This is a genomic window from Algoriphagus sp. SE2, assembly GCF_039563885.1.
GTDB lineage: Bacteria > Bacteroidota > Bacteroidia > Cytophagales > Cyclobacteriaceae > Algoriphagus.
Genome location: NZ_JBCLWJ010000023.1, coordinates 1 through 46828, shown reverse-complemented (window position 1 = coordinate 46828; position 46828 = coordinate 1). Strand labels below are relative to the sequence as shown.

The window sequence follows — 46828 nt, the reverse complement described above, 5'->3', positions numbered from 1 at the left end:
TAGTCAGATCGTTATCTAAGCGTAGTTTGTAACTACGCTTCTGCTCCAAAACACTATGTACAATAGCAAATAATATCAGTACAATCGTAGCACCGCACAAATACAGGATTAAAGGAATGATCTATTCATATTTAATGATTATATTCTCTTATCAATTGATTGATCAAAAAAATCAAGTATGAGACTTCATTCACTTATAGAACGGTGGAATTGGCAAGTAATACTCTTAATGTTACTTCTGAGTTGCGACAACAACGAAATAAAACTTCCAGATACTGGTTATACCTATTTCCCCTTAAAAGAAGGTAACAGCTGGTATTACACCGTAACGCTATCTGACAATAAAGGTGAAGTAACAGGAACATACTCTGAAAAATGGGTTGTTAACGGCAACAATTACATTGAAATATATAATTCAGATGATGTATACCAGGGATACAGGGCTTTATTTCATGAATCATCTGATGGAAGTATAAAGAATTGGGTTGGGCAATGGTTGGAATATTTAAATACAGATTATGTTGATAAATCCGAAGATGAATTATTTCTGGTTTCAACGCATACAGGTTATATTGATTATGATCATTGGATTAAGGGTGGAAAGCCGAAAATTAAAACTCCGTTTGGATTGATTGAGTGCATTCGGGTAAAGAGTTACAAGTATTACAGCGCTTACGAGAAGCAACTAGTTTGGTTAGAAACAGAAACGAAATTTCTAAAAGGCATTGGGCCTTACGAAATGGAGAATAGGGAATATGATAACTGCAAAGGTTGCCTGAGTAACACCCGGAAATGGAAACTGAACAGCTACAAATTGAACTAGTCCCCCTTTGGAAGTTGAAACGCTGGTTAGGACTAAGTGTAGTTTGCCCCATCTGGGAGTTTCAGATCGATCTTGGCACGGGATGTTTTTAGCTTTGTCCTTTTGTACTAGTGTTAGGGGATTTGTAATTCCAAGTAGCTCTACTCAAGAAATCCTGAAGGTATGCTTAAAAGGCGTAAAACCTGTCAGGTACACCGTAGGTGCGGACATCCGAGGCAAGGCTCCGCGTAGTTGAACACCCTTGTGTTTTCTTAGTCCCGGCCCGAAAGTCAGCTTGTCGCCTTTTAGCGTATACATTCCTACTTCGTCTGTCTTTAGGAGATAGGATTCATTTTCAGCAGATAAGGTTTCCACATTTTGGAACTCCCCTCCTTCCCGGAAAATAAGTTCAACCGAAACCGGAACGTTATCGGTACCTGTGATTTCGATGTCACATTCCACTCCATCACTGACCTCCCGAATGCTAGCCCTCGAGGTGAGGTACTGTATTTCGCTTTGTTCACGTTTACTTTGTGGCATTTTATCCCAATCGCCATCAGGATCGATGGAGTCTTTGGGGTAGGGCTGATAATAGGGCCCGGCAAGTTTTCGTTCCATGACATAATCGTTGCCTTCCTGCCGGATCTCGTCCCCCTGGAATTGTCCTTTTCCGAAAAAGGAAGCTGAAAAGCGAATGCCCTGCAACACTGCATTACCTTTATGAAACGTCAGGAACGTGGGGTTTTGGGAAATGATAGTGGCATCCCAGTCACCCCTCCGGATGCGAACCAGACCCGAGTACGGAAATGCTTTGGCGTAGCTCGTTGGCAAAAAAGTGGGATTGGGGAGTTCCCTCCAAAGGGAGGTATCTTCCAGAAAATAAGGTAATTGGGAGACAGATTTTTCCAGTACGGTAGACTCAATTTCTTTGCAGATAGCCGAAAAAATACCGTTCTGATCCTTTAAGGCCATAAAACGGTAAGGATAGTAATAGCCTTGCATCGTTCCTACTGCTGCCTTATCCTGTCGGCCCGAGGCCTCAGTGGCTATCTCACCATTGGGATGAATATAATAGGTGGTCATCATCAGATTTCTACGCACATACTTGTAGAGTTCTGGCTTGTTCGTGCCTTTGGCGATGGTAATCAGCACCCGATCAGTGAGAGGAGAATAGATGAGGGTACTCTTCTCGTCGTACTGTCCGTCGGGGTCCATGTCAATGTGCTCACCCAGCCATTCCTCAATGCGAGATAAATAGCGTGGATTGGGCCATACCTCATTCAGCTTAGTCAATGCCGCAGATACCACCCAGCGGTGGTTGGGCGTATGAATGCCGCCGACGATCAGGCATTCGCCCGCTCGTAGCAAAAAGGTTTTTAGGAGTTCCAACTGAGTATCGTATCTATTGCTGTCTTCCCTTAAGACAATGTTGTACACCGGCATCAGCCATTTAACTATAAAACCTGTGTCTGGCGTGGAGTGAAAATTGGTAGAAAGCAGGTCGATGGTACCGTCAGAGTGCTGAATTTTCAGGAGGTAGTTTAGTGCGTCTTCGAGTTCTTTGGCTATTTCTTCGGATCGATAATACCTGCTCTCAGGACTTGGTAAGGCGCAGCCAGCCGTTCGGATAAATGCTACCGTAGAATGCGCATTGGGGATTTCTACTCCGTCTAGGAAGCCTCCGTATGCCGGACTATTCATGTCAGAAACCCGGTAGCCACGCTGCCGATCAAGCTGATTATCGTTCGCTTTTATTAAGCTCAGCAGCCAGTCGGGCTTGCTTTCTTCTTTTGCGCTGGAGCGAAAAACCATAGAAGTTAACAGTGGAGCGGCACAAAAAGCTACTGAACCATATTGGACAAATTCTCTTCGTTTCATAGATCGTAAAGAAAAAATGGTTTGCGTTATTTCTTAGCTAAACTTATGGATTAAAATGTCAGATATCAAAAGTCGAAATTGACCTATTATCTCGCATACTTCATCTTCTTCCTATTTAATTCCCTGTCTGGGAGTTTTAGATAGATCTAGGTAGAATGCGTTTTTGCCTTTACTAAAAGCCGCCCCAAGGCTAGAACAATTCAAGGGTTTTTTTTAAGGCCTTGTCCTGCCATAGTAACTTTATAATAACAAACTCATTCATCACCAATAACCCACCTCAATCAAACCCTTCAATCCTGATTACCTGCCCTTTGCATATTATCGCCCATATTTTTAGCATTCTCTACAACTCCCCTAAATACTTTTCTACCCTCTTCCAGCACTTGCAATACTTCCTGCTTTTGCTCTTCGGTATAGAATAGGCCCTTTGTGTTGACCCACTCTTCAAATTGGTCAGTGACTTCAATGAATCTTTCCGCAGGCCCTGACATTCCTGCTGGCCTATCCTTGAAATTGATAAAAACAGGGTTGGAGTGTGCTCCCTCTGTTCTGACGGCCAGCCAACCTGAATCTTCAAGTGTGATAGTTTCATCCAGATTAGTCCCAGATTTGATCACTTTCCCGTTGTAAACGATCTCTACCGGTAAATCCCCATCTGGAGAAAGCGCTTTCGCCGAAATTTCAAATTTTTCCTTTTTGCCTTTGGTAATGATCTCTGTTCCAGCAAGCTGTCCGTTAACCGTAAAAAACAACATCGGGCCTTTGGTGATAAAGCTTCTTCCCGCCTGTAAAGCCGCTCTCCAATTCTCCAAGGTAAAAGGCTTTCCTTCCAGATTCACATATACCCTGGGTGTGTCCTTTATATCCCAATCGGGGCCGGCAGTAGCCATTACTTGAAACCCACAGTTGAGCAGATCGTACCATACTGCCTGCTGACCTCCATTGCCATAGATCTCGGCAAGCTGGATTTTTCCCAATGCCACATCCACGGGCATTTCAAAACCTGTAGATGGCCAAGGGGTTTTGATTTGTTCCCCTTTGGTGATAAAATTTCCAAAATGAGCACCTATGGTGGTTCCTCCATTATCCAATACCTCCTGTAATACCAGAGCGTTGGGCGGATAGTCAGGGCCTGCAAGTTCTCCAAGTGCCCCCGAACTGATCGGTTGCATCAGATAATCTAACCCCAAAAAGATCAAGTGTCCATAGGGGTTACTCCTGTATTCCTGATCGTAGGTAACCAAATGTTCATCCGTGCTAAATGCTTTTCTTAAACCCATCGGGTATTCATTGGCATAAATAGCATGGGTGTCCCATTCTCCTTTCAGCGTGAGGATTGCAGATACATGAAGGTCTTCTGCCTGAGTAATCAAAGGCCAATACCTTGAAAACATAACCGGCATTCCACTATCAGTCGTATGAATATGAGTATGCCCTGAATACCAGCCCAGTTTTGGCATATCAATCCAACGTTCCAGTTTCACCTTCACTTCTCCGTTTTCAGGCACTTCAATGGTCATCGGTTTGTACTCAAATCCATGGTAAATAGAAGCGGTTTTTCCTTTCGGTTCTACTCCGAGACTTGCTTCATTGGAAATATAAAAATAAGGTCCTGGTTGAAAATCCCATAGTGTTGTATTCCAGCCTGTCGTACGATTCATCGCGTAGGAAGGACCTTTAAGAGGTGTCCAGTATAAATTATTGTTTTGATCTTTGACTTCAACTCTGGCAGTAAGGGCTTTCCCAGTCTCCGCATCAGTCACCTGAAAACGAATCGCTCTGTCAAAATCCGGCAGTTGATCGTTATCGACATGGTCATAGGCAGATAAAGACATCAGGTCAATCGTTTTTCCAGGAAATACTCTGGAAGGCACCGACTTCATGGCAACACTCTTGAGATGTAAGTTAGCTTCTGCCTGATGACCTTTTTCATTTTTAACAAGAATCGAACTTTCCGAAACTCCTTCTTTAAAGGGATGCAAAACGGCAAAGGTATATCTCGAATCTCCTCCTTTTAGCTGGATATCTTTTTTCCAAAAAAGAATATCATCGCTGTATTTTCCAGAAATATTGAAGGTAAGCTGTTCCTGGCTTTGGTTAGTCATTTTCACAAGTACCACCTGGGAATGCTGAACCTCCACCTCAAATTCAGGATCATCCCAGTCTACCTTTATTCCATCATCACCAAACAGAAATCTGACTATCGGTTGTTCTTGTTCCAATTGAAGGAAATAGTTTCGGCAAGCACTCAAAAGATCCTTTTGCAAGCGTTTAGCAATACTAATTTGGTCCATGACCTCAGTGGAATTGATCAGGAGATTTTCGTTATCGGTAAGTTCCCTTATTTTCCAGGATGCTTCCCGCAATTGCTTCCATTTTTCAAAGAGGGCAACCGCTTGAGGATCGTTATGGCGCATCAATTGAATGGCCATTAAATAATCATTAATTTCTTCCAGTTCAGGATCTGTATGACCGGGATGGCCATAAGATTGAAGAGAAAGCGCCAGTCCAATAACCGTCAACAGAAACAGATATAATGTCTTTTTCATAGATGATAGGTGATACAGTTAAGTCCGTCTTGAGAGTCTTTTTCGACAAAACGGTTTGTTATTAATTATTTTCCCGCACCAAAACACAGAAAGTATCTAATATAAAACATAATTATGACTAGGCGGACAGAGTCCCTTTCCGGCTGTTTCAGAATTTTTAGCACTAGATGTTTTTTCCTTGAACGCCCGCCTGTGTAGTAATATCGTCATCTAAGCTTTGTCCTCGGCAATTGTCTGGAGTATCTAAACTTTACTATGATTTCGGAAATTCACAGCACACTTGAAATTGAAGTTTAGATTTAAGATCTTGAATCAACCACTATTTCAAAGGGAATAATTACAAATAAAACCAAGCCCAAATTAATTTTTTATCAACCAAATGAGGGTATAATTTGAATGGTAAATAAGTTGGTGGTATTCTGAAACACAAAATGAAAGCAACAATCATTACATTCTTCTTCTTCATAAGTCAATTACCAGTTTTCGGACAAACCATCGAAAAAGAGCTAGCTCTTAATGACTTAACTTTTCTGCGCAAAAATATTCAAGAGTATAACCCAGCATTATATGACTACAATCCGAATTTTGATAGTTTATCTTCAGTGGTTATGAATTCCTTAGAGGGGGACTCTATTTCAATTTTTGAATATTTTACCTTAGTCAGTGAAATATGTGCCTTAAGTAATGAAGGCCATTTTAATCTGGGAAATTGGCTAGACACGGTTCACAAAGGAATTCCAGATAATACATACCCCTACCTTCCTGTTTCTGTGAAATTAATTTCTAATGAATTGTACGTTTGGGATGATTATTCCAATGAACAATTATTAAAAAGGGGTGATAAGATTATCTCTATTAATGGAAGAACCGTAGCTGACATCCTAGAAAAGCTGCATAAAGTTTCTCCCTCTGATGGAGACATTCTTACTTATTCAAATAAGAATATCGAAATCGGATTTCCCTGGCTTTACTTCTTTCATATTGAGCGAACAGACGCATATCAGTTTGAATATACCCGCGATAAGGAAGAGCAAAAAACAGCCACTATTCAGGCTCTTATCCGATCAAATCAAGTTGCAAACGTCAAAAAATATATTTCTGATGATGACAACCCACAACAAACGGAGCTCAATTCATTTTATGACTTGCAATTCGAAGAAAATTATGCTGTTTTAAAATTACCTTCCTTCGATAACAGTAAAGTCAATCAGTACAAAGTCAAGTCTACGGTAATGTACAAAAGTATTTTTGGGGAATTGGCCGAAAAAAATGTGAACCAACTCATCATTGACCTGAGAGATAATACGGGTGGCAGAAATGAATTTGCAGATGACATGATTCCATTTATTTTAAAACCTGACAATGCGGATACGTTTTTGAAAAAATCTATTTCCTGGGAGGGCAAAGAAAGAGTTTACAATATGCCCAAACCTTCAAAATTAGCATTTAGAGGTAAAATCTATGTACTGGTGAATGGGAAAACATTTTCGTCAGGAAGCACACTTGCCAGGTACTTAAATGAGTATGCAGACGCCATTATGATAGGGGAAGAAACGGGCTCAAGATATGAAGGCTACGCTGCAGGGTCAAAGCAACTCGTCGTTTTACCAAATTCCAAATTGGAGATAGGGATCCCACGATATCATATTTTTTACCCTAAATCAGCAAAACAAAACACAGTAAACAGAGGTGTATTGCCTGATTACGAAATCATTTATTCTCTAGAAGATATTGAAAGGAATAGAGACCTACATTTTGAAAAAGCATTACTTTTAATAGTCGGAGAAAATTGAATAAATAGACTTAATAAAAACAAACGGGATCGAAAAGAAAATCGCTAGTATTATATTAACACGGACAGTGATAAAATCAAGGATCTTACATTTTACAAGGTTTATTATTCATATTAGAGGCAACTAAACAGGTTGTCAATAATTCGCCCCAATCAACCTAATCATAACGGAAGAGTTTTAGAATTAAGAAATAGCTGGCATTTCAGATAATATACACCTCCTTCTCCCACAATCTTGGGTATAATAATTTGATCAAATTGCTTCGTGCTTGATCTGTTTTTCTATTAAATCTATTCCTAGGATAAAGTCTCTTTCATTAGAAAATACCACCTAATAATATTGTAATGGTTTTTTCGTATATTTTCAATCCATCCATGATATTAGCGTAGTATCGTTTGATTTAAGTAGTTAAAACCAAAGTTAATTTCATGGATTTTTATTAACTAAATCTTTTTTAAACAACCCCAAATACCTTATGAAAAAACTTATCTTAGTATTATTTGTAATGGCAGGCTTTATGGCCTGTGTAGACCAGGGCATTGAGGAATTACCTCAAGACACCTCTTTAATCAATGAATCAAACCAAGTAGCCTCTTCAACTGAAGATTTAAACGCTAGGCTAAATCCTAAAATTAATATTTGCCATAAGGGAGATATTATCAATGTAAGTGTGAATTCTATAGATGCTCATCAGGGACATGGAGATGCCATAGACATGGATGGGGATGGATATTTTGACATTGACAATGAATGCAGTGAAACTGACTTGGATGACAATGACCCTACAGTCAATATTTGTGATTTGAATATTACTGAGATTCGTCTAGGTGGTCTCGAGGGGGACATATACATTGGCCCTGCGTGTAATCCGGATGAAAGCTATAGAACTTGTTTCTATGTAGCTGCTTCTGAGGTTCCTGAAACTAATGAATTTTACAAATTAACTTTGAACGGAGTTGAATATCCAATTGCTTTTCAAACTGTTGATGGTGATTATATAGTGCTTTGCGCAACTGACCTTCCTTTAAACGAGTTAGGCATTGATGTTTTAATCCAATTAACACAATGTGGATCTTCAGAAGTAATTGATTTGTATGACGCTCCTTCATGTGATCCATCTGTAGCACGGTTATCAGGAGAAATTACTAAAGATAGTTTTAAAAAATAAAATCATATAAGTTGAAATTAACGCTAGTCATTTTGGCTAGCGTTTTTTATTTCAATATAATTTTAAAGGTATCTGAAAAGCTAGACCAACGTTATGATTCATAAAAGAGTAGTCATAAAATGCTCGTGACTTCAGATAGTCGGTCTCAATGTTGTCGGAATACAAGCGATTTGTTTGACAATCCTTTTTTGCAGCTTGGCCTGGGATTTTTAGCAGAAGTTGACAGAAACTTTAAGAAAGGGACAAGATCACCAAAATACCATTAAATGATCGATTCCAGCTTTTTGATTTGAGGTGCATTCTAAAAATGTAACTCTATCTGAGTTTAGTCAGATCATCGCCTAAGCGTAGTTTGCAACTACGCTTTACTTTCTAACTAATTTTGAATTGGATGTTAAGAAAATGAAGCATCCTTTTTTTGGAATTGATTAAAACCACAAAGCCTTTTCCACACGGATAAGGTTTTTTTAAAATATGCCCTATACTGGATATTGCGAGAGAAGGGCTAAAAGGAATACTGAGACTTTGAAAAGTAAGGTAAGGACTATTCGATAGCACTAATATTGGAAAATAAAAACAGGAAAACAGTAGTAATAACTAATTGATTATTAATAAGTTTTAGAATTCGAAAATAGTTTATCATGAAAAAAATATTTTTATCAACTTTTGTTCTATTTGCAGCATTTACCATAAAAGCGATATATGCGAAACAGAACCTTAATTTGGCTGGAGCTTCTTATGCTCTTGAAACTTTAATAGCTTAAATAAAATCAAAACCTGGGTGGGTGTTTCAGATCGGTGTTTTGTCAAGGCGTAGATTGCCAACCCAATTCCAAACAATTATCACGGACCGGCACTAGTTTAAAACAACTCGAGGATTGTTTTTTAAGGCCTTGTCCTGCTTTACTACCCTTACCATCCCGTCCAGTCTTCGGGGTGCAATTGGTTTAACTGTGCCAATCCTATCTTGGGTATTTTGGATCAGCGGAACACTATTCAACATCTCGATTTTGGCGGTTTTATCCTATCGGAGATTGAGTTTTGCTAAATGGTAAAAACTATCAATCTGACTTTTAACAATCTAATTTTTTAAGACTCATTTCGCTGTAAACTCTAGGGGATCGCAGTACTATATACTTTTACGTCTTTTCAATTAGCCCGTCTTTTATTATCTTTTTCGAAGACATTTCATTCCATGAATCCCAAAAAACTCCTTTCCGTACTTTTACTTTTTTTTATTTACCATTATTCACTTGCTCAAAATCAAAACCTTGGCTTCAATCTGGATGAAAATCAATTGATTGAATCTTTCACTTTCCAGAATAAAACAATTAGGGTCAGTGAAATTCTCCCTCTATTTTCCTACCAAATCGGAGAATTACATTTTACCTCCCATTCACCTTCTGAGCAAATCAAATTATCCATCAATTCACTGGACGGTTTTTGGCAAATCAGCTTTACCAATACTTCCCAGGACACCCTTCAGCTTCATAATGTCTTCCCTTTTTCAAGTCAAAATGCAGAGGCCTATATCACTGGCGAGGGGAATCACGGCCTTTCCAGAACACATCTTTTTCTTCCTGATCAAAGCCCTGTCAACGTCATCGTTCCAGATAATGCATGGGATTTAGGCTATAGCGGATATGCTGTAACAGAAGCGCTGAAGGTTGCCGCTTTAACTCGAAGAGAAAGGGAAAGTATTGAAAAAGGCACGAGGAGAAGGTTTGAAACCATCCTATTCCCCGGTGGGTCGGTTAGTTACAATTTATACCTATTGGATTATTCAGGCACCTGGCAAAACGGACTGACTCGGGTTTTTCAAGAAAAAATGCTTTTTGACTTAGATAATTTTGACAATGAGCTTTTTGAAAGAAAGGATCTCCAGTGGATTCGCCATAGCTATGTCATGCATCTGATGTATGCATGGGACAAATTTTACTATGACATTGAGAAGGGTGAATATACTCTTCAAGACTTTCTCGATCGTGGTAAAAAACTCTATGGAGGCGATGAGGTCGTGAGTATTTGGCCTACTTGGCCTACCCTTGGTTTAGATCAAAGAAACCAGTTTGATCTATTCCAAGATCTACCCGGTGGACTGGAAGCGATGAGAAATCAGGCTCAAATGAGTAGGGAAAAGGGAACTCGATTTTTTGTTTGTTACAATCCTTGGGATGTGGATACCCAAGAAAAAGACCATTTTGAGGGACTTTTTGATTTGATTTTGGCGACTGACGCGGATGGGGTGGTATTGGATACCAAAGCAGAAGCAGGGAAAGATTTTCAAAATGCAGCGGATCGAGCCAAACCGGGTGTCATTATGTATAGCGAAGGGATGGCCGTGCCAAAAGCTATGCCTACGATCGTTTCCGGAAGAGTTCATAATGCTCTTTACTATCCCCCAATGCTCAATTTGAATAAGTTGATCAAACCAGAGTTTGCCATATTCCGAGTGGCAGAGCTTTTCAAAGAAAAAATAAAAAGAGAATTTGCTACAGCTTTCTTCAATGGATATGGAACCGAGATCAATATCATGGCGCCAGGACAGCCAGATTGGGTTGAAAATCAATATGAATTTCTAGGAAAAACCTCCCAAATCCTTAGAGAAAACACTTTTAATTTTACTTCTAGAGGCTATACCCCTCTCATTCCCACCATTCGGGATAGTATTTGGGTCAATCGCTGGAAAAAAGACTCAAAAACCATTTTCACCATCTACAGCATTATTCCTCAGGGATTTAAAGGAAACCTTTTTGAGGTAAAACCTGATGAAAAAAGCCATTTTGTAGACATCTGGTATCACAAAAACCTGGAACCAGTCCAAATTGATGGAAAATGGATGGTAGAAGCGCAAACGGATGCTTTCCCAGAATATGAATTGGGAACAAACAATGAAGGGGCCGTTGACTGCATCGCGCAATTCCCGATAATTCTAAAAGGAGAAATTAACGGTGATTTTATTCATTTTTCCAGTAAAAAGGATCAAGGTGAAATCAGAATATGGAAAGGTAACCCCAGCTATCAAAATACGCCATTGTCTTTAAGTCCAAATGCAGAAAAGATCCGGATTTCTGAGCATTTTGGAAGATATGAGGGAGATTTTGTCTTACAATATCTGGAAGAAGGAATTTTACTAGATGAAATTATTCTCAATCTCAAACCCGGTACACCAAGAAGGATTTCAGTTAGCGAAAGAACTAGCCCTTCTTTGAATTCCCCTTCCAAAATGATTCTCATCCCATCAGGAGAGTTTCTTTTCAAAACCACCCATGGGGATGGATTTATCCCTTATCCAAAGCAAGACGAAGGTAAAACACTTCAAATGAAATCATTTTGGATGGACCAATACCCTGTCACAAATAAAGAGTTTCAGGAATTCCTAAAGGAAAGCAACTACCGACCTACTGACACGGCTAATTTCCTAAAGCATTGGAATGGTGGAAAAATACCTGATGGAGAAGAAAATAACCCTGTCACCTATGTAAGTTTAGAGGATGCCAAAGCCTATTCAAAATGGGCTGGAAAGCGATTGCCAACAGAGGCAGAATGGCAATATGCCGCTCAGGCTGGAGAACAAAGGGATTGGCCTTGGAACCAGGAAACTCCTGTAAATCGAAGGTTGGAACCAGTCACGGAAACTCTGACTTTCGTCCATTTGGAAGGTATAGATTCCACCTTGGTCAATTTGGGCAATGGTGTTTTAGAGCCAATAGGCTCACATCCTACAGGAGCCAATCCCTGGGGAATCCAAGATTTAGTGGGAACGGTTTGGCAACTGACTCAAGATGAATATCAATCCGGAAGCCATCGATATATCATTTTAAAAGGCGGATCTTATTTCAAACCCTCTGGTTCGTGGTGGTATGTACAAGGAGGCCCGAGGGAGTTGACACACCGCCAGCAATTACTCCGCGTAAGCCAAGGCTTCGAACGGAATGCAACTGTAGGATTTCGGTGCGTAATGGATATGAATTAATGCATTCAAGATTCACTTTTCTAATTAAGGGGGCTCAAACTAAAGGTTTGCTAAATCATGGATGTTAAACCCTGCCCAGGTTCAGTCAAATCGTTTTTGGCATTGAGTGAAGCATCTCACCGTCTTGGTTTAGTCAGATCTTTTTAGCACCAAGTATATGTTCCAATCTTACAAACTGGCCCAAGGCCTAAAAAAACAACCTACCAGTACGGGTTGATTAGAACGCCTTGTCCTACTTAAATATCTTTTAAAGTGAATTAATTCATCACCAATAACCCACCTCAATCAAATCCTACAATTCCAAATACGCATCCGCCCAAATCAAAGGAAACGATTCCGCAGTATTAGTAAACCTCAATACTTCTCTTTGCTGCGCATTTATTAAATTGGCCAATAATAACTCCTAAAATAACCATATGAGATCGAGCCTGCCAATGGCAGACAGGCATGACTATAAAGTCACACACTGGAATGAATATAATCTGCGAGATTCCATATCCTGCCCCGAATATTCGGGGTGACCAAAAAGAAAAATTATAAACATATGAAATCAACCTTTTTAACAATTGTTTTTGCACTCTCCCTGATGGTTTGCAAAGCACAGGACAGTAGACCTGGACCACAACTTCCGCCTGAAACAGGTGAAACATTCAAGGTAGGCATTGCCGGCTACACCTTCGTGAAATTTGATCTGGACAAGACCCTCGAAACCTTAAAAGCCTTGGATGTGCATTATCTCTGCATCAAAGATTTTCATTTGCCAATGAGCAGTACCGATGTTGAAATTGCTGCCTTTCATGAAAAGCTGAAGGCACATGATATCATAGGATATGGGGTTGGCCCGATTTATATGAAATCTGAAGAAGAAATCGATAGGGCATTTGAGTATGCAAAACGAGTTGGGGTAAAGCTGATCGTGGGTGTTCCCAATGTGGAGCTGCTCCCCTATGTCGATAAAAAAGTGAAAGAATATGATTTTAAATTCGCTATTCATTTACACGGGCCAGATATCAATATCTATCAGGATGCGGACGATGTCTGGAACCATACTAAAGATCTCGATCCAAGAATTGGTATGTGCCTGGACATTGGACATGACACCCGCAACGGAAAAGATCCGGTGGCTGATATGGAAAAATATCACACCCGCGTGTTTGATATGCATATCAAGGACGTGACAGGACCGACAAAACAGGGCTATTCTCTTGAGGTAGGCCGTGGTATTATTGACTTTCCGGCAATGGTCAAAATGATCAGAAAAGTTGGCTACACAGGAGTGTGCAGCCTGGAACATGAGAGAAACATGGACAATCCATTTATGGGGATAGCTGAATCTCTTGGCTATTTTAGAGGAGTCATTGAAACTACCAAAGAATAGACTTTTTATTAATTTTAGATCTGGTGAGGCTGAATTCTTACGGGTTCAGCCTTTTCAATTTCTGGTTTCATCCTCTGGGAGTGTTTCGGATCGTAATCTAAGCGTAGTCTTCCGTCCCCACTCCCGACAATAGTTGGGGATTAAACCAGCCAACACTACTATTAATCAAAGCTGGGAAAGAGGCATCCAGAATAGCATATTTTGGTTCTTTTCCGAATAGGCAGTACATTAAATAGCTGGATATAACTGCATCAAAACCATAGTTGCAGACTACTTTACTCCTTTACAAAAGCAAATGATACAATTCTTTAGAAAAATCAGGCAAAAACTAATCGCCAAAAGCAACTTCAGTAAATACCTAGTATATGCCTTTGGTGAAATAGCATTGGTGATGATAGGTATTTTGCTAGCACTTCAAGTAAACAATTGGAATGAAGCACAAAAATCTGAAAGAGTTAGGTTATCATACCTGGAATTCCTTAAATCTGATATTGAAAGTGACATTAAATCCATTGACCGGACGATGGCGCAAAATGATAGATTTGAAAACTATGGTCGCCAATTATTAGATTTTATAGAAGGAAAACAGCCAGAATTAGATAAACTGTCAGTGGCCAGAGCAACAAAATTCGCTGTATGGAACCCTACTTACGCACTCAATAAATCTACCTACAACGACCTGATCTCTACCGGAAACATCGCACTTTTCAAGGACATGCAGTTAAAGCGGTTATTGGACAATTACTATACTGGAAATGATTGGGGGAAAAACTTTTATAAAAGGATCGAGCAAACCTTATGGCATGACTTCTGGAATGAACGAATCAAATACGTGGATGGGACATTGCTTCTAAATGAAAACGATACCACACTTTCAGATATTGGGAATTACTATATAGATATTGAAGGTATTAAATCAAGTTTCCCCTTTAAGCAAAATCTGAAAATCATATTGGGCCATAGGAAAACAATCAGAGGATATCAATCCACTGATAAAAGGAGAGCAGAGGAATTATTAAAGTATATCCTTGAGAATTAATCAGAGCCATCAATCTAATATACCTACCCGCCGTAGCGTGATTCCTAGCATTGCAATCCAGCTATTCTCAGTGCTTTTTTCAATCCCTACTTTATCTGGGTTTATATATGCAATTCCAACATAACGAACTGATTCTTAACTAAACTTAGTAGGGTTTTGATTTTCATTGGTAAACCTTAACTTATGATATGCAATTAGCTTGGAAGAAATTTCACCCAACCTTGAAAGCTGGTATTTGGCTACTAATCATAGGTTCTGGTCCATTTTTAATAGTAATGGATCTGGATGGTCTTGGGATCATTGAGGCTGGAAATCTTGCGCTTGGCACAGGTCCAATAGCCAGACTAACGTTTATCCCATCTCTAATCTTGATACTCTTAGGTATTTTTCTCACCAGAAAAAAAGATAAAATATCAAAATTGAGTTTCAAAAAGAGTAATTATGAACCCGATCAAAAGTAAAGTAATGATCATCCATTTCTAGTTTCAAACAAATAGTTTTAGTAGTGAGTATTTTTGCTTGCCCCGTTCGAGTGTTTCATCAATGTTTTATCTAAGCAGAGTTTTCCTACCTTATTTCAGACAATTGTCGCAGACTACCCAAGACCAAAACAGTCTACCTAATTGTTTTTTAACGCCTTGTCCTACCCAAATATCTTTTTAAAAGTGAATAAATCTTTTATCAATTATCCAAATCAATCACTTTAATCCAAAGTACCTTCCTCCCTAGGGTTGGATTCCTAGCGCTGGAATCCAGCTATTCTTATGGGTTTTGTACAATTCCAATTCTGAACGGATTTTAAAGAATATTTTATTTTCAACTCTCAATAGTCTTAGAACGATTAAAATCGATAGTCATAGCAGATGAAACTCTGAACTATTTTCGTTTGATATCTAATTGCCTGCTAGCTTATTTCTATTGATCAGAATAATTTCTGCGCTTCAGAAGGGTCCAGAGTATTCTATTCCTCTCATTCAACGCTACTCCAAGAGCTAGAAATTCCTTATTTTTAATTTATTCCGGTTCAACCACTTTTAAAAAACTCATTCCTAAATAAAAGAAATCGGAAATAATTGTTTTTTGTAGGATCGGATGAACTGATTAAACTATTTATTTTAAAACAACACTATGGAATCATTAAAGTCGAAAAGCACCACCCTTTCCTCCATAAGATTTCCTTTGGTTTACAGGATCTTGCTCATTTTTTTACTGGTCAGTCCGATAAGCTTGGCACAAAAAAAGAATAATGAATCAGTTGGCCCAGGTGGGGGGGGAATAGAACTATCTCCGCTTGAATTACGAGTGACAATGAATGACTTCTTTTATAAGTTTTCAAGGACCATCACAGAATCTGCAGACAGCATTATGAGTGTTTCTTCGAATGCTTCTATAGATAAGGAAGCTTTAACGTGGAAAATGAATGCCATCCCTGTTGCTAATGCCTCGATATACAACAATGACCCTTTTCTTGGATTTGTCGATGTTGCAGTATTTACCTATCAGATGAAATTATATTTTGAGCAAGGTGCCGGTAAGGGATTATTTGGAGACTATCAACAGATCGCTGTAAGGACTCTGGATTTACTCTGGGAAGATTTATTAAACATTGGCAGGAATTTAGTCCCGGATAATGATATTTCAGAAGGGACTAAAATTGTAACGGATTTTGCCAAAGAGCATCCTATCACCAGCTCGTATTTTATTAGACAATCTACCATCCCACTGATGACGAAAATTCAAACGGCCGAAAAAGTTACTTTTAAAGGTCTTGCAGTAGACATGGCACAAAGTCTCGATGGCTTGCGCTCTCAAGTCAGTTCGTATATGGAGGTTTTGCCCAAGGAAGTGCGCTGGGAGGCCGAATATTTATTAAATAATACATTGAACAACCCTGAATTAACCGGTCGATTTGATTCGTTGGCTCGCTTATTAGAGCGGATGGTACTCTTTATAGAATCCAGTCCTGAATTAATCGAAAACCAGCGCGAAGGAGCTTTTAAGGACATTAGTACTGAGCGAAATGCTGTAATCCAGGCCTTGCGTCAAGAACGGGAAATTATTTTGAATGAAATAAAAAGTGAACGAGAGATCGTTTTAGCTTTATTAATCGAAGAGCTGACACTACAGCGGCAAGCAACTTTTCAAGACTTAACTACTTTGACTACTCAGAGTCTGGAAATGACTTTTGACAAAATGGATGGCATGGTTGATAAACTCTATTGGAGAACAGTAATCTTGATTTCAATTTTGATCGTACTCGTATTTGCTGGATTAATCGTGTACAAAAAGGTTTGACCCCTCCTTTCTCATCGAATAGGAAGATCTGCCGCAGCCAGTACATACCAGTACCGAAAAAGAAAATGGGTTTTCTATTTACCAATCAATAGTCAATCTCTCTTTTCATAGGAATCAAATAAATGTTATTGTATTATTCCTTATTTTGAAATTCCCAAGCATCTACAACACCATGAAAAAAGCCTTACTTAGTTTTTTATCACTCCTGTTAATCTCTTCTATCACCTTCGCTCAGAATTCTTTGGATGAGCAACTCAACAATCATCAATTCCGATTTATCGGTCCTGAAGGTAATCGCGCCATCGCCGTTATTGGCGAACTGGGTAATCCACAAGTTGCCTATATCGGTGCGGCTTCTGGGGGTCTTTGGAAAACAGAAGATATGGGGATCAATTGGCGGCCAATTTTCGATGATCAGGATATTTCATCCGTTGCCGCCGTAGAATTAGCTCCATCTGACCCAAAACAGGTTTGGGTTGGAACAGGGGAAACGTTTGTCATTCGACCTGCACATGCCATGGGAAATGGGATTTATTTTTCCCCCGATGCAGGTAAAACATGGGAACATAAAGGCTTGGAAAAAACGGGTCGAATTGGGCGGGTATTAGTACATCCAAATGACCCAAACACAGTTTATGCAGCTGCATTAGGGCATACCTATGGTCCACAAAAAGAAAGAGGTATTTTCCGAAGTAGAGACGGAGGGGATTCTTGGGAGCAGGTGCTTTTCATTGATGAAGGGACAGGTGCCTCCGATTTAGCCATTGATCCACAAAATCCGGACATTCTATATGCGGCCATGTGGTCTATAAACATCAATACCTGGGGGCTCAACTCAGGTGGAGCTGGAAGTGGCATCTATAAATCTACCGATGGTGGAGATACCTGGGAACCCATGAGTAAGAATGGCTTGACTTCCGGTTCAGAAAGACCGGTAGGTAAAACTTCTGTAGCCGTTTCACATAGTGATCCGAATGTGGTTTATGCACTTTTTGAAGCAGAAAGCCCCGAAGTTTGGCGTTCATCAGACAAGGGCATGAGCTGGATATTGATGAGCCAGGAGCACGATTGGAACGAACGTGCACCCTATTACACTAGACTCAGAGTGAATACAGGTGACCCAAATGAGATTTATTCCATGTCTGTGCGCTTTGTCCACTCCCTCGATGGAGGCAAAACAAGAAACCCAAGACCGCCTAGAGGTGGTGGCGATAACCATGACATCTGGATTGACCCCACTAATCCTGACCGCATGATGGTGGCCCATGATGGGGGTGTAAGTATCAGCTTTAACCATGGAGAATCCTTTCAGCGGGTAGTATTGCCTATTGCTCAAATGTATCATGTGGCAGTTGATGATCAGATCCCCTATAACGTTTTTGGTAACCGACAAGACGGTTGGTCGTACATGGGGCCAAGTAATTCTTTAGCTGGCTATATTCCTTTAGGGCTATGGAAAGGTGTGGGAGGCTGCGAAAGTGGATTTGCCCGACCTGACCCAACAGATAACAATATAATTTGGTCTGGTTGCTATGATGGCGGTTTGGAAAGACATGATTTGAGAACCGGTCATTCCAGAGAAGTACGGGTTTGGCCAGAAGCTGGCTATGGATGGGCACCGGCAGATATGAAATACCGCTGGCATTGGAATTTCCCTTTAAGTCATTCCCCTCACACGAAAGGAAGAGTTTACGTTGGTAGTCAGTTCGTGCATAAAACAGATGATGATGGCCAAAGTTGGCAGATTATCTCCCCTGATTTGACTTTGAACTTAAAAGACCATCAGCAGAACTCGGGAGGCGTTGCCATTGACAACCTTATGACTTTTGACGGAGCAACCCTTTTTGCAATTGAAGAATCAAAATTCGAATCGGGTGTGATCTGGGTGGGCACCAATGATGGACAAGTGCAATTGACCAAAGATGGAGGTGAAAACTGGACAAACCTTACAGCCAATATTCCAGACCTTCCAAAATGGGGTACCATCGCCAATATAGAACCTTCTCGTTACGACAAAGCCACTGCTTATGTGACCGTTGACTTACATCAAATGGGTGATTTTGATCCTTATATATTCAAAACGATTGATTATGGTCAAAGCTGGACAAAGATCTCGGATGGCATTCCTCGCTCCGAATCTAGTTTTGTCCATGTGGTTAAAGAAGATCCCAAAAGGCCAGGTTTGCTCTATGCAGGGATTGATAAGGGTATTTATGTGAGCCATAATGATGGCCAAAGCTGGAGTCGATTAAGACTCAATTTACCTCCTGCACCTGTTTATTGGATGGAAGTTCAGGAGCGTTTTGACGACTTGGTCGTTGGTACCTATGGTCGTGGCTATTATATCTTGGATGATCTTGCTGCCATCAGAAATCTAGATAAAACTCAAAATCTTTCTTTCTATGAAGTACGGGACGCATACCGATTCAATGACCGTGAAAGCATTAAAACAGATGGTGGTAGCCTCAGCTCCGGTCGCAATCCAAGCTATGGTGCCAGCCTGAATTATCATTTGCCAGAAGACTTTGAAGGAGATGCTAAAATTGAGATTAAAGATGCCAATGGTGAATTGGTGCGCAGCCTTCAAGCCAGTAAAAAAGCAGGTGCCAACCGTGCTCAATGGGATCTTCGCTATGAACCTACCTTTCAGCCAAAACTTCGGGTTGCCCCTCCCGGCCGACCTTGGGTACAGCTCAATGGAGAAGGCTGGAGACCTTTAGTGCAATGGGACTTAGACTTGATGGCAGGACAATATGGACCAAGAGTTGTTCCGGGTGAATACATGGCTACCTTGATCTTAACAGATACAGCAGGAAATGAAGTGGACCAGACCTCAGCCAAATTCAACGTATTGAAAGATCCTTATGCTGAAGGCAGTTTGGAAGACATAAAAGCGCAAGTCGCTTTCTCCTTACAGTTGCGCGATGCCATGAATTTGGCTGTCAGTAATATCAATGCTGTGGAACAACTCCGTAAAGAGCTGGACCTAATTCTCGCTGAAGAGTCGGATAAAAAAACACAGAAAGAGGCACTCAGGTTGAAAGTTGCCGCTGAAGAGGTTGCCTCCAAACTTTATGACATTCACTTAACTGGTGCGCGTGAAGATGCATTTCGTTCCCCTATTAAACTTTATGGTCGATTGAGCGCTTTGGCCAGTGATATTAATGCCAGTGGCATAGACTACCGGCCAACCGACCAACAAGGTGAAGTCTACGAAGTCTTGGACGCACGTTTAAAAGTGGCCATTGAGCAGTTTTCTAACTTGGTCAACAATGACATTCAGGAATTCAATAAAGCCTTAGAGCGCAAAGACAGACGAATTGAAATTGAGAAAATAGGCGGTGGGGAATAGATAGGTTATTGTACGCATTTTCATTGTATATGAATTATTACTAAGGCCTAGTTTTGAACTACGCCTTAGTAACCTGATCCAAACTCCCATTTGTAAGGATAAAATTAGTCTGTAATACTCCATTAATCCCGAGTACTTGCCAAGCTTGGTCTTCCTATTGTTAAAATTCTGGTAATTTTTCAGCTTTCTAAAATTATCCCCAAAATAGCTCCTTAGAGATTCTTACCTACATTTCTTTTAATACCTTTTGAGCCGACAATCTTTAAGCGATCGAAAAATATTTTTGATAAAGTGTAATAATCCGCTGACTTGGTACACTAAATAAGAAAAACAAAAATCATGAGACTTAAAGATGCAATTAGATATTTCGAAAATTTAAATTCAGCAACAACCCAGAAATCGGAAAGAGCTATCTTTCAAAAATTCATTAGGCAGTTGAGAAGTTTGGAGAATAAACATTTGTCAACACTGGAAATGAAGGTGGTCGAACAGACACTCGACGGTTTGGGGCTAAACGCCGAAGGCACTAAAAACACTAGATACTTCAAGAAAGCCTTTAGCCATTTTCAAAAAAAGATGAAAGAACTTCTTTCTTTGACTCCCGAAGGATATTACACAAACCTTGGCATGGGTCTCGGTACTTCTTTTGGAGTTCTTTTTGGAATTGTGGTGCTTTCCAATTTTGAGAGATCCACTGGAATCTCCTTTGGGATTTCCATTGGAATGGTGATAGGAATTCTGATAGGACGTAGTTTAGATGCACAGGCAAAAGCTTCAGGAAAGATGATCTAATTGTCTTAATGGAAGCTCTTTTTTCAGCAGTTCAGATCGTCTTTGGAACTAAAACTAACCACGATACTCATCTCGCGTAAAACACTTATTTCCCTGGAGTTCCCATTTAAAGTAATCCAAGGATAGAAGTAAGGTCATCTCACCACCTTTAACAAAACTCTTTAGACATGTGGGTAATAATGATTTCATAACCTCACCAAACAAAGGGAGTTGAAAAGGCTATTAAGGTTTAAAAAACTTAGAGTCAAATTGGGGATTGAGTCATAAAAATTGTAAAATCATGGATAAAAAATATGGTTGAGATATGAATTACAAAGTACATCGTCTTGAAGTCAGTCGTGACAATATGCAGGAGAAATTAGAAAAGTATTTAAATAGACTTTCGGGTGATGTCATTTCAATCATTCCGAATGTGAAACCAACGATGATGTTTTTAGGGGGTTCAGCAAAAGTTGACTTCTTACTAATTGTTGAAAAAACCAAGTAATTATTTCCCTTTCTAAGCCTGATCAAGTTAAAACTTAGACTGTAAGTAGTTCCTCCAACCAAAAGTAAGTAGATACAAATCCATCATATGAACTTACCACAAACTCAAGGAGAATTATTAGATAAATTCTTGAACTTGGAGTCTCAGACCAATCCAACAAATCCATATGCTACTAATCCCCGATGATAAAATCGCTGGACTTCTTGATTACAAAAAACTGATCAAATCGCTTCGGGAAATTTTTCAATCTGATTATACCATGCCGTTGAGGCACCATCATTTTTATAAAAGGACAGAAGGAGATGACAACACGTTGATCCTGATGCCAGTCTGGAACAACCAATATCTGGGCATGAAGCAGGTGATTGTAGCGCCCGCAAATGCCAATGAAAATATTCCCTCCATTTTTGCGCAATATATTCTTAGCAATGCCAAAACTGGGGAGCCACTTGCAATGATGAATGCCACCGAGATTACCGCTCGAAGAACTGCTTGCACATCTGCACTTGCGGCTTCATACCTATGCAGAGAAGATGCTGAAAATTTATTGATTATCGGTGGAGGAAAAGTAGCACAGCATTTAGCACAGGCTCATATGGCTGTAAGAGATTTTAAAAAAGTGAGTGTATGGATGAGAAACCCAGCTAAAATGGAGGCATTCATTGAAGGATTGAATGAGCAAGGAATCTCTGCAGAAGCCGTTACTAACCTAGAAGAAACAGCCCAACAAGCAGATCTCATTACCTCTGCTACGCCTACTAAAATCCCCATTATTAAAGGAGAATGGATCAAGCAAGGAACACATCTAGATCTGATGGGATCCTACAAACCTGACACAAGGGAAACGGATGATGAAGCTATTCGAAAGAGCTCCATTTTTGTTGATTCACGGGCAGGGGCATTGCATGAATCAGGGGAACTTGCACTGCCTATCGCCAAAGGAACCATTACAGAAAATGATGTGAAGGCAGATATTGTTGAACTGATTAAAGGCGATCATCCCGGAAGAACTTCGAATAAAGAAGTTACACTTTTCAAATCTGTAGGCTTGGCTATCGAAGACCTTGCTGCGGCACTCTTAATTTATAAAAGCTACAGTAAGTAATAGAAATAGTTCAATAAACATTCTTAAGAAATCCCTTGGATATCATAGAGTTATTTTGACTCAAAATGAAACCTCCTAACCAAAAAAAATCATTAGATTAGTAGGCACCCAAAGGAATTAAATCTATGCTAAGTATTCAAAAACCCAATGTATATCGTTATATAGCACTTTTCATAATTGTCATAATAATCGGCGTGCAATGGGGTTTTTATGATTCTTACACTAGCCAGTTCCCAACCTTCGAAAACGCAACTACTGTCATCCATATTCACGGTGCCCTTTTAATGGCCTGGTTAGTTTTATTAGTGATACAGCCGATGCTAATATATTTTAAGAAAGCTAAACTTCACCGAACTATCGGCAAAGTATCTTATATATTAGGGCCATTGATTATTATCTCGATGTTTTTGGTTGGGAAAGGTTCCTACTGGCGTGGAGTCGATGTTTTTTCAGAGGTCGAAAACTTAGGTTTCATGGCACTTGATATTCGCGGGTTAATCACGTTTGCCATCTTTTGGGCCTTAGCCATGGGCTACCGCAAAAAGTCTGCTGCCCACATGCGATATATGATAGCCACAGCTATTTTGGCCATTGGTCCTGGAGTGGGACGAGGACTTGTAGCAAGTTTTGATTTACCTCTCTTTACTGCTTTAACTATTACTGATATACTCGACCTAGTAATTGTAGGGGTATTATTGGGTTATGATTTGGTAAAGAAAAACGATTTCAAACCTTATCTGACCGTATTTTTACTTTTATTGGGAGGTTCATTCCTTTGGCAGATTAATGAAAGTAATTTTTGGCAAAACTTTGCCAGTTATTACGTGGAGCTCTTCTATTAAGTAAGCTAAAGGACGTGAATCAATCGATTCCAAAATTATTTTTAGTTGGGTATATACCTTTTGCCTGCAAGGTTTTTCTACATTTTAAATTAAATTGAATGCTAGAAAAATCCCAATCATGAAAAAAATATTCCTAAGCCTGCTTCTTTTGCTCATCGCAGTAGTCGCCATCTTACTATTCAATACCTTTCGGCTCGCTTCCAAACAAGTAGAAGCAGAACCCATCGAAAAAGTAACTTTTTCGGATCAGGTCTACCAAAACCTATCTAAAGCCATCACTTTCCAGACTATCTCTTTTAGTGAAGACGCCATTCCGGATTCAGCTGCTTTCTTTGGCTTTCATCGCTTTTTGGAAGAAACTTTTCCTTTGACACATGCGAATCTTTCTCTGGAAAAAATTAACACCTACAGTCTGCTCTACAAATGGGAAGGCTCTGATCCTTCCAAAAAACCACTGATTATGATGTCTCATCAGGATGTGGTGCCGGTGGATCAACCTACCTTGGGGGCTTGGGAAGCAGCACCTTTTGAAGGAAAAGTAACAGACACACATATCATCGGCCGCGGAACGATGGATGATAAAGGCACTTTGATCGCTGTTTTGGAAGCCGTTGAAAAACTGCTTTCAGAAAATTATCAGCCCACCAGAACTCTTTACATCGCTTCCGGACATGATGAAGAAGTTGGAGGCGGAAAGGGAGCTGCAGAAATCGCTGCTCACCTAAAGGCCCAAGGCGTACAAGCGGCTATGGCGATTGATGAAGGTGGATATATCGCAGAAGGTATGATCCCTGGCGTAAGCTCCCCAGTGGCAATTATCAATTTGGCAGAAAAGGGCTTCGCTTCCTTCAGATTGATCGTAGAAACAAATGGCGGACATAGCTCTGCTCCTCCTCGTGAAAACACCATCGGTATGCTTGCCCAAGCTATCGTAGACTTGGAAAACAATCAATTGCCTTATAAGCTAGTTCCACCGATTGATGCCCAGTTGGAGTATATGGGACCGGAACTTCCATTTTTCACCAAAATAGCTTTTGCCAATCCATGGCTCTTTAAAAAGCAAATCTTAGAAGGCTTAAATGCACATACCACAACTGCGCCGACGATTATCGGTGGTGGAGTGAAAAACAATGTCATCCCAACGGTGGCTGAGGCGACAATCAATTTCCGAATACTACCCGGCGAGACTATCGAGTCGGTAAAGGCCCATATCGAATCGGTCATTTCAGATAAGGTACGCGTAGAGACGGTGGGCTTTTTAACGAATCCTTCTCCCGTATCCTCTGTAGATTCGGAATCCTATACGGCATTGGAAAAAACCATTCGGGGACTGTACACTGGAACTGTAGTAGTCCCGGGTTTAGTCGGTGGGGGTACTGATGCCCGCTATTTTTATGATATCGCTGAAGATGTCTATCGTTTTTACCCAATAAGACTCGATGCGCAGTCAATGACTCGCTTTCATGGTATCGATGAAAAAATAAGCAAGGAGAACTATCAGGAAATCTTGCAGTTCAGTTACCAACTGATAAAAAACTTTAACTAAAAAGTAAAATCAATTCTTATTTCAAGACCCGTTCATTCTTGGACGGGCTTTTTTTTGGGGTTTTGATCCTTTTTTTACTTATTCTTGGAATCTAGGGTTACTTTAAAAATGAAAACTAGTTTACAGATTCCAAAAAAATGACCAATCAAATGATTATAGATGTACATACTCACATCAATAATTACCACGAAGAAAAAGTAAAATCTCTGGAAGATTGCCTTTCCCTGCTCACAGATTCCATGACAGAAAATAAGGTGGATTACTCTCTGGTCCTCACTTCCTACAAAGTCAACGAACATCGACCTAGCACCCAAAAAGTGGTAGAGGCTATTTCACACCAAAAAAATTTAGGAGTTGTAGCTGGCATCAGCTTCTTGCATTATAACCATTGGGACATTCGACAGATTGGTGAATACCTAGGTCAAGGGTTGATCAAAGGATTGAAATTTTATCCGGGATATGAACCATTTTATCCAAATGATAGCCGGTTGAAAGTCTGGTATGAGATGGCAATTGAATATGATGTGCCGGTAATGTTTCACTCAGGAGACACCTATGCTCCTACTGGTCGAGTGAAATATTCTCATCCTCTTCAGATCGATGATTTAGCAGTAGACTATCCCAACCTAAAAATCGTCATTTGTCATCTTGGAAATCCTTGGATCAAAGACTGCATGGAAGTGGTATACAAAAATAAAAATGTCTATGCAGATATCTCGGGGTTGGTCTTAGGTGCCTTTTCCGAGAAATTTGAGCGATTTATGAAGCAAGAAATCGAACAAATGATCACTTATGCAGGAAATCCAAATTACCTTCTTTATGGAACCGATTGGCCGATTTCTAATATGGATTCCTATTTGAAATTTGTCAATCAATTGGATTTGACTCAAGAGAAAAAAGAATTGATCTTATGGAAAAATGCCGCCGAGCTATTTAAAATTGATCTTAAAAACCTGAAGTGACTTAAATCCTTACCTAAACCAAAGCGAATTAATAGCATTTTTTCATGAAATAAAGTACGGTATAATTATAATCGAGTGATTTTCAATTTGGAAAGTGTACCTTCCTGAAGAAATATAAAACCGTAGCTCAACAAGAAGTATTGGTGCGGAGTGTATAACAAACAAGTTAACCCTTATCAGCACTAAGAAATTATGGTGAAAAAAATTCAACTGCTCCTCGGCATATTTATTCTTATTCTAAGTTGCACATCCAAGCAAGATACTATTCCATCTACCGTTTTAACAGGTGCTAAAATTTTTATCGGAAATGGTGAAGTTATTGAAGATGGAGTCATCATTATCCAAGAAGGAATCATAACTGCAATTGGCGGCAATGAAACCAGCATTCCAGAAAATGCAGAATTAATTGATGTCAAAGGAAAATACATTACGCCGGGAATTGTGGATGCACATGTGCATTTCTCACAAACCGGATTTTTTGACGCAAGGCCGGGTACGCTAGACATCAGGGATTCAATAGATTTTGTTAAGGTTCAAGAACAGCAAAAAAACCACCCAGAGCGATACTATGAAGCCTATTTGAGATCAGGGGTCACTGCTGTTTACGATTTAGGTGGCTTTGCCTGGACATTAGACTTGCAAAGATCCGCTGAAAATAATCCCAATGCCCCACATGTAGCTGCGGCCGGTTTACTCCTCACTCCCCCTTCAATTAATAAAACAACCTACAGCAGAACTCCTACAGATAGTCAATTCATAAGTATCACCTCCTCTGAAATTGGCATAGAAGCGGTAAGATTGAATGATAGTTTAGGGGCTACGGGAATCAAAATCCATGAAATATATCTTGATGATACCGTATTCATGAACAGTATGATTGCAGTCAAAAATGAAATTGCCGCTAGGAACAAAAAAATGATAGTGGATGCAGTCACCCTTGAACAAGCTAAACAAGCACTTCTTTTTGGCGCAAAAATCCTGGCTCACAGTGTAGGTGATCAACCGATTGATGAAGAATTTATCAGCTTAGCCAAAGAATTGGATATTATTTATTGCCCCACCTTAGTAGTTTTTGGTGGTTATATCACTGCCTACAGATCGTTGAAAACGGGATTTGAAATTAATGACCCAAATAATGTCATAGATGAAAGGACCAGAAATTTACTCAAGTCATCGAGTCGCTTTTTACAATATTTCCCAGATAATGTGGAGGTTTTTTTCACAGAGCGAACTGACCAAATGATTGCTGGCAGAGAAAAAATCACGTCGGAAAACCTAAAGCGTGTTTATGACGAAGGCATCACTATCGCACTTTCTTCTGACGCAGGAAATCCTGGTACGCTGCATGGAATATCTGTTTATGATGAAATGGAAGCGATGCAAAAGGCAGGGATTCCTACAAAAGACATTATCCAAATGGCAACCAAAAATGGCGCACTCGCAATGGAAAGAGCCAATGATTTTGGAACGCTTGAAAATGGAAAAATGGCCGATCTAATCATTTTGACTGATGACCCTTCTGATGATATTTCAAATATGAGATCAATTACTCATGTTATGAAAAGCGGATTTTTAAGACCAGTGAAAGAGCCTTTTGAGAAGATTCCTGGCAAAGAGTAAACAAGGAGATCACCTAATATCAAAGGATCCTAGAGAGTCTGGGAATTTTCTAATAGAATTGATCTTTGAATCATCTCTATCCAACTAACTGCCCGAACATTTCATTCGGGCTTTTTTGAAAATTAAATACCTTGTTCTGAGTATTGTTAAAGAGATGTTTATTTATGATATTGAGTAGGTTACGCAGTACAATTAGCCAGTAACATAGGCTAATAAAAAATTTGTTGGAGTATTTTTATATTAAAGACAACTCCAATTAACATGAATTTATCTTCAATTTTTTTTTAATCAAGAACCTCTCGGAACTTATGAAAAAATCACTCAAAATCTTTCTTCCATTTTTCATCATACTGATCGCGTGCAACTCATGTAAAAAAGATAACTCCTCCATAAAAGGGACTACTGATCACATCTCTGCAGTGACTAATACTGTAAATGATCTGGCTTTAGTCAATGCTAAAAATGATTCAAAAAACTGGTTGAGTTATGGGCAAAATTATTCCGAAGATCGCTTCAGTCAACTGGAGGAAATTACCACCGAAAATATTGGAAAGCTCGGCCTAAAGTGGTCTTACGATTTAAATTCCATCCGGGGAGTGGAAGCCACACCAGTTGTAGTTGATGGAATAATGTATGTCACAGCTCCATGGAGTATCGTCCATGCCATCGACACGAGGACAGGAAAACAACTCTGGACCTATGATCCAAAAGTGCCGCGCGAGACTGGAGTAAAGGCATGTTGCGATGTGGTCAATCGGGGCGTCGCACTATACCAAGGTAAAGTTTTCGTTGCTTCGCTTGATGGGCGCCTGATTTCAATTGATGCAGCTACAGGAACCAAAATATGGGAACAAGTCACCTTGGATACAACAAAAAATTACACTATTACTGGAGCCCCACGGGTGTTCAAAGGTAAAGTGATTATTGGGAATGGTGGCGCAGAATATGGAGTGAGGGGCTTTATCACAGCCTATGATGCAGAAACTGGGGAACAAGCTTGGCGCTGGTATTCAGTACCAGGAAACCCGAATCTGCCGTTTGAGCAACCAGAATTAGAGATGGCAGCTGAAACCTGGGATCCAAGTGGAAAATACTGGGAGTTTGGCGGTGGAGGTACCATGTGGGACGCCATGGCCTATGATCCCGACCTAAACTTGATGTATGTTGGGGTTGGAAATGGCTCGCCCTGGAATAGAAGACTTCGCTCACCTGGAGGAGGCGATAATCTATTCCTTTCTTCAATAGTTGCTTTGGATCCGGATGATGGAAGTTACAAATGGCACTATCAGGGAACCCCTGGAGATCATTGGGATTATACTGCGACACAATCACTGATATTGGCTGATCTTGAAATCGATGGATCTGAAAGAAAGGTAATTATGCAAGCCCCAAAAAATGGATTTTTCTTTGTGATCGATCGAACAAATGGAGAGTTTATTTCTGCCCAGAATTTTGTGGACGTCAATTGGGCAAGTGGATATGATGAAAAAGGGCGGCCGATAGAAATCTCTGAAGCGGACTATAAAAGTGGCTCTTATGAGGCTATCCCAGGACCACATGGAGCTCATAATTGGCACCCGATGGCCTATAACCCCACAACAGGGCTAGTTTATATTCCTGCACAAGGTATCCCAATTGTAATAGAAGATGACCCGAATTGGGTCGCCAATTCAACCGAGTCAGGAGCTTTTGCCTCCGGAACAGGCTGGAATACTGGCGTCCTATCTTCAGCAACTCCTAAAAAATCACCGACATTTGGTCATTTATTGGCATGGGATCCTGTAAAAAACGAAGTGGCATGGAAAGTAGAGCATGCTACCCCCTGGAATGGAGGTACGTTGAGCACCGCTGGAAATCTGGTTTTTCAAGGTAATTCTGAAGGCAGATTTGTCGCTTATGATGCCCGTACAGGTGAGAAGTTATGGGAAGTCCAAGTCGGAACGGGAGTCATAGCTGCTCCGATCACCTATGAAGTAGATGGGCAGCAGCTTGTAAGTATAGCCGCCGGTTGGGGAGGGAGTATTGGCGTATCTACGAACTTTAGCGAATACCAAAATCAAGGTAGAGTTTACACGTTCGCACTCAATGGAAAAACTCAGATGCCTGAGCTTGAATTAAAGGAAGCCTCAACTATTCTGAGCGGTGTGGCCTATGATCCTCAAGATATTGGACTGGGTACTAAACTCTATATTACACATTGTGTGATTTGTCATGGAGTCCCCGTCTTAGGTAAGGGAGGAAATATTCCAAATCTAGGATTCTCCTCTAAAGACAAGATTGAAAATCTAAAAAACTATGTTTTGACAGACGCTTTGAAGGAACTTGGGATGCCCAATTTTTCAGAAAAATTGACAGAAAGCGAGGTCACAAAAATTCAAGCTTTCATCCAAGGTACCGCTGATGCGGTAAAAGCTCAAATGGAGGCTTCGAAGTAATAGCTGAATTAAAAGAAGCTATACAAACAGAGATAAAGCGACTAAAAAAAATTAGGCCAAGAAAGTAACCATTTCGTTACATCGATGAAAAAACTCCTTCTTAAAAAGCTAACGCATGAACCAAAAAGACTTAAGCTTAGACCTCAACAATCTGAAGGTTTAAATCCGAATTACCAATCGGGATGTGTTAGTCTAATCAAGTTTCTGAGGAATTTCAATCAGAGGAAGCCCTATTTATTTTTTGGACTTTTTCAAGACTTCCTTTTGCCGACACCTTCTTCTTTATAGCTTTTTTTCTTTAAATCAATCGTTTATATTGGAGAGGCATCTTAACATTTGTTTTTTTTAAGCTCCCTTTAATCCTAGTACTATGTCAAAATTTTCAACTTTTATAATCCTGATTTTTTTGCTGATCACTTCTTGTCAAAAACCAGTAGAAAATGGTATTACGGCAGAACTCACTGTTTCTGATGAGGTATTAAAACTCGGAGAAGAAACCTATACGACCGTTTGCGTTGCTTGCCATACAGAAGGTAACACGAACCTTGCTCCTGCCAAAGGTTTATTATCGGGCATGTCTCCTCATGCAATCCTGGCCGCCCTGAACATGGGAAAAATGCGAGTGCAGGCAGAGCAATTGAGCCTAGAAGAACGGGAAGCAGTGGTCCAATACCTCACCAATCAAAAATTAATAAAAACAGTTATTCCAGAATCTGCCTACACTGCTTTCTCCATTTCGGAGGAGGATATCCAATCGGAATTCAATTATTCAGGTTGGGGTGGAGATATGGAAGGCACAGGCTTTCGATCAGTTGCCCAAGCGGGAATCACACCTGAAAACGTTTCATCTTTGGAGCTGCAATGGAGTTTTGCCTTTCCAAACGCCACAATAGTTCGAAGCAAACCTGCCATAATTGGAAATTGGTTGATCGTAGGAAGTCAGTTCGGAGAAGTCTATGCATTGAATCGTCATTCCGGTCAAATCGGATGGATGTTTCAGGCTGATGCTGCAATCCGGGGAGCAATTACCTATACCGCCGAGGATGAAAATCTTACCGCATACTTTGCCGACTATGCGACCAATACCTATTCCGTCGATATCCGAACTGGGGAATTAAACTGGAAGAAAAGAGCTGGTCAACACCCGTTATCTTCGGTCACTGGTTCAGTGGTGGTGCATGATGGTATCGTTTACATCCCTATTACTTCCTTCGAAATAGTCTCAACTCAAGATCCGAACTATGAATGCTGTAACTCATCAGGTGGAGTGACCGCATTGGATGCTAATACCGGGGTTGAAATATGGAAACATAAAGTAATCGCTGAGGAAGCCAAGATTTCCGGGAAAAAGGAAAATGGAGGCTCAATTTATGGTCCTTCCGGCGCTCCTGTTTGGGCAAGTCCTACCGTGGATGCAAAAAGAGGTTTGTTATTCATTGGAACCGGTGAAAACTATACCGCTCCAGCTACCAACACCAGTGACGCAATTCAGGCGCTGGATCTGAAAACGGGAGAATTAAAATGGAATTGGCAGGCCTCCAAAAATGACACTTGGAATATGGGTTGTCCTGATAATCCTAACTGTCCTACGCCAACTGGCCCTGATGTGGATTTCGGAATGGCTCCTATTCTGGTCTATGACCAAATAAATGAAAGAGACATTCTGGTAGTAGGGCAAAAATCAGGAGTCGTCCATGCCCTTCTTCCTGAAAGCGGAAAAGTGATTTGGCAAACCCGAATTGGAAAAGGCGGAGCATTAGGTGGCATCCATTGGGGCATGGCAACTGACGGGGAGTTGGTCTATGCCGCCAATTCTGATAATGTTTATGCTTTGGATCCGAGCGATGAGACTATAGCTCCATCACCTGGAATCTACGCGCTCAACCTGCAAACCGGCGAGAAAGTCTGGAGTGTATCCCCTCCACCCTGTGACCAGGCAACCCGTGAAAACTGTCAGCAATCTAACTCTGCCGCACCGACCGTCATTCCGGGAATCGTTTTCGAAGGCGACCTCAATGGATTTGTAAGGGCTTATTCCACTATAGATGGAACCGTCTTATGGGAATATGACACCGTCAGAGAATATGAAACTGTAAATGGGCAAAAAGGCAGAGGCGGATCGATTGATGGTCCATCTCCTGTGGTGGCAGATGGTATGGTTTACGTCAATTCCGGCTATGCCATGTTTGGAGAAATGCCGGGGAATGTGTTGCTGGCCTTCAAAGTGAAAAGTGAATAATTAAACCAGTGATATCTATCAGTTCTTTTTTACCAAAATACAATCTATGACCTCCAAATTTCTTAGCCTTTTTTTCAGCTTTTTCCTATCTCTTCAACTTAGCCAAGCGACATTAGCACAAGACAACGTTCAGTATGACATTGTTTTAGCCGGTGGCCGAGTGATAGACCCCGAAACCAAGCTGGATGCCGTCCGCAATGTAGGGATTATCCAAAATCGAATTGCTCAAATCAGTTCGGAACCTTTACAGGGAAAGGAAGTCATCGATGTCAGCGGCCTTGTGGTAGCACCGGGATTTATAGATCTGCATGTACATGGTCGGACCAATGTGGAGCAAGAATACCAGCTGCATGATGGAGTTACCACTGCACTGGACTTGGAATGGGGTGTCGAGAATCTTGGCATGTGGTACGAATCCAGAAAATCAAAAGCTTTGATCCATTATGGAGCTAGCGTGAATTGGCCATTTGAGCGATTTAAGTCCATGGAAAAATATCAGCAGGCTGTTCAGACCGCTATAGAGCAATCGGAAAACTGGGAATCCAGCGTCGAGAAATTGAATTCACTTTTTCCGCTTTCCTTTACCGAGCAACTGAATCCTCAAGAAGAAGAAAAAACGCATAAAAATATCAAGGCTTCTCTCGAAGCTGGAGGTTTGGGAATAGGTGTTCCCATTGGATACCTTCCTCAAACCAAGGCAGAAGAAATGTATCGGGTATTTAAATTGGCTGGGGAATTAGATGCGCTGGTATATACTCACGTGCGCATCCCAAATGTCAATTCCGTTCAAGAGGTCATAGCGGATGCCATACTTACCGGAGCTCCCTTACATATCGTCCATATTAACAGCGTATCTCTGGATCAAATCGGCTTATCGATACAGATGGTGCAAACCGCTCAGGATAAAGGATTTGATATTAGCACAGAATTATATCCTTATACTGCTGCTTCGACTGGCTTGGCCAGTGCCATTTTTAATGAGGGGTGGCAGGATCGATTGGGAATCAGTTATGGAGACTTACAATGGGTAGCCACAGGGGAAAGATTAACCAAAGAGACTTTTGAAGCCTACCAAAAAACAGGCGGTGCAGTAATTGTCCACCTGATGAAATCCGAATGGATCAAAACCGGTATAGCAGCTCCTGGGGTGATGATCGCTTCGGACGGTTCTGACTACTCCAAGCTTGCCCATCCACGTACTGCGGGTACTTTTTCCAAAGTTTTAGGAAAATATGTACGGGAAGAAAAAGTCATTGACTTGCCAACTGCAATCGCAAAAATGACTTTTCTACCTGCCAAACGCATGGAAGACTTATCCCCAATGATGCGCTTTAAAGGAAGAATCCAAGTCGGGACCGATGCAGATATCACGATCTTTAATCCTAATACAATCATTGACAAAGCAACTTTTGAAGAAGGCTTAGCCTTTTCCGAAGGAATAGAATATGTGCTGGTCAACGGGACTTTTGTCTTGAGAAATGGTGAGACGGTTTCAAATGTTTTTCCGGGAAATCCAGTTTTTGGCAAGTTTAAGAAGTAAGCATGTGAAAATCAACGAGCCTTAAAATTCATTAAAGATTAATAAGCTAATTCTGATAAGGAGAATAATTCGATAAAAATGAAAGCACTAATTCTATCAATACTTTTAAATACATGTATCCTCACCACTGGAGCAATTGCTCAAAACCTCGACTTTCCTGATTACAAATCTTTACCAGTAAATGGGATCAACAACTGGACTATCCATTGCTTTTAAAAGGTGTCATCTTATAAAGAAAAGGATGACTTCTTTACAGAGTATGGGCTTTGTTTCCTCAAATTCCATTATACCAAGCCCAACCGATATCTCCTGGATCGATATATTCTTCAGAAACAACAATTCGCTCCAGATACTTCATACTTTTAAAACCAATTTGTTTCTCTAATCTCAATCGAAGCGGGGCTCCATGGGGAATACTAAGATTTTTCCCATTCATGCCATAAGCTAATATAGTTTGGGGATGAAAAGCATCGATTAAATCAATGCAATCCAACCAACCATCAAAGGAATAAAAATTCACCCAACGCGCTTTCGGTGAAATCCCTGCATGCTCAAGCAAAGTGCCGAGTGGCAATCCGGTCCATTCCGCAATTGCAGTCCAACCTTCTTCACAAGTATGCCTGGTGATTTGAGTTCTAGCTGCAAAAGTCTTGAGCTTCTTTAAAGAATAGCTAGCAGGACGAGCTACAAGTCCCTCCACAGGAAGGCTCCAATTTTCAAAACCGTTGCGCAACAGTTGATCATAACTTTCACTAAAATACTCTTTAGAAGTATCCGCAGGATTAATAGTGCCCGTAGCAGGCATAGAAGAAATATCGCTGAAGTTATATTCTTTGGCCAAAGATTGCCCTGGAAGTAAAGCTCTATGTGCCGCATAGGTAAAATTATCTCCCATTCGGAGGATATTTCCATAATTGGGAGGCATGGGCTGCTTACAACCAGGAATAAGTAAAGCTCCCAGCGCCGCCACTCCTGTGGTTATTGCCGCACGTCGAGTTATAATTTTCTTCTTCATGGCTGTTTTCCTATGGTCATGTATCGTACTTGTTGTTTAAATCCTGATAAGACAATCATGGAAATGTGCATAATTAGAAAAATCTCCAATCCTATGGAAGTGAAGAAATGGATCGTTCTGGCAGTCTGATAGCCTCCAAATATTTCCAAAAGAAATGGAAATGCGGCAGTGATCGCAGGAGACATGGTGAATCCCGTAATAATCGCCATTGGAAGCGAAATAAAGATAATACTCATGTAAGCGATCTTTTGCAAAACGCCATATTGCGGACCTCCCGTAGGTGGGGCAATTTTAATTTTTAGATGCTCTCTGATATCACGAAATAGCTGTGCTGGTGATAGTTCCCTGATCTTTGGCCAAATATGCTTTTGAAAATGGCCTGTAAACAAGCCGAGAATTATATACACCAAACCCGTCACCACCAGAAACCAAGCAGCTAAGAAGTGAAGGCTCCTACCCCATCCATTTTGATTAAACATTTCTTCCTCTCCTCTTCTTCCTGCGCTTATTGGTGAATCTTTGGAGTCAAAGAATGGGACTTCAGCCTCCCAATCAGTTCGATTATGATTTCTGCTGATTGGTAATTCTAGAAATGCTGGAGTCAATTCATTACCAACTTCGCCCCAATAAAGACGCGGATGAACCATAAGAATTTCAATCCCGGTAAAAACCAACAACAAAAAACTAAGTGTGATAATCCAATGTGAAGTCTTCACCCAAGGCTGATGCTTTTCGTTTTCAGATATGTTTGAAGGCTGAGATTCCATAAAATAAAAATGAATTGGCTTTGCTCTAAACTATTGAAAATAAATATACTATTTAATTTTATCAGCAGAATAATACAATTCCAAGTTGATTTTATCTAGTTACTTTATGAAAATCGAAAAGGGCATCCAGTTTTTTGAATAAGAATATGGCTAGATTAGGGATGTGGAGTTGGATCAATAAAATACTAAAAAACCATCCTCATGAAAGTCTTACATTATCTCCCTATACTATGCTTCATTGCACTTGGTTGCGCAGCACCTACTGAGCATAAGCCAACTTTCGAGCATGATATTACCAGTGGACCTAGCCCCTGGACCAGCGATACTTTTGAACTGGAAGAAGATGATTTCACCTTTGCCATTATTTCAGACCTTACCGGAGGCGAGCGTCCAAATATCTATGGAACAGCTGTTGGGCAGTTGAATCGTCTGGATCCAACATTTGTGCTAAGCGTTGGTGACCTGATTGAGGGCGGTACAGAAGACACACTTCAACTTGCAAAAGAATGGGATTCCTTTGATGGAAGAACTTCCAATTTGAATATGCCATTTTTCCATTTGGGAGGAAATCATGACCTCACCAATCCAGTGATGCGAAAGTTTTTTGAAAATAGATTTGGGCGTCGTTATTATCATTTTGTCTATGAAAACGTCCTCTTTTTGATGCTCGACTCTGAGGATTATGAAGAACAGCGAATGAAAGAAATCTATGAAGCCAGAGCTGAAGCACTAAAAATTCTAGATGGAGAGATTGAGGGAGTCTACCAAGAATCAGAATATTATAAGATGGAGGAACGAAGCATAGGAGGAATGAGTGATGATCAATTTGAATATTACAAAGCTGTCCTTGATAAATATCCCAATGTAAAATGGACCTTTCTTTTGATGCATAAGCCCCTCTGGATGCATGAGGACAATAAAGGCTTGGAACGGTTGGAAGCACTTTTGGTAGATCGTCCATACACCGTTTTCAATGGACATTTCCACTCCTATTCGCATCGCAAAAGACAAGGAAGAGATTACATCATGCTAGGAACTACCGGAGGCAGTCAAAATCCAGCAGACTCAATGGCATTTGATGAAGTCACCTTAGTCAGAATGGATAAAGAACCTGTAATCACCACTCTGAAAATGGAAGGAATATTGGATGAAACCGGTTCGGTGGCTGTGGTTTATGATAGTTTAAACCAAGCTAGAAAAGATTTCTAAGTAAGTTACTAATCTTAAGCTAGGCCTGAGTGATTTTAGCAGATAGTATAGCATTCAGCTTTTTCCCAAAAAGCAAGATTAAAACGCCTCCTACAGCCGCAATCGCAGCATGCATTAACCAGAACTCTGCTGGGCTCATGCTTTCATAAATCCCTCCAAGCCATCCTACCGCAAGATTTGCGACAAAAACAGAGATATAAATAATTCCCATCATAGTGGAGTTGAACCGAGCTGGAGCTCCCCGAGAAACAATAGCCAATAAGGTTGGCATCTGATACATAAAACCTATGCCCATTCCAAATGCGCAAAGGACTGGCCAAATCAGATGTATCTGTCCATCGCCTGCGAAGAAAATACCAAGCAAAAGTGCAAAATGACTGGCCACCGCGATCCACGCCCCAGTTCCAATTTTTTGTAATTCATTAGGTTCGCCCCCTCGGGAAGCCTGCCATTTCCATATTATAAAAAGCAGCGGAACGGCTAAAACAGAAGCAATAGAATCTACTGACTGAAACCATGGAACGGGAATATTAAAACCACCTACGCTCAAATCAACATTTTCCTGAATCCATATTTTAAAAACATTAAAAAGTTGATAATAGCTTGCCGATTGGAAAATGGTTATAATAATAACCACAAGGGATGCTATAACCTTTCTTTTTTCTTCAGAAGACAAACTGGATTTATCGAGATTAGAATGAGCGACTTTTGCAGGAAGGTATCGATAGCCATAAAGATATGTCAACAAACCAATTACCATAAAAACGCCAGCGATTCCAAAGCCATAGTGCCAGCCATAGGCTTGGGCAAGATAGCCGCATAATAACGGACCGAAGATGGCACCAATATTTATAGCTGTGCTGAAGATGACAAAGCCTCGAGTTCGCCGAACTTCATCATCAGCAGGATATAAAGCACCTACCTGTGCTGCAATATTTCCTTTTAGAAAACCAGATCCGATAATCAAAAGTAATAAGGCCAGTAGAAAGGTCTGATCAAAAGCCATAACGATATGGCCTGCAGTCATCAATAGAGCTCCAATCACTACAGCATTTCTTTGACCTGTCCAGCGATCTGCAATTAGTCCTCCAAAAACCGGAGTAAAATAAACAAAGCCAGAATACAAACCAAAGATCAGAGAAGCTATCGCAAGGGTTGAAAGTGGCCCAGTTATGGACTCAATAAGATTTCGGAAGCCTTCAAAACCAGCAATATGCTCGACATGACCAGGTAATAACAACTGATTGACCATGTAAAGCACCAACAAAGCTGTCATTCCATAAAATGAAAATCGTTCCCAAGCCTCCGTGAAAGCCAGGTAGAAAAGACCTTTGGGATGGCCAAAAAAATTCTGCTCCGTGGTGAAAGCAGTCTTACTGGTACCTTCTAAAGATTCACCCTGATTTTCATTCATTTCAATTTTATCGACAGCTTGGTAAAAGTAGCATTTAAAATGAATTAAGTACTTTTTACCAGAAATACATTCAAAAAGGAAATGTTTGAACCTAAAAATCATATTCTGATTTTATTCTCTTTGAAACCTACCTTCTGGTTATTTCCCCTTCACTTAATTGGCTTATTTTTAACAAAAAAAATAATGAAATTAATTTAGTCAATTAGCAAAATTTTATTCCTTGAGATTAATTTGATTTCATTTTGGTAATTGAGAAGAAGAATTATTCTTGATATAAAACTTCTACCGTTCCTCTTCAATGAAAACTTTTATATAATAAAAAACACCTTAATGAAATCAGTCACTGTCGTAGGTTCCGGGATTATTGGTTTGACTTCGGCAAGAAGCCTTCAAGAAGCAGGGTTTCAGGTCAAGCTTATCGCCAAAGAAAAATTCGCAAACACTCTTTCCCATAAAGTTGGCGCCATCTGGTTTCCATTTGAAATAGCACCAAAAGAAAAAACCAATATTTGGGCAACCCAGTCCTATACCCGGTATTTGAAAGATCTAGCTTCCCCTTCGGGAGTATCAGTTATTCCATTTATCAATGCCTATACCACAGATTCAAATACAGATTGGAAGGAACAATTACCGAAAGGGAAAGTACGAGAAGCAACGAAAGCGGAGTTACCAAAAGGAATGGATCAAGCATTATATGCAGAGGTTCCATTAATAGAACCTAGGCTTTATTTACCCTATTTATTCAATCAATTTATTTCTAATGGAGGTAAATTTGAAATAGGGTTTATTGCCTCTTTGGAAGAAATGGCTGATTTGGATAACCTAGTAGTGAATTGTACCGGACTTGGAGCCAAAGAACTTTGTCAAGATGATGAACTTTACCCGATTCGGGGGCAAATCCTTCGCTGTGAAAAAATGGACTCTGTATCTTTTGCAGACCCTACGAAGAAAGGTGCTTTGCGATACATCATTAATCGCAGTACGGATACGGTTATTGGAGGTACAGATTATGAAAATGACTGGAGCCAAGAGGTAAACCCTGATGACACGAAGCTAATCCTGAACCGGGCAAAAGATTCAGGAATAAAAGAAGAACCTAAAATTCTGGAAGAATTGGTAGGGTTACGACCAAAAAGGACAGCTGTTCGATTTGAGTATGACCCAGAATTCAAAAACGTTTTCCACAATTACGGCCATGGAGGCGCAGGATATACGGTAGCTTGGGGTTGTGCTTTGGAACTTGCTGATCTTTTAAAAGGGGGTTAATTATGGTCTGTAAAGACACAGTTCAATGAGGAAGGATTTAAAAGGAAGTGGTAGTGGTCTGCGGAGACACAGACCAATGTGAGGCGGAGGGCTGGGGCTGTGCTTTGGAGTTGGCCACTCTTTTTCAATCAACCTAGATTAAATAACTCAATATTGAAGATGTTTTGTCACCTTATTTCCACTTTTTACAACCACAACCTAGAATCATGAAATCAACCTTTTCCTTATTAGCAGCTATCTTACTATTCATTGCATGCTCCTCCCCAGAAAAATATGATGTTCTCATCAAAAATGGACAGATTGTCGACGGATCAGGTACTACCTCTTATGTAGGAGATGTGGGAATCAATTCGGACACGATAGCTGCAATAGGAAATCTGGCAGGCGCTAAAGGAGAAATAGAAATCGACGCCACTGGTCTTGTGGTTGCTCCTGGATTTATCAATATGCTGAGTTGGGCAGTAGAGTCCCTTATCGAAGATGGACGTTCCCAAAGTGATATTCGTCAAGGAGTGACGTTAGAGGTTTTTGGAGAAGGCACTTCAATGGGACCTCTGAATGAGGAAATGAAAAAAGAGGAGTTGAGCATGCAAGGGGATATTAAATACCCAATCAACTGGACTTCGCTGAGTGAATACCTTGATTTTTTGGTTGATAAAGGTATTTCTACCAATGTTGCTTCCTTTATTGGAGCCACAACAGTCAGAATCCATGAACTTGGGTATGAAGATCGTGCACCCACTCCGGAAGAATTAAGAGCCATGAAAAACTTGGTTCGACAGGCCATGGAAGAAGGTGCTTTGGGAGTTGGTTCTTCTTTGATTTATGCACCTGCTTTCTATGCAAGCACTGAGGAACTGATCGAATTATGTAAAGTAGCTTCTGAATACGACGGCATGTACATTTCCCATATGCGTAGTGAAGGAGGTAGACTGCTGGAAAGTTTGGATGAATTGATCCGGATTGCAGATGAGGCCGATATCCGTGCGGAGGTATACCATCTCAAAATGAGTGGACAGGCCAATTGGGATAAATACGATGCAGTAGTCGCAAAGATCGATTCTGCCAGAGCCGCCGGTCTGGAAATCACAACCGATATGTATAACTATATCGCAGGAGCTACAGGTTTGGATGCTTCTATGCCTCCATGGGTACAGGAAGGTGGTTACGAAAAATGGGCGGAACGCCTTCAGGACCCAGCCATCAGGAAGCGAGTCTTAAAAGAAATGACTACTCCCACCAATGAATGGGAAAGCCTGATGCAAGCAGTGGAAGGTCCTGAAAAAATTATTTTGGTAGGATTTAAAAATGATAGCTTGAAATATCTCACCGGAAAGACCTTGGCTGAAGTCGCTGGCATAAGAGGTTTGTCACCGGAAGAGACCGCCATGGATTTAGTAGTTCAGGATGGAAGCAGAGTAGGCACCATCTATTTTTTGATGTCTGAAATAAATGTGAAAAAACAAATTGCGCTTCCCTATATGAGTTTTGGATCAGATGCTGGCTCCTACTCGATAGAAGGAGTATTTCTCAAGTCAAGTTATCATCCTAGAGCCTTTGGAAATTTTTCCAGGTTGCTGGGTAAATACGTTAGAGATGAAAAAGTAATTCCTTTAGAAGAAGCCATTTATAAATTGACCACCTTACCCGCCACAAATCTCAAAATTAAAAAGCGTGGTGCTTTGAAAGAAGGCTTTTTTGCAGATCTGGCGATCTTTGATCCGAATGAAATTCAAGACCATGCGACTTTTGAGGAACCTATGCAGTACGCCACAGGGATGGTTCATGTTTTTGTTAACGGAAGTCAAGTCCTCAAAGATGGAGAGCATACAGGGGCTTTACCGGGACAGGTAGTGAAAGGGCCAGGATATAAAGAGTAAGGTTATCAAAAGGAGCTATTTTTAAGAGTAAATTATAAAGAAGGAAATCCTCTCATAAAAAAAACTACTAAAGTTGATTTTTAGAGAATAACTTCATCAAAAATCCAGAATTAACTATAAACCCATAATGAAAACCAGATCGTTATTTATATCACTTCTCTCTTTCGCTTTAATTCTTAGCACTTTCTCAATAAGCCTTGGTCAGTCCACCAAGCCATTTGTTTACGGTGACCTTTTACCGGATGCTCCGGAATTAGCTCCAAGGGGTGAATTTTCTGTCGGCGTAAGAACTTTAGATTTCATCAATGAAAATCAGCTGGATATTCTCAACTATGGAAAAGGCGGAGATTCACTTTACAATCGACCTTTAAAAGTTGAAATCTGGTACCCTGCTGAAACTATTGCAGCAGCTACTGAATTAATTTCTTACGATGAAGTAATGGGGCAGAACGGTTCCCCAACCAGACCAATTATTCCCTTTACATTTTTAGGCAGAGCAACAAGAAATGCAAATCCTCTTGATGGAGGGTACTCTTATCCTTTGGTGATCGTCTCACATGGCTATACAGGATCCCGATATTTAATGACCTATCTGACCGAAAACTTGGCTTCCAAAGGGTATGTTGTGGTAGCTATCGATCATACAGAAGCAACTTTTCGAGATGCGGCAGGTTTTCAAAGCACTTTGTTAAACCGTTCGTTGGATGATCTCTTTGTGCTCAATGAAATAGCTAAATTAAGTCAGGATGATAGTTCCTTTTTAAATGGGCTGGTAGATGCAGATAATACTGCCTTAATCGGCTATTCTATGGGTGGATATGGAGCGGTCAATGTAGCAGGGGGTGGATACAGTCCCCAGGCAGCGCAACTCTTCGGAGGGATGACCGGAGGAAGTAATGCTTTATTAAAGAGGACCATTGGCAATCCGGAATTCGAGGCATCCATAGACCCAAGAATCAAAGTCATTGTAGCCTTCGCTCCCTGGGGAATGCAACGGGGCGTATGGAATGCAGAAGGCCTAGCCGGCATCAAAATCCCTTCCTTATTCATCGCTGGTAGCAAGGATGATATTTCTGGGTATGAAGATGGTACCAAGGCTATTTATGAAGGTGCAATTAACTCAGATAGATATTTGCTCACTTTTATCGATGCAAGACATAATGTGGCTCCAAATCCTGCACCTAAAGAATCTCTAAATCCCGATTTGAATATCGATGAGTACTTGAGATATGCAGATTCCGTTTGGGATTCAAGAAGAATGAATAATATCAACCAACACTTTGTAACTGCATTCTTGGGAAAATATCTAAAGGGCGATGACAGTTATCAGAAATACCTGGATGTGAATGCAGACCCTGAAGCCAAAGAATGGCCGGGATTCAAACCTAGAACAACTATTGGGTTGGAAATGGAGCATCAAGACGCTAACAACTAGTAAATCCCATTTCCTAATTTTGAAAAAGCAATTTGATTAGTTGACCGGCAACCATACAATGTATCATGAGAAGAGGTTTTGAGTTTCTCAAAAAGCTTAAAAAAAATAACAATCGAGAATGGTTTCACGAGCACAAATCCGAGTATGATTTGATTAAGGAAGAGAACAAGCAGTTTTTCAATCAGATCTACTCAGAGCTCCAAAAACACGATCGTTTAACTAAAGTTCATATTTCGAGGATAAACCGGGACATTCGATTTTCAAAAGATAAAACACCTTATAAAAGCAATTTTGGAGCGGGATACGCTCGGCTCAAACCCATGCTGAGAGGTGGATATTACATTCAATTAGGACCTGATACCAGTTTTGTCGGAGGAGGATTTTGGGCACCCAATAAAGAAGATTTACTTCGAATTCGTCAGGAATTTGAAATGGATTCTTCGGGAATTACTAGCATAACTTCTGATAAAACTTTCCTGAATTACTTCGGGGAACTGCAAGGAGAAGAAGGGGTGAAAAATGCTCCAAAAGGCTTTGATAAAGATCATCCCGCGATTGATTTGATCAAGAAAAAGCAATTTGTAGTAAAAAGGAAATTTACTGATGTGGAAGTTTTCTCAGATGATTTTCAGAAAGAAGTCATTCGGACCTTTTTGGCGATGCGCCCATTTTTTGATTATATGAGTGAAGTGCTCACGACCGATACAAATGGAGAGTCGTTATTTCAGTAATTACTCATCCCATTCTTTTGAAGTTATAAAATCGGTATACGGAAAAAGTCATTTTTCAAATTTAATGGTAGGCAGAGATTTCCCACCTGCGGTAGGCAAGCTCCCTTAGGTAGGCGAGCTCCCTTAGGTCGAAATGACATCCGACAAGAAAAATTGATGCAATTTATTGCTCACCCGTTTTATCACTAAATTATTAGGATTGATTTATCCGTTTAATTGAATTATATTGAGTTGAATAGGATAAATAAAGGTTAAGCCAGCTTCCTCTTTAAGCCTATTAAAAACTGTTTTATTAAATTGATTTTTTGTCAATCCTACTTTCTGTAGAAAACCTCTCAAAAATTTTAGTGGAAAAAGAATCTATATCCCGTATTGTTAAAAAAATCTCCGAAGAAAAATGTCTGGTGATTTTAGGTCCTGAGCTGCTCTATGAAAACGGAGAGAGCATCAATAGTAAGCTTTTCAAATTTCTTCATGACGCACATGGAGATCAGGTAAAATATTATCCAGAAGATGAGATGTTTAAGTTTGACAACTCCCTTCCTATTGTTGCGATTGAAGATGATATCGCGGAATTTTATAATCAATTAGAACCCAATGAACTCTATAAAAAAATTGCAGAGGTCCCATTCACAACTATCATCAACACCGCTCAGGACAGGACCCTTAATAAAGCCTTTGAAGAAAAAAATATTCCATTTGATTACGAATATTACCGAAAAGAAGAAGCGCAACCTGAGTATACCAGAAAAAATAAAACACTGATTTACAATATTTTTGGAGACTACTCAAAGATTAATTCTATCATATTGACTTTTGATAATTTATTTGACTATCTCTTCAGTATTATCGGTGATTATGAGCTAAACATCAAAAGCGAACTTAGACGGGCTACTTCGGTATTATTTATTGGATTCAATTTTGATAAATGGTATTTCAAATTGCTGCTCAGACTGATTAAAATAAACGAGAATAAGCTGTTACACTCTCATGATATAACTCAGGAAAATTATAAAAGCTTTTATTCTGAGGAGTTTAAAGTGGCATTCTTTGGAAGTAGTTCTGCTGAGGAAATCATTTCAGAGATCCACAATCAAGCTGTCGAGAAAGGCCTTATTATCTCTAAACCAGAAATTTTTGTTTCCTATGCCTGGGGAGGAGAAAGCGAAGAGATTGTCAATAAACTAGATGAAGTTTTAGAAAAAAACAGTCTCAAACTCATCAGAGATAAGCGTGATCTGGCCTATCAGGAACGGATCAGTTTTTTTATGGATCAAATAGGAAAAGGAAAAGGAATTGTTGTGGTGATCAGCGAAAAGTATTTGAAGTCCCATTATTGCATGTACGAGCTTTTGGAAATCTATCAAAACAAGGACTTCGAATCGAGAATTATCCCGATTGTACTTTCAGATGCAAAGATTTACGACACGGAATCTCTTTTGTCCTATCAGGAGTTTTGGAATGGAGAGAAAAATAAACTGGATCAAAAAATAAAAGAAAATGGAGGCGATGCCATCGCTGTTATTGGAGAGGAATACAAGTTGTTTAAGCGGGTAGTAGACAACTTGGGTGAATTGATGAGGATACTAAAAGACATCAACTCATTATCTCCGGAAGAGCATCTGAAATCAGAGTTTGCTGGAATCATCAAAGCACTCAAAGAAAAGATCTAGCAAGAAATCCAATGGAAAAGCAATACAGATATCCCGGCACCAGACCCTTTCAAGAAGATGATCGCAACTTATTTTTCGGTCGAAACCATGATATAGAGAAGCTGACAGAACTTATTGTTCTTGAAAAGATGACCGTTCTTTTCAGTAAATCAGGTTATGGGAAATCCTCTTTGCTCAATGCCGGGGTAATCCCAAGACTTAAGGAAGTAGAGAATTTCCAAACACTCAACATTCGACTCAATGACCCGAAGCGAAACCCTGTCGAATTACTGAATTATCATCTCAAAACCACAGACGAGAATAACACCTTTTTAAGCTCAAAATTTAATATCCCAGCTGAACTGCCTCATGATACCTCAGCAAAACTCTGGTACTATGCAAAGTCTATCCAGCTTTCCCATAAAGAAGCTCCTGCATTAGTTCTAATTTTCGATCAATTTGAAGAACTCTTTAATTATTCTCCAACTGAGATAAAAGCCTTTGCAAGCGAGCTGGCAACCTTACTCAACCCAAATCTTATCCCTGCGGTACGAAGCTTATTTAAACAGAAAATTGCTGCTACACGGGACTACTTCACCAAAGATGAAACAGACCTTTTATTGGAGCCACTCAATCTTAAAGTGGTTTTTTCCCTGCGTAGCGACCGGATCAGTCTGCTCAACCAGTTAAAAGATTCCATTCCTGCAATATTTAAAAAAACTTATGAACTTCAACCTTTAAACGAGACCCAGGCAAGGGAAGCACTCCTGGAACCGGCCGAAAAAGACGGGGATTTTGCTTCTCCAAAATTCTCCTTTACCAAGGATGCCCAAGACCTTATTCTGAAAAGCCTGATAGACAAAGAAAAAAAGCGAATCGAAACCTTCCAACTTCAATTGATCTGTCAGCATGCGGAGGAAAAAATAATTCAAAAGCATCAAGAAAACCCCAATTCCACGCAGCTAGAAATTAATGCCGCCGAGCTGGGTAAACCTGAAGATATCTTCGAAGAGCATTACAATACCATAATTGGTAGTCTACCGGAAGAATCCCAACATAAAGCCCGGATACTGATTGAGGATAAATTAATCATAGGAGGGAACCGGGTTCCGCTACCAGAGACTGTAATCACTACAGAACACCAAATTCCTGAGAAACTCCTAAAAACCTTAGTCGATAAACGCTTACTCCGCTCGGAGCCGAATACAGTCGGAGGAACCAGCTACGAATTAAGTCACGATACCTTGGTAGCTCCCATTCAAAAAACGGCTCAGATCAGAAGGGAAAGGGAGGCCCAGGAAGAAGCAAAAAAACAAACTGAACTGGAACGCGCTGAAAAACTTAAAATCCAAAATAGGCTAAGGAAAACAAGAGTACTATTAGGCGTGGCTGTTGTCGGATTACTCATAGCTATTGCTGCTATTTTTTATGCATTTAATCAAACAGATAAAGCTGAGAAACAAGCTAAAACCTCCAAAGCATTGTCGTTAACTTCCACTGCAAGAGATTTATTGGCAAAGGGGATGAAAACCGAAGCCTTAAGAGTAGCCGAATATGCCTATACTACAGCCCTGGAAGCTAATCCCCTCCCACCCACCCCTATTTTGTCCCTAATGGGGCAAGCATATTATTTGGACAGCCCAATACAAACTGAAAAATTC

Annotated in this window: 33 protein-coding genes; 27 read left to right on the top strand and 6 right to left on the bottom strand. The window is 40.2% G+C overall.

Annotation, left to right across the window (positions count from 1 at the left end; all coding sequences use genetic code 11):
* The first annotated feature begins 178 nt into the window (after positions 1-178).
* Positions 179-823 carry a hypothetical protein gene (locus AAGF08_RS18940; protein WP_343512968.1) on the top strand — a complete coding sequence of 215 codons (645 nt, stop codon included), beginning with the start codon at positions 179-181 and terminating at the stop codon, positions 821-823.
* A gap of 144 nt (positions 824-967) precedes the next feature.
* Here the strand turns inward: AAGF08_RS18940 and AAGF08_RS18935 are convergent, their stop codons facing one another.
* Complete coding sequence (locus AAGF08_RS18935; protein WP_343512967.1) at positions 968-2680, bottom strand: hypothetical protein; 1713 nt, start codon at positions 2678-2680, stop codon at positions 968-970.
* 290 nt (positions 2681-2970) lie between these two features.
* Positions 2971-5229, bottom strand: coding sequence for a CehA/McbA family metallohydrolase (locus AAGF08_RS18930; protein WP_343512965.1), 2259 nt, complete (start codon positions 5227-5229; stop codon positions 2971-2973).
* 431 nt (positions 5230-5660) lie between these two features.
* Between AAGF08_RS18930 and AAGF08_RS18925 the strand changes: the two genes are divergently transcribed.
* From AAGF08_RS18925 to AAGF08_RS18910, 4 genes are all read left to right on the top strand, one after another.
* The gene (locus AAGF08_RS18925; protein WP_343512964.1) at positions 5661-7022 is read left to right on the top strand and encodes a S41 family peptidase; all 1362 of its coding nucleotides are present in this window, start codon (positions 5661-5663) and stop codon (positions 7020-7022) included.
* Between the two features lie 475 nt (positions 7023-7497).
* The gene (locus AAGF08_RS18920; RefSeq protein ID WP_343512963.1) at positions 7498-8190 is read left to right on the top strand and encodes a hypothetical protein; all 693 of its coding nucleotides are present in this window, start codon (positions 7498-7500) and stop codon (positions 8188-8190) included.
* Positions 8191-9385: 1195 nt separating this feature from the next.
* Positions 9386-12166 carry an SUMF1/EgtB/PvdO family nonheme iron enzyme gene (locus AAGF08_RS18915; protein ID WP_343512962.1) on the top strand — a complete coding sequence of 927 codons (2781 nt, stop codon included), beginning with the start codon at positions 9386-9388 and terminating at the stop codon, positions 12164-12166.
* A 586-nt stretch (positions 12167-12752) separates the two neighbouring features.
* Positions 12753-13544, top strand: a complete 792-nt coding sequence (locus AAGF08_RS18910; protein WP_343512969.1) for a sugar phosphate isomerase/epimerase — start codon at positions 12753-12755, stop codon at positions 13542-13544.
* 97 nt (positions 13545-13641) lie between these two features.
* Here the strand turns inward: AAGF08_RS18910 and AAGF08_RS18905 are convergent, their stop codons facing one another.
* Positions 13642-13773, bottom strand: a complete 132-nt coding sequence (locus AAGF08_RS18905) for a hypothetical protein (RefSeq protein ID WP_343512961.1) — start codon at positions 13771-13773, stop codon at positions 13642-13644.
* 66 nt (positions 13774-13839) lie between these two features.
* Here AAGF08_RS18905 and AAGF08_RS18900 point away from each other — a divergent pair, with 66 nt between their 5' ends.
* The 15 genes from AAGF08_RS18900 (at position 13840) to AAGF08_RS18830 (ending at position 34014) form a co-directional block, all read left to right on the top strand.
* Complete coding sequence (locus AAGF08_RS18900; RefSeq protein WP_343512960.1) at positions 13840-14583, top strand: DUF6090 family protein; 744 nt, start codon at positions 13840-13842, stop codon at positions 14581-14583.
* Between the two features lie 188 nt (positions 14584-14771).
* Complete coding sequence (locus AAGF08_RS18895; protein WP_343512959.1) at positions 14772-15044, top strand: hypothetical protein; 273 nt, start codon at positions 14772-14774, stop codon at positions 15042-15044.
* A 667-nt stretch (positions 15045-15711) separates the two neighbouring features.
* Positions 15712-16878, top strand: coding sequence for a hypothetical protein (locus AAGF08_RS18890; RefSeq protein ID WP_343512958.1), 1167 nt, complete (start codon positions 15712-15714; stop codon positions 16876-16878).
* Between the two features lie 172 nt (positions 16879-17050).
* On the top strand, positions 17051-20230 hold the full coding sequence (locus AAGF08_RS18885) for a glycosyl hydrolase (RefSeq protein ID WP_343512957.1): 3180 nt from the start codon (positions 17051-17053) through the stop codon (positions 20228-20230).
* Between the two features lie 339 nt (positions 20231-20569).
* Positions 20570-21022, top strand: coding sequence for a hypothetical protein (locus AAGF08_RS18880; protein WP_343512956.1), 453 nt, complete (start codon positions 20570-20572; stop codon positions 21020-21022).
* A 304-nt stretch (positions 21023-21326) separates the two neighbouring features.
* Entirely contained in the window at positions 21327-21509 is a 183-nt protein-coding gene (locus AAGF08_RS18875; RefSeq protein WP_343512954.1) for a hypothetical protein, read from the top strand.
* Between the two features lie 166 nt (positions 21510-21675).
* Complete coding sequence (locus tag AAGF08_RS18870; RefSeq protein ID WP_343512952.1) at positions 21676-22614, top strand: ornithine cyclodeaminase family protein; 939 nt, start codon at positions 21676-21678, stop codon at positions 22612-22614.
* Positions 22615-22808: 194 nt separating this feature from the next.
* Positions 22809-23456, top strand: coding sequence for a hypothetical protein (locus tag AAGF08_RS18865; RefSeq protein WP_343512950.1), 648 nt, complete (start codon positions 22809-22811; stop codon positions 23454-23456).
* A 118-nt stretch (positions 23457-23574) separates the two neighbouring features.
* Positions 23575-25002 (top strand): M20 family peptidase, encoded by a 1428-nt coding sequence (locus AAGF08_RS18860; protein WP_343512948.1) that lies wholly within the window; start codon positions 23575-23577, stop codon positions 25000-25002.
* A gap of 137 nt (positions 25003-25139) precedes the next feature.
* Positions 25140-25964, top strand: coding sequence for an amidohydrolase family protein (locus AAGF08_RS18855; RefSeq protein ID WP_343512947.1), 825 nt, complete (start codon positions 25140-25142; stop codon positions 25962-25964).
* 192 nt (positions 25965-26156) lie between these two features.
* Positions 26157-27584: an amidohydrolase family protein gene (locus AAGF08_RS18850; protein WP_343512946.1), complete on the top strand. Its 1428-nt coding sequence runs from the start codon at positions 26157-26159 to the stop codon at positions 27582-27584.
* A gap of 308 nt (positions 27585-27892) precedes the next feature.
* Positions 27893-30019 carry a PQQ-dependent dehydrogenase, methanol/ethanol family gene (locus tag AAGF08_RS18845; protein WP_343512944.1) on the top strand — a complete coding sequence of 709 codons (2127 nt, stop codon included), beginning with the start codon at positions 27893-27895 and terminating at the stop codon, positions 30017-30019.
* 370 nt (positions 30020-30389) lie between these two features.
* Positions 30390-32258 carry a PQQ-binding-like beta-propeller repeat protein gene (locus AAGF08_RS18840; protein WP_343512943.1) on the top strand — a complete coding sequence of 623 codons (1869 nt, stop codon included), beginning with the start codon at positions 30390-30392 and terminating at the stop codon, positions 32256-32258.
* A 46-nt stretch (positions 32259-32304) separates the two neighbouring features.
* Positions 32305-33798, top strand: coding sequence for an amidohydrolase family protein (locus AAGF08_RS18835; RefSeq protein WP_343512942.1), 1494 nt, complete (start codon positions 32305-32307; stop codon positions 33796-33798).
* Positions 33799-33876: 78 nt separating this feature from the next.
* Positions 33877-34014 carry a hypothetical protein gene (locus tag AAGF08_RS18830; RefSeq protein ID WP_343512941.1) on the top strand — a complete coding sequence of 46 codons (138 nt, stop codon included), beginning with the start codon at positions 33877-33879 and terminating at the stop codon, positions 34012-34014.
* Positions 34015-34072: 58 nt separating this feature from the next.
* Here AAGF08_RS18830 and AAGF08_RS18825 read toward each other — a convergent pair whose 3' ends face one another.
* Both AAGF08_RS18825 and AAGF08_RS18820 read right to left on the bottom strand, forming a co-directional pair.
* The gene (locus tag AAGF08_RS18825; protein WP_343512940.1) at positions 34073-34813 is read right to left on the bottom strand and encodes a molybdopterin-dependent oxidoreductase; all 741 of its coding nucleotides are present in this window, start codon (positions 34811-34813) and stop codon (positions 34073-34075) included.
* A complete protein-coding gene (locus AAGF08_RS18820; RefSeq protein ID WP_343512939.1) occupies positions 34810-35580 on the bottom strand; it encodes a cytochrome b/b6 domain-containing protein in 771 nt (256 codons plus the stop codon). Before AAGF08_RS18820 ends, AAGF08_RS18825 begins: the two co-directional genes overlap by 4 nt.
* Positions 35581-35781: 201 nt before the next feature.
* On the opposite strand from AAGF08_RS18820, the gene AAGF08_RS18815 reads away from it, so the two are divergent.
* Entirely contained in the window at positions 35782-36789 is a 1008-nt protein-coding gene (locus AAGF08_RS18815) for a metallophosphoesterase (RefSeq protein ID WP_343512938.1), read from the top strand.
* Positions 36790-36808: 19 nt separating this feature from the next.
* Here the strand turns inward: AAGF08_RS18815 and AAGF08_RS18810 are convergent, their stop codons facing one another.
* Positions 36809-38203 (bottom strand): peptide MFS transporter, encoded by a 1395-nt coding sequence (locus AAGF08_RS18810; protein WP_343512937.1) that lies wholly within the window; start codon positions 38201-38203, stop codon positions 36809-36811.
* A 330-nt stretch (positions 38204-38533) separates the two neighbouring features.
* On the opposite strand from AAGF08_RS18810, the gene AAGF08_RS18805 reads away from it, so the two are divergent.
* From AAGF08_RS18805 to AAGF08_RS18780, 6 genes are all read left to right on the top strand, one after another.
* Positions 38534-39469, top strand: coding sequence for an FAD-dependent oxidoreductase (locus tag AAGF08_RS18805; protein ID WP_343512936.1), 936 nt, complete (start codon positions 38534-38536; stop codon positions 39467-39469).
* Between the two features lie 206 nt (positions 39470-39675).
* On the top strand, positions 39676-41349 hold the full coding sequence (locus AAGF08_RS18800) for a D-aminoacylase (protein WP_343512935.1): 1674 nt from the start codon (positions 39676-39678) through the stop codon (positions 41347-41349).
* A gap of 127 nt (positions 41350-41476) precedes the next feature.
* Positions 41477-42784, top strand: a complete 1308-nt coding sequence (locus AAGF08_RS18795) for a dienelactone hydrolase family protein (RefSeq protein WP_343512934.1) — start codon at positions 41477-41479, stop codon at positions 42782-42784.
* 65 nt (positions 42785-42849) lie between these two features.
* Positions 42850-43515 carry a DUF2461 domain-containing protein gene (locus AAGF08_RS18790; protein WP_343512932.1) on the top strand — a complete coding sequence of 222 codons (666 nt, stop codon included), beginning with the start codon at positions 42850-42852 and terminating at the stop codon, positions 43513-43515.
* Between the two features lie 305 nt (positions 43516-43820).
* Positions 43821-45188 carry a toll/interleukin-1 receptor domain-containing protein gene (locus AAGF08_RS18785; protein WP_343512930.1) on the top strand — a complete coding sequence of 456 codons (1368 nt, stop codon included), beginning with the start codon at positions 43821-43823 and terminating at the stop codon, positions 45186-45188.
* 11 nt (positions 45189-45199) lie between these two features.
* The coding region (locus AAGF08_RS18780; protein ID WP_343512929.1) for a hypothetical protein at positions 45200-46828 on the top strand (1629 nt) is incomplete at its 3' end.

Coding starts and splice junctions, on each gene's coding strand:
- AAGF08_RS18825 (WP_343512940.1), bottom strand. CDS start 34,813: ATGAAGAAGAAAATTATAACTCGACGTGCGGCAATAACCACAGGAGTG.
- AAGF08_RS18860 (WP_343512948.1), top strand. CDS start 23,575: ATGAAAAAAATATTCCTAAGCCTGCTTCTTTTGCTCATCGCAGTAGTC.
- AAGF08_RS18805 (WP_343512936.1), top strand. CDS start 38,534: ATGAAATCAGTCACTGTCGTAGGTTCCGGGATTATTGGTTTGACTTCG.
- AAGF08_RS18880 (WP_343512956.1), top strand. CDS start 20,570: ATGAGACTTAAAGATGCAATTAGATATTTCGAAAATTTAAATTCAGCA.
- AAGF08_RS18930 (WP_343512965.1), bottom strand. CDS start 5,229: ATGAAAAAGACATTATATCTGTTTCTGTTGACGGTTATTGGACTGGCG.
- AAGF08_RS18845 (WP_343512944.1), top strand. CDS start 27,893: ATGAAAAAATCACTCAAAATCTTTCTTCCATTTTTCATCATACTGATC.
- AAGF08_RS18875 (WP_343512954.1), top strand. CDS start 21,327: ATGAATTACAAAGTACATCGTCTTGAAGTCAGTCGTGACAATATGCAG.
- AAGF08_RS18830 (WP_343512941.1), top strand. CDS start 33,877: ATGAAAGCACTAATTCTATCAATACTTTTAAATACATGTATCCTCACC.
- AAGF08_RS18790 (WP_343512932.1), top strand. CDS start 42,850: ATGAGAAGAGGTTTTGAGTTTCTCAAAAAGCTTAAAAAAAATAACAAT.
- AAGF08_RS18800 (WP_343512935.1), top strand. CDS start 39,676: ATGAAATCAACCTTTTCCTTATTAGCAGCTATCTTACTATTCATTGCA.
- AAGF08_RS18915 (WP_343512962.1), top strand. CDS start 9,386: ATGAATCCCAAAAAACTCCTTTCCGTACTTTTACTTTTTTTTATTTAC.
- AAGF08_RS18870 (WP_343512952.1), top strand. CDS start 21,676: ATGCTACTAATCCCCGATGATAAAATCGCTGGACTTCTTGATTACAAA.
- AAGF08_RS18890 (WP_343512958.1), top strand. CDS start 15,712: ATGGAATCATTAAAGTCGAAAAGCACCACCCTTTCCTCCATAAGATTT.
- AAGF08_RS18835 (WP_343512942.1), top strand. CDS start 32,305: ATGACCTCCAAATTTCTTAGCCTTTTTTTCAGCTTTTTCCTATCTCTT.
- AAGF08_RS18840 (WP_343512943.1), top strand. CDS start 30,390: ATGTCAAAATTTTCAACTTTTATAATCCTGATTTTTTTGCTGATCACT.
- AAGF08_RS18820 (WP_343512939.1), bottom strand. CDS start 35,580: ATGGAATCTCAGCCTTCAAACATATCTGAAAACGAAAAGCATCAGCCT.
- AAGF08_RS18850 (WP_343512946.1), top strand. CDS start 26,157: ATGGTGAAAAAAATTCAACTGCTCCTCGGCATATTTATTCTTATTCTA.
- AAGF08_RS18905 (WP_343512961.1), bottom strand. CDS start 13,773: ATGTACTGCCTATTCGGAAAAGAACCAAAATATGCTATTCTGGATGCC.
- AAGF08_RS18940 (WP_343512968.1), top strand. CDS start 179: ATGAGACTTCATTCACTTATAGAACGGTGGAATTGGCAAGTAATACTC.
- AAGF08_RS18855 (WP_343512947.1), top strand. CDS start 25,140: ATGACCAATCAAATGATTATAGATGTACATACTCACATCAATAATTAC.
- AAGF08_RS18920 (WP_343512963.1), top strand. CDS start 7,498: ATGAAAAAACTTATCTTAGTATTATTTGTAATGGCAGGCTTTATGGCC.
- AAGF08_RS18810 (WP_343512937.1), bottom strand. CDS start 38,203: ATGAATGAAAATCAGGGTGAATCTTTAGAAGGTACCAGTAAGACTGCT.
- AAGF08_RS18885 (WP_343512957.1), top strand. CDS start 17,051: ATGAAAAAAGCCTTACTTAGTTTTTTATCACTCCTGTTAATCTCTTCT.
- AAGF08_RS18900 (WP_343512960.1), top strand. CDS start 13,840: ATGATACAATTCTTTAGAAAAATCAGGCAAAAACTAATCGCCAAAAGC.
- AAGF08_RS18910 (WP_343512969.1), top strand. CDS start 12,753: ATGGTTTGCAAAGCACAGGACAGTAGACCTGGACCACAACTTCCGCCT.
- AAGF08_RS18815 (WP_343512938.1), top strand. CDS start 35,782: ATGAAAGTCTTACATTATCTCCCTATACTATGCTTCATTGCACTTGGT.
- AAGF08_RS18925 (WP_343512964.1), top strand. CDS start 5,661: ATGAAAGCAACAATCATTACATTCTTCTTCTTCATAAGTCAATTACCA.
- AAGF08_RS18935 (WP_343512967.1), bottom strand. CDS start 2,680: ATGAAACGAAGAGAATTTGTCCAATATGGTTCAGTAGCTTTTTGTGCC.
- AAGF08_RS18895 (WP_343512959.1), top strand. CDS start 14,772: ATGCAATTAGCTTGGAAGAAATTTCACCCAACCTTGAAAGCTGGTATT.
- AAGF08_RS18795 (WP_343512934.1), top strand. CDS start 41,477: ATGAAAACCAGATCGTTATTTATATCACTTCTCTCTTTCGCTTTAATT.